Source organism: Chryseobacterium sp. MMS23-Vi53 (assembly GCF_047651245.1).
Classification (GTDB): Bacteria; Bacteroidota; Bacteroidia; order Flavobacteriales; family Weeksellaceae; genus Chryseobacterium.
The window spans coordinates 2,247,276-2,304,946 of record NZ_CP180265.1 but is presented as its reverse complement, the minus strand read 5'-3'; the positions used below and the strand labels follow the sequence as shown (position 1 = coordinate 2,304,946).

Genomic DNA, 57,671 nt, shown 5'->3' with positions numbered 1-57,671 from the left:
TTGTGAGACCATTGTGGGATAGCAACGAAACTTGGGATTTAAAAGATACAAGAGTTTTAGATACATCAAAATTGAGTACTCCTAAAACGAATACCAACAATAATCCACCGCAAGACCCAAAGAAAATGAATTTAAAAGGTAATGACGCATTGTTGACGCCTACCAGATAAGTGAATATGAAGACGTTTAAACAAATAATTTTCTGGACTTTAGTGGGATTTGCCTTAATTCAGTTTTTTCCAACGGATAAAGTGAATAAGCCGGTGAATCATAAAGTAAACTTTGTTGAAGCCAAAAAAACTCCCGAAAAAATCGCAGGATTGTTAAAGGGAGCTTGCTATGATTGTCATTCCGATGAAACAGTTTATCCGAAATATGCTTACATCGCACCGATTTCTTGGTCTGTGAAAAGTCACGTCAACGAAGGTCGAGAGCATATGAATTTTTCGGTTTGGGATACTTATAATAAAGATTTAAAGGAAAGTATGCTGAGTAAAACAATCCAGACAATTCAGAGCAAAACAATGCCAATGCCTGGATATATTGTTTATCATAAAGAAGCAAATTTATCCGATGCAGAAAGGGCTTTGCTGATAAAGTATTTCGAAGAAATGCTGAAATCGAAAACGTATTAATTCAATTTTAATTTAGATAAAGAAAAACACTCGCAGATTTAGCAATTACGCAGATTTTAAACGTAATCATCTGCTCAATCCGCTAAATCTGCGAGTGTTAATTTTTTTAAGTTAGAAATTTAAATATTCTTCAAATATTCCTTAAAAAAGACCTTCTGAGAATCAAAAGCGATATCTTCCAGATCCAATTCTTTCAAAGGGATCCAGACTGCTTCTGAGATTTCAGATAATTCGAGATTGACCTCAAATTTTTCCGAAACGGTGTATTCATAAAAAAGATCGATCGTATTGTAATCTATTTCTTTGTACTGATACACGTTGGGAAGGCTTGTTAAGTACTTTAAATTTGACATATCAACATCAAGCTGCAATTCCTCAAAAAGCTCTCTTTTGCACGTTTCTTCCGCGCTTTCCTTTGGATCTACAAATCCTCCGGCAAGATCTAGTTTTCCTTTTTTCGGGTCTCTGTTTCTTCTTGTAAGATAAATTTCATCTTCATGTTTTATCACCACAGCGACAGCTCCGGCAACGTTGTTGTATAAAGTGAAATTACACTCAGGGCAGCTCCATTTTTTTTCGCCGTCCCAGTTTAAAGATTCTTTGCCGCAGCTTGGGCAATATTTCAATATTTTCATTGAGCAATATTAATATTTCTCGGATGATAAGTCAAGATCACATCTCGAAGTTCTTCCGTTTTCAAATGTGTGTAAATTTCAGTTGTTGTAATGCTCGAATGACCAAGCATTTCCTGAATGTAGCGCAAATCTGCACCGTTTTGCAACAAATGCGTTGCAAAAGAATGTCTGAAAGTGTGTGGTGAAATTTTCTTGCTTACTCCTGCTTTGTCTGTCAGTTCTTTTATAATTAAGAATACGATTACTCTGGACATCGATGTTCCGCGGCTATTTAGGAAAAGTGTGTCCTCATATTTCTTATTAATTTTATTTTTCGAACGGGTTTCCTGAATATAATTTTCCAGCAATTCTGCCGTATATTCAGCCAAAGGAACGAAACGGGTTTTGTTTCCTTTTCCGTGTACTTTGATGTACTGCTCTTTAAAATTAATATTTGAAATTTTAATATCAATAAGTTCCGAAACGCGCAAACCGCATCCATAAAGAACTTCTATGATGCACTGATTTCTCTTTCCAAGATCTGAATTGATTTCTATTGCGCTGATAATCTTGTTGATATCAGGCAGACTCAATGTATCGGGAAGGTATAATCCCAACTTGGGGCCTTCCAGCAGAGAAGCCGGATTGTCTTCACGATATTCATCCTCCAAAAGGTATTTGAAGAAAGCTTTAATGGAAGATATCCATCTTGCCTGTGATCTTTCGCTGAATTTTTGTTTGGAAAGGTTGAAGATGTATTCCTGCAGATTTTCATAGCCTATAATGTCTGGACCGACGTTTTCCAGATCTTCTTCTGCGTATTCTTTTAGTTTTCTGATGTCTCGAATATAGGCGTCGAGTGTGTTTTCTGAAAAATTTCTTTCAAATCGAAGAAATATTTCAAAATCCTTAATTTTTTCATCCCAAGTCATTGTTGTTGTGTTATTTTTTTAGTTCACAGTCCGAAATTTGCTCTATTTCAATATTGTGGTTTCTTAAAAACGATATTCCGTCATCATCCGAATACTCATTAATGTAGACTAACCTCGCAATTCCCGCCTGTAGAATGAGCTTACTGCATTCTTTACATGGAGAGAGTGTGAGATACAACGTTGCGCCTTTTGCAGATTGAGTGGAAGCTGCCAATTTTAAAATAGCATTGGCTTCTGCATGTAGCACATACCAGTGTGTTTTGCCTTCATTATCCTCACAGCAGTTTTCGAACCCCGAAGGAGTACCATTATAACCATCTGAAATAATCATCCTATCTTTTACGATAAGAGCTCCTACTTGTTTTCGTTTACAATAGGAAAGTTTTGCCCATTCCTGAGCCATTTTAAGATAAGCCTTGTCAAACTTATTCATACCTACAGCATTAGTTTTTCGAAATAATTTGTATTAAGGTTAAATAAGTTCTTAGAAGTTTGGTTTTCTTTTTCAAGAAACGCAGAAACTCCTTCTTTTTTATCGTCCAGCTCAAAAAGTTCTCCGAAATATTTAATTTCAGTTTCAAAACCTTTTTCCGTGTAAGATAAATTCACTGCATGAATTGCCTTAGAAATTGCCATCGGTGAATTGTGGGCAATAACATTTGCTAATTCCTTTGTTTTTGTTAATAGTTCTTCAATAGGATAAACTTCATTTACCAATCCAATTTCTTTTGCTCTCGCAGCAGGAACCATTTTGGCAGAGAAGATCATTTCGTTGGCAATACCCTTTCCTACAAGCTTCGGAAGCCTTTGAGTTCCACCGTAACCAGGAATTAATCCTAAAGTTACTTCCGGAAGACCCAATTTAGCATTCTCCGATGCATATCGAATGTGGCATGCCATAGCAAGCTCCAGACCTCCTCCTAATGCGAAACCGTTTACGGCTGCAATTACAGGTTTGGTCATATTTTCTATTTTATCGAACAAAATATTTTGTCCGTTTCTTGCAAGTTCTTCAGCTTTTTCTTGTCCAAAATCACTGAATTCTTTAATGTCCGCTCCAGCAACGAAAGATTTCTCCCCACTTCCTGTAAGGATAATTACTCTGCATGTTGCGTCTGAATTTAATTCATCTAAAGCTGAACTGATCTCTCTAATTGTCTGCGCATTCAATGCATTCAGACTTTGAGGTCTATTTATGGTAATGATAGAAACTTTATCTTCTTTATTTAATAATATGTTCTCGTAACTCATTTTTCCACTTTAAAATATTATTTTTTGCAAATTATAAATTTTTTACAAAAAAAAGGAAAAAATATTCACTTTTTTTCCTTTTAATATAAATTATTATTCAATAATGATTATTTTGAATGATTCATCATATTCGCGTCGATAACGACATTTAGTTGAGAAGCTACTTTCATGCCAAGCTCAATATTGGCTCTGAAAAAGTGGCACAGCTGCCGATTGATGATTTCATCCTTTTTGGGACCGGATATTCCTCTCATACTTCCGATGATGTTATTCACAAGATGCTCTCTGTCTTCCGCATTCATCGCTTTTGAATATAATAACCCAGGTTGAGTGTAATGATCATCGTCGCTTTCATTTCTATTGTAATTTGCAACGTGCGCACTATCTAGTTCATATTCATAGTTTTTGTATGATGGATCTGGTTTAATATCATCAAAACTGTTCGGATGATAATTTGGCTTATCCAAATACTCGCTGGAATCTGCCATAAAACCGTCTCTTTGATAATTATGAGTAGCAAAAGGACATCTGTTTACTTCTAAATGATGAGCATTTACCCCAACTCTATATCTGTGTGCATCGGGATAAGAAAATAATCTTCCTTGAAGCATTTTGTCCGGTGAAAAGCTAATTCCGTTGATTAAATTACTAGGAGAAAAAGTCGATTGCTCCACGTGTGCAAAATAATTGACAGGAACTTCATTCAATTCCATTTCTCCAACTTCAATTAATGGAAAATCGCTTTGGAACCAAACTTTAGTCACATCAAAAGGATTCCATCTGAAATCTCTTGCCTGTTCTTCAGTCATCACTTGGATGTACATTGTCCATTTCGGGAAATCACCGTTTTCAATGGCGTTGCAAAGATCTTCCTGTGCAAAATCTGGATTTTCTCCAGACATTTTTACAGCATCATCATTCGTAAAGTTTTTAATTCCCTGTTTTGTTTTAAAATGGAATTTCACCCAAACTCTTTCATTTTTATCATTAATCATAGAAAACGTATGAGACCCGAAGCCGTGCATATGTCTATAACCGTGAGGTGTTCCTCTGTCTGACATTAAAATTAAAACCTGATGAAGAGATTCAGGATTTAAGCTCCAGAAATCCCACATCATGGTTGCGCTTTTCAGATTCGTTTTCGGAACTCTTTTCTGAGTGTGGATAAAGTCTGGAAATTTTTTAGCATCTTTAATAAAGAATACAGGCGTATTGTTTCCTACCAAATCCCAGTTTCCGTCTTCCGTATAAAATTTTAAAGCAAAACCTCTAGGATCTCTTGCTGTATCTGCACTTCCTTTTTCTCCTCCAACAGTAGAAAAACGGGCAAACATTCTGCATGAGTTACCTACTTTTGAAAATAATTTTGCTTTTGTATATTGACTAATGTCATGTGTTACCGTGAATGTTCCATAAGCTCCACTTCCTTTCGCATGCACAACTCTTTCAGGAATTCTTTCTCTCACGAAATGTGCCAGATTTTCCTGTAAAATAAAATCCTGCAACAAAACCGGTCCTCTTGGGCCAACTGTTTGTGAATCCTGATGCTCATAATATGGAGAGCCGTTGCTTAACGTTAATTTCTTAGAATCCATATGCTTATATTTTGTTTGATAAACTAATTAATTATATTGAATTATGTAAAGGTACTAAATATCAAATTTACTTGAATTTTTGATTGCCAATAGCAAAAACATTTTATCTTTGTAATAGATAATATTAATCACATGAACATTCAGCAACTGGAGTACCTTATCGCTGTCGATAAGTACAAACATTTTGGTAAAGCAGCTCAAGCATGCTTCATTACGCAGCCTACGTTAAGTGCAATGATACAGAAATTTGAGGATGAACTGGATGTAAAGGTTTTCGATAGAACGACGCACCCGATTCGTACCACAGATGTTGGTCTACAAATCATCGATCAGGCGAAGGTAATCATAGAGTCTGTCAATGAATTAAAAAATAAGGCTAATCTTCTAAATAATATTCTTGGAGGTACTATCAATATTGGTATAATTCCTACTGTTTCATCTTTCATCTTACCAACTGAGATTTTTCACTTTTTGGAAGAAAATCCTAAAATTCAGATGAATGTGAAAGAAATGACGACAGATAATATTATCAAGTCTTTAAAAGCAGGCGAATTGGATGCAGGAATTATTTCTACACCTTACGACGCTGCAGACGAGTTTTATCAGGATTTCTTATTCAATGAAGAATTAATGATTTACAGCTCTGATACAGAAACAAACAAGAAGAATTCTTACGTTGTTCCGGAAGATCTTAATGTTGAAAAAGTTTGGTTATTGGAAGAAGGAAACTGTCTGAGAAACCAATTTGAGAATATCTGTCATTTAAAAGAGAATACTTTGAAACCTAAGAACTTGGATTTTTTGGCATCAAATATTCAGACTTTGGTACATATGGTGGATAAAGTAGGCGGAATCAGTATTTTACCGGAATTAGCATTAAGTCAGCTTTCTGAGGAGCAAAAAGGAAATGTTTTCAGATTTAAAAAGCCTTTCCCTTACAGAGAGATAAGTATAATTTACTACAAACCGACATTTAAGCAGAAAATTATTGACGAATTATCACATTCTATCAGAATTTCATTGGAGAAAAAACTCAATTATAATGAAAGCCCGAAAGAATTCGTAAGCATAAAACCACAATAGTATTTTATGTTAAATCGTGATAAATCATTAATTTAAAGAAAATTATAATTAGTAAACAAAAATTTTGAGTATTAAAAAATAGTACTTAAATTTGCCAAAGTTTACGAACGAGGAAAAATTTGACCTGATTGCAACCTCTATAAAAATATGCTAAAACAGTATTTCTTTTTTAGACCTTTTAGACCAATTATTCTTATTTTTCTTCGTATATTTTTTAATCTAAAAAACAAATAGAATAATATGTCTTATTTATTTACGTCTGAATCCGTTTCAGAAGGACATCCGGATAAAATTGCCGATCAAATCTCTGATGCATTAATCGATCACTTTTTAGCATACGACAAATCTTCAAAAGTTGCTTGTGAGACTCTTGTTACAACAGGACAAGTAGTTTTGGCCGGTGAAGTAAAATCTGATGCTTATCTTGATGTACAGACTATTGCAAGAGAGGTAATCAACGGAATTGGTTATACAAAAGGAGAGTACATGTTCAATGGTGATTCTTGTGGAGTTATCTCTGCAATTCACGAGCAGTCTCCGGACATTAATCAAGGTGTTGACAGAGCGGTAAATGACGAGTCTTTCGAAGCTAAAGCAAACGCTCAGGGAGCTGGAGATCAGGGAATGATGTTCGGTTATGCAACCAACGAAACGGCAAACTATATGCCTCTGGCTTTGGATTTGGCACATACTATTCTTAAAGAACTTTCTGCGATCAGAAGAGAAGATTCTGAAATCAAATATCTTCGTCCGGATGCAAAATCTCAGGTTACAATCGAGTATTCTGACGATCACAAACCAATCAGAATCGATTCTATCGTAGTTTCTACTCAGCATGATGATTTCGGGTCTGAAGAGGAAATGTTGAACAAAATCAGAGAAGACATTAAAAACATCTTGATTCCTAGAGTTGTTGCTTTACAAACTGAGGAAATTAAGGCTTTGTTTAATGATCAGATCAAATATCATATCAACCCAACAGGTAAATTCGTAATCGGAGGTCCTCACGGAGATACAGGTCTTACAGGAAGAAAAATTATTGTAGATACTTATGGTGGAAAAGGAGCTCACGGTGGAGGTGCTTTCTCTGGAAAAGATCCTTCAAAAGTAGACAGAAGTGCTGCTTACGCAACGAGACACATTGCTAAAAACTTAGTGGCTGCAGGTGTTGCAGATGAGGTTTTGGTACAGGTTTCTTACGCGATTGGTGTTGCTGAACCTTGTGGTTTATACATTAACACGTACGGAACTGCAAAAGTGGATCTTCATGATGGGGATATTGCTAAAAAAGTTTCTACAATTTTCGATTTAAGACCTTATGCTATCGAGCAAAACTTAAAATTGAGAAACCCAATTTATCAGGATACGGCTTCTTATGGACATATGGGAAGAGAGCATTATGTAGCTGATAAAACTTTTAATAAAGGACACAAGAATGAACTTACCTTAACCGGTTTAGAGTTCTTTACTTGGGAAAAATTAGACAAAGTTGACGAGATTAAAGCTTCATTCGGAATTTAATTTCATACTTAAAAAAATAAATGAACTGCTTTATCTTTCCGATAAGGCAGTTTTTTTTAATTTTACATTCAAATAATAATTAAAGATGATGAATTTTAGATTCGCAATTACAATTCTTTCCATATTTTTCCTGAGTACGTTTGCAAAAGCACAATATACGGTGCACAAAATGATTACGGTAGGATACACATACCAAAATCAGAGTTTCGGAGAATTAGGAGGCAAATTGCTTTTTCTGAAAAATGATGATGTTATTTATCGTTTGGGAGCTACCGCAATGATGGGTTCTGCAAATTCCAAATTCGCCATCATGCCGAAAATTTCTGCCGATGTTTTGTTAAATTTTGAAAAAAATGTAGACTTTAAACACTCCTATTATTTCTTAATTGGTGCGGAGGGAACTAACAAATATGTTGCTCCGAAAGTTGGAGTTACGCTTTTCGGGATGCTGGATTTGACGGGAGGATATGCTTTTCCAATCGGAAACAGCGGAATAAATGGCAAAGAATTGAAAGGTCTGAATGTTAATTTTTCACTAAATATCCCTACTGTATTCATTCATGACATGTTTAAATGATTTTTTTTAAATTTTTCTCGTAAAAATTTAATAATAGGTTAACAGTTATTAAAAAATTATTATATTTACACCATATAAAATTGTACCGCCTATTGATTGGACTTTACTCTGAAGAATTGTTTTGTATTTACAGCTATAGCCAGATAAAATATCTGGATTAGCGATTGTCAGCAAAAATATTTATTGAGAAGAAGTTATGAAATCAAAATCGGATAGTTTACTTATTTCCCTTTACCAGAAAGGAGACGAAGAGGCGTTGTCGACCCTAATTCACCGCCATCAGAGAGAACTGTTTACATTCATTTTTTACAAAATTAATGATGAAGATCTAGCCAACGACGTATTTCAGGATACATTCATGAAGATTATTGTAATGCTGAAAGAAGGACGTTACAACGAGGAAGGAAAATTTATTCTTTGGGCAAAAAGAATCGCCCACAATCTCATTATTGACCATTTTAGATCAAAAGCAAAAAACATTAAAGTTTCGGAAACTACTTTTGAAACCGATGAATATTCTATTTTTGATCTGTTGAGAGAACCTTCAGAAAATATTGAAGATCAGTTGGTAACGAACCAGATTCAGGAGGATTTGCTGAGAATGCTTCAATTCCTTCCGCAAAATCAGCAGGAAGTTATCAAATTAAGATTTTTCGACGGACTGAGTTTTAAAGAAATCGCGGACCATACAGACATGAGCATTAATACCACGTTGGGAAGAGTACGCTACGCTTTGATAAACCTGAGAAAAATCATGGACGAAAATCATATTATCTTGACACGATAGATAATAAATTCGGAAAATTCTCGTTTTAAGGAAAAACATGTATCGCCTATGAGAAAAAATGATTCCTTAAAAGTGAAAACTTTGAAACCTAAGAAACAAACTATTGAGTTCTTACTCAGTTTTTCGAAGAGCGTCGAGGTTGTAAAAACCAAGGCCAAGAATTATCCGATTTCCAAAAATTAAAATTATTAATTTTGTGCTGTATGAAAATTCAGCACATTTTTTTTGATCTTGATAATACACTTTGGGATCACCGCAGAAATGCCTATTTAACAATAAAGGATCTTTTTGAAAAAGAAGAAATCGAGTTAAAATATAATATCAATTTTGATAAATTCCATTCTGTTTATCATGAAATTAATGAAAAACTTTGGGAAGACATTCGCGACGGAATTATTGATAAAGAATATCTCAGAAAACACCGTTTTTACGATACGTTTAAACATTTTAACGTTGATGATTCTGAATTGTCAATGTACTTTGAAGAACATTTTTTAGATAAAATTCTCAATCATAATGAATTGGTAGAGGGTGCAGAATATATTTTAGAATATCTTAAAGCTAAAAATTATACTTTACACATTATTTCCAACGGATTCAAAGAAGTGACAGAAAGAAAATGTATTTTATCCGGAATTGATAAGTATTTTCAGACGATCACAAGTGCGGATAGCGTTGGTGTAAGAAAACCTCGCCCTGAAATTTTTGAATATTCTTTAAATCTTTCCGATGCCACAACACAAAACAGTATCCTGATAGGTGACGACTGGATCGCAGATGTTGTCGGTGCTCAAAACTTCGGAATGGATGTTATTTTCTTTGATGTTTTAAATGAAAATAGGGAAGAGGAAGGATTGAAGGTGATTAAGCATCTTTTGCAGATTAAAGAGTATTTATAAAAGTTTCGGCGGCACCAAGGGTGCCGCCGAAACTATATTTCAAGCTAAAAATATTAAATTCCTAAGCTCTCTCTCACTCTTTTTATCGTTTCCGAAGCAATAACTCTAGTTTTTGCTGCTCCCTCCTGAAGTTTGGCTTCCAGTTCCTCAAGATTGTTCATGTAATAAGAAAAAAGTTCTCTTTCTTTCACGAACTTCACTAAAATAAGATCCAAAAGTTCTTTTTTAGCATGACCGTAACCGAAGTTTCCAGCCAAATATTTTGCTCTTAATTCTTCTGTCTGTTCTGGAGTTGCAATCAATTGATAAATGGCAAATGTCTTATCGGTTTCCGGGTCTTTTGGTTCTTCCAAAGTTTTAGAATCAGATTCAATGCTCATTACCTGTTTTTTCAATTCTTTTTCAGGCAGGAAAATATTGATGATGTTTCCTCTGGATTTAGACATTTTGTGTCCGTCAACTCCGGGAACATATTTCGTGTTTTCCTGAAGTTCAGATTGTGGCAAAACAAAAACTTCACCCATCTGATTGTTGAATCTTGAAGCCACATCACGAGCGATTTCCAAATGCTGAAGCTGATCTTTTCCAACAGGAACAATTTCCGCATCATAAAGCAGAATATCTGCAGCCATCAAAATCGGATAGGTAAACAATCCGGCATTTACATCCTGCAAACGGTCTGCTTTATCTTTAAATGAATGGGCTAAAGTCAATCTCTGATAAGGAAAAAAACATGATAAATGCCAAGAAAGTTCACAGGTTTCAGGGATGTCGCTCTGTCTGTAAAAAAATGTTTTTTCGGTATCCAATCCACAAGCAAGCCAAGCCGCAGCAATCTCGTAGGTATTCTGTTTCAGTTCTTTCGCGTCTTTTATCTGCGTAAGAGAATGCAGATTCGCGATGAATAAAAATGATTCGTTTCCTTCCTGTTTTGATAGCTCAATTGCAGGAATAATAGCACCTAATAAATTACCAAGATGCGGTGTTCCGGTGGCTTGAATGCCGGTAAGAATTCTTGACATTGTTTAAAATTTATATTTAAAAATTAATGAATTGCAAATCTACGAGAATCAGTTTAAAGTATAATAAAGTTATACCACAGATTCGCACAAATTTGCACAGATGTTTATATTCTAAATTCATTAAAAAGAAAAAATATACGCAATCATCTGTGTAAATTTGTGTGAATCTGTGGTTAATAAAATATTTTCAATTAAATCAGGGAATCAAAATTTTCTCCCCTCCAAACTTAGGCTCAACGCCCAAAAGTAAATCGTAATACGCCTTTGCTTTTGCCAAATATTCTCTCATATTGGTTTTGAAACCGGCATATTTATTCACATCTTTCGCATTATATCCGAAAGCTTCAATTCCGTTTTGTTTAGCTAAAAATACGGCTCTTTCATTATGAAACTTTTGCGAAATAATAACCAATCTTGTCTGCCCAAAAATTTCTTTCGCCCTCACAACAGAATCCAATGTTCTAAAGCCGGCGTGATCAAGAAAAATTTTATCCTGCGGAATTCCGTATTTCATTAAAGTTAATAACATATCTTCCGGTTCATTGTAATCTTTTGTGCTGTTGTCTCCACTTACAATAATATATTGGATCTTTCCGCTTTTATAAAGATCAATCGCAGCCTGAATCCTGTTGTAGAAGTATGCATTGGGAAGCCCACTGTTTAGGTTTTTGCTGGTTCCGAGAAGCAATGCTGTTTTTGTTTGGGGAACATCGGCAATATTATAGGAGACAAAATGATCGCTGTCTTTTTTGATGCTGTAATTTGCCCAGGAAATAAAAATAATTCCTGCAACGATAAGAAGCAGGAAGAATTTAAAAATATTTTTAATAATTTTTTTCATTAAGTGTAAGTTATTCTAAAATTCTAAACCATTCGGGAACGCTTTTTTTCTAAAAATTAATAATAAAATGGCTCCCACCGTAATCGCAGAATCTGCTACATTAAAAATATATTTAAAAAACTGAATATGTTTTCCTCCAATGATCGGAAAGTCCTTAGGAACATTCCAGTCTACCAACGGGAAGTGAAGCATATCAACAACGCAGCCTCTCATAAAGGTAGAATAACCTTGTCCAAAAGACGTAATTTTTGAAATTCCTCCGTATCCGATCCATCGGTCGATACTTGCGTCATAAACTGTTCCGCTGTCGAAAATCAAACCATAGAACATTCCGTCGATCAAATTACCTATTGCTCCTGCAAAAATCATTGCCATCGGAATCAGAAGATAATTGGATTCGCCTTTTTGTAACCATTTTTTAAACAGATAAATCATTCCTCCGATTAAAATAACTCTTACGATAACCAAGAAATATTTACCGATAACTCCACCAAAATGAAGTCCGTAAGCCATTCCCGGATTTTCCACAAAAGTCAGTTTAAAACCTGGTAAAACAGAAATACTGTCATCCAAATTGAAGTGTGTTTTTACATAAATTTTTGAAGCCTGATCAATTAATAAAATAAGAAAGGTTACAAATAATATCTTTTTCATTACAGCTTCGTCTTTGGTTTATCTTTAAAATTTTTTCCGTTATTTTCTTTTTTCGCAGGAGTTCGTGGCTCGAAGGTTTGGGTTTTTGCTCCTCTTGTATGAAATTTTTCGTAACGAATTCCCATATCTTTCATCACACTTTTCAGTGCGTTCAGCTCCATTTGATTCTTGGGGTGTACAATTAATGCCTCCATCTTGATTTAATTTATTTTTTATTTTTTGGACAACTCATCAAGTCGTTTTCTGTCTTTCGCAGATAAGTCGTTGACACCGTTTTTGCCCATTTTACTCAAAAGATGATCAATCTCTTTTTCCCTTTCGCGTTTATCAGAATTAAATTTATCGTCCATCGTATAGTTTCTCTGTTTATCGGGAAAGAATCTGTTTTTGATCCATTCTCTGTTGAAAATTCCTAAAACTACAGCAATGATAACAATTAAAATTAATATTTCGGTCATGGGTATACATTAAAAATTAGGTTTATAAAGTATTTCATGAAATACAATATAAACCCAAAATTATTTTAACTAACCTAGCGGTTATTTCTGCATATTTTTCGCCTCGATGCTCAACGTAGCGTGAGGAACAGCCAACAGTCTTTCTTTAGGAATAAGTTTACCTGTTACTCTGCAAACGCCGTAAGTTTTGTTTTCAATTCTTATAAGGGCGTTCTTCAGATCACGTACGAATTTTTCCTGTCTACCCGCCAAAATAGAATTCTGCTCCTTACTCAATGTTTCAGCACCTTCTTCAAATGCTTTAAAAGTAGGAGAAGTATCATCAGTCCCGTTATTTTGGTCGTTAATAAAACTCTCTCTGATCAGTTGTAAATCTTTTTCGGCTTTCTCTATTTTTTCTTTAATAATAGCCTTAAATTCTTGTAAATCAGCATCACTGTATCTTACTCTTTCGTCTGACATGTTCGTTTCTCTTTTTTAATAAAATTATGAAATGGAATTTGAAAAACAATAACTATATGTTAATTTTTTTCAACATTTATCTTAAAATTAACCTCATCTATTTCGATTTCGTTAAAATTTGAAAGTGAAGATACAATTTCTATTTTATTTGACAAGACCTCTGATGAAATATATTCTTCATTTTTCTTAATATCATTAATAAATGGTGAAGATTCTTCTACAAAGATGTTAATTCTGTCCGTTAAATCGAAATCTTTATCTTTTCTCAAGTTCTGAATTCTATTGATGAATTCTCTTGCGATACCTTCAGATTTTAATTCGTCTGTTAACGTCAAATCTAATGCCACAGTTGTTTTTCCATCAGAAGTTACCGTCCATCCCGGGATATCTTTGGTTGAAATTTCTACGTCATCAAGTGTAATTTCATATCCCTGAACGTCTAGTTTTCCTTCTTTTTCTAATGTTGAAATCTGTTCTGCATTAAAATTAGCGATCTCTCCTCCAACCACTTTCATGTCTTTTCCTAATTTAGGACCAAGCGCTTTGAAATTGGGTTTTATCTGTTTTACAATCAAATCCGCCGCTTCTTCGGCATTAATCAATTGAATTTCTTTAACATTTACTTCCTGTTTAATCAGTTCAGAAACCGCAGCAATTTGCTCCTCAGTTTTTGAATCTAGGACAGGAATTAATACTTTTTGTAATGGCTGACGAACTTTTACATTTTCTTTCTTTCTTAAAGAGAAAACCATACTTGTAATGTTCTGTGCCAAGTGTGTTTTTTCAACCAAATCCTGATCGATTAAACTTTCATCAGCAACAGGGAAATCCGTCAAGTGGATAGATTCCGCAGTTTCTTTTCCTGTTACTTTATTTAAATCCTGATACAGCTGATCCATAAAGAACGGAGCAATTGGCGCAGATAATTTAGCAACAGTTTCCAGACAAGTATATAAAGTCTGGTAAGCTGAAATTTTATCATCCGAATAATCTCCTTTCCAAAAACGTCTTCTGCATAATCTTACGTACCAGTTTGATAAGTTATCGTTCACAAAAGTGTTGATTGCTCTTGCCACTCTTGTCGGTTCGTAATCTTCGTAGAATGCTTTAACTTCTTGAATTAATAAATTTAATTCAGACAAGATCCATCGGTCAATTTCCGGTCTGTTTTCAACGTCTTTTTCAGAATAATTGAATCCGTCAACGTTCGCATACAACGCAAAGAATGAATAGGTGTTATACAACGTTCCGAAGAATTTTCTTCTTGTTTCATCAATTCCATCGATGTCGAATTTCAGGTTTTCCCAAGGATTGGCATTCGAAACCATATACCAACGCGTAGCATCTGGTCCGTAAACGGCTAATGTTTCAAATGGATCAATTCCATTTCCTTTGGATTTCGACATTTTAACGCCGTTTTTATCCAAAACAAGTCCGTTACTCATTACATTTTTATAAGCAACTGAATCAAAAACCGCTGTTCCGATCGCGTGAAGCGTGTAGAACCAACCACGAGTCTGGTCAACCCCTTCCGCGATAAAATCTGCTGGGAAAGCCTTATTGTTATCAATTAATTCTTTATTCTCAAAAGGATAGTGCAACTGCGCATAAGGCATCGAACCTGAATCGAACCAAACGTCGATCAAGTCGCTTTCACGTTTCATTGCTCTTCCTGAATCTGAAACTAAAATTACTTTGTCAACGATGTTTTTGTGCAGATCAATCAAAGCATAATTTTCTTCAGACATATCTCCGATTACAAAATCTTTGAATGGATTTTCTGTCATGAATCCTGCTGCGATCGATTTTTCAATTTCGTTGTACAATTCTTCAACAGAACCGATGATTTTTTCTTCCTTCAAATCGTCTGTTCTCCAGATAGGCAACGGAATTCCCCAATATCTTGAACGGGAAAGGTTCCAGTCGTTTACGTTTTCCAGCCAGTTCGCAAAACGTCCTTCTCCTGTTGCTTTCGGTTTCCAGTTGATTGTTTCATTCAGTTCTACCAAACGGCTTCTCAATGAAGTCATTTTCACAAACCAGGAATCCAGCGGATAATATAATAACGGTTCATCTGTTCTCCAGCTATGTGGATAACTGTGAACATATTTTTCAACTTTAAAAGCTTTATTTTCTTTTCTTAATTTTAAAGCAATTCTTTCATCTACAGAAAGATAAGCCTTCAAATCTGCAATGATTGACTTTAAATTTTCTTTCTGAATATTTAATTCAGTATTTTTTTCGTCTTCGCTAAGATATTCTCCTTTTACATATTCATTCGCAAAACCGTAGATTTCATCGTTTACGATAGATAAAAATCTTCCCTGTAAATCTACTAACGGGATTGGATTTTCATTTTCATCCAAAACCAACATTGGCGGAACTTCAGGCTGAGCTTCTTTCGCTACTTTCGCATCATCAGCACCAAAAGTTGGCGCGGTGTGAACGATACCTGTTCCGTCTTCCGTCGTCACAAAATCTCCAGAAATTACTCTGAACGCATTTTCAGGATTTTGGTAAGGAAGAGCGTATTGTAATAATTGCTCATATTTAATTCCAACCAAATCAGCTCCTTTGAATTCTGCTAAAATTTGGTAAGGTATAACTTTCGTTTCAGATGTATAATTTGTAAAATCTTCATCTGTTCCTTCCGCATATTTTTTTGCAAATTGTTTTCCAACCAAAGCTTTAGCCAGAACAACATTAATTGGCTCAAAAGTATATTGATTGAAAGTTTTCACTAAAACATAATCGATTTTTGGACCTACTGTCAAAGCGGTGTTTGAAGGCAGCGTCCAAGGAGTTGTCGTCCAAGCTAAGAAATGTACATCTCCAAAACCTTGTAAAAATGCAGGCAATGTTTCCGGTAATGTCTTGAACTGCGCAACCACAGTTGTGTCGGAAACATCACGGTAAGCTCCCGGTTGGTTAACTTCGTGTGAAGATAGTCCGGTTCCTGCTTTTGGAGAATAGGGTTGGATCGTGTAACCTTTGTACAATAATCCTTTATCATACAATTGCTTCAACAGCCACCAAACCGTTTCCATGTATTTTGATTTGTACGTGATATACGGATCGTCAAGATCAACCCAATAACCGATTTTCTCAGTAAGGTTGTTCCAAACGTCTGTATAACGCATTACGGCTTCACGACACGCTTTGTTGTAATCTTCAATAGAAATTTTTTTGCCAATATCTTCTTTAGTGATTCCTAATTCTTTTTCCACGCCAAGCTCTACAGGAAGTCCGTGTGTATCCCAACCCGCTTTACGGAAAACCTGCTTTCCGTTTTGGGTCTGATAACGACAGAAAATATCCTTCAACGCTCTGGCCATTACGTGGTGAATTCCGGGCATACCGTTTGCTGAAGGCGGACCTTCATAAAAAACAAACTCGGGTTGCCCCTCACGAATCTCAACACTCTTATTGAAAGTTTTGTTCTGCTTCCAGAATTCCGCTACATTCTCTGCTACGTCAATAAGGTTGAGGTTTTTGTATTCTTTAAATTGGCTCATTGTAATATATCAATATCGTTGATTAATTAAGTTGGCAAATTTACTAAAATTTGTCGGTTTATAATATATGTTTTATTTTGATATTTCCAATTAAAAAGTTCTGTTTCAGAAATATAAATGTTGAGATTAATTTTTTGTGAATTGTGAATTGTAAAATGTGCTTTTTTGAATTGAATTTTAAACACAAATGACACTAATATTTTCACAAATATCACGAACACAAAAGTCCACTAAGTTTTTTACGGTAAAGCTTTTTTTAAGTTTCACGAAGCCGTTCTACTTATATAAGTTCTCTAAGTTTGTAAGCCAATATCAAAAGTCTCATTCGGGAATTCGTGGCAATAAAAATGTCCTCCATCATCTGGAAAATTCCTAAAATCTGTGAGAAATAATAATTATCATCAATAAAAAATTTCGTAAATTTCAAATAACACTTAAAACCATTTGTATGAAATTCTTTTCCCGATTGATGATTCTTGTTTGTTTAATCAATAGCGTTGCGACATTTGCTCAAAACTATCCACAAGGCTATTTCAGAAATCCTTTGAATATTCCCATCAACCTTGCTGCCAATTTTGGGGCAGTCCGTTCCAATCATTTTCACATGGGATTGGATATTCGAACGAACAGTCAGGAGAATTTACCCGTTGTTGCAGCAGCAGACGGTTATGTAAGCCGTATAAAGGTCGAACGATACGGTTTTGGAAATGCAGTTTATGTTACTCATCCAAATGGTTATACAACAGTTTATGCCCACTTGAACAAATATTTTGCTCAACTCGATGAATATGTAAAAGAACAGCAATACAAAGACGAAAAATGGGAACAGGACATTAGTTTTTCGTCTAACCAATTTCCTGTGACGAAAGGACAGCTCATTGCTTTAAGCGGAAATACAGGCGGTTCGGCGGGACCACATCTGCATTTTGAAATCAGAGATACAAAAACAGAAGAATGTATCAATCCTTTGCTATTTGGATTTAATATTCCTGATGGGATTGCTCCGATTATAAGTGGATTGTATTGGTATGATCGCCGTTTTAGCACCTATGAACCGGGAGCCAATGGAATTGTTGTTAAAAAAACAGGAAGTGTTTATGCTTCAAACGTAATTCAAGTGGATTCTCCTCAGATAAGTTTTGCTATAAAAGCGGTGGATAAAGCCAATCAAGGTTTTAATTTGGGTATTTACGATGCCGAATTATTAATGGATGGAAAATTGATTTATAGTTTTAAAATTGATAGAATTCATTACAATGATACACGTTATATCAATGGCTGTGTAGATTATACAAAATTTATCCGCGATAAAATGAGCATTCAGCATTTATCAAACTTGCAGGGAATGAAATTGCCAAATTACAGTTCCGGTTCGGACGGAATTATCAATCTTTCGGATAATGAAGTTCACAATATTGAAATTATTTTAAAAGATGTTAACGGAAATACAAGTCGATTGACAACAAAAGTTCAGTTGAGTAATTCATCAGAAAAAATTTCATCAAACAATAGAACCGTTTCTCCAAACGAATCAAAAACAATTAAAACAGAAAATGCAGAAATCAGTTTAAGTAAAAACGCGGTTTACGATGTTGTTAACTTTAATATGTATGAAAAGCCAGATGCAGAAGCGGTTTCAAATTCGATTGTTTTAAATAACCCTTACATTCCGATTCATGATTTTTTTAGTTTAAAAATTAAAACTAACAGAAAATTAACCAGCGAAGAAAAAGATAAAACGGTTATAGAACTCAATTACGGAAGCGATAAAAATATCATCAAAGCAAAATGGAATGGTGATTGGGCAGAAGGACAATTCAACAGACTTGGAACAGCAAGATTATTATTGGATAATGGTTTGCCATCCGTTTCTCCAAGCTGGAAAGAGGGAACATTGATAACCTCAGGCTCATTACGATTAAAAGGAGCTGCAAAAATTGGCGATATAGAATCTTTTAGAGCAGAACTGGATGAGAAATGGCTTCGTTTCGCAAGAGTAAAAGATGATTTTGTCTATGTCTTTGATGAAAAATACCCGAAAGGTTCTGGTTCTCATACGTTGAAAGTGATAACCACCAATACAGCTGGAAATACAAATACACAGACTTTTACTTTTCAAAGATAAACTGTTTTGTCACGAATTCACGAATTTTTGTAAATGAATACATTTTACTTATTCGTGAATTCGTGGCAAAATAAAGCAACGAGAATAAAAAATAAACTAATAAATTTGTCCTTTAAAAATAAAAAACATTGGAATTCTATCCACCAATCGAAAAATCAGATCGTCAGGAAATTAAAAAGTTTCAGGAGCAAAAACTTCAGGAACTGCTGACTTATCTTGAAACTCATTCGCCTTTTTATCAGCGATTATTCAAAGAAAATAGTATCAATATTTCGGATATTCAAACGTTGGAAGATTTAACGAAAATCCCGACAACAACGAAGAACGATATTCAGCAAAATAACGATGATTTCTTCTGTATCACGCCCGATAAAATTGTGGATTACAGCACCACTTCAGGAACTTTGGGAGATCCTGTAACTTTTGGTTTGTCTGACAACGATCTTGAAAGATTGGCTTACAACGAAGCGATTTCTTTCGCTTGTGCAGGAATTCAAAAAGGTGATGTAGTCCAAATGATTACGACGATCGATAAAAGATTCATGGCCGGGCTTGCCTATTTTTTAGGATTGAGAAAAATGGGTGCGAGCGTTGTGAGAATGGGACCGGGAATTCCGGAATTGCAATGGGATTCGATTTTTAGATATAAGCCTAAATATTTAATTACCGTTCCTTCGTTTTTGTTAAAAATGATCGATTACGCTGAGAAACATGGGGTTGATTATAAAAATTCCAGTGTTTATGGGGCGGTTTGTATTGGAGAAAGCATCAAGAATCAGGATTTTACAGACAATATTTTATCTCAGAAGATTAAAGAAAAGTGGGATATTAAATTATTCTCAACCTACGCTTCCACAGAAATGAGCACGGCTTTCACAGAGTGTGAAGAGCAAATCGGAGGACATCAACATCCGGAACTAATCATCACAGAAATTCTGGATGATGAAGGAAACTTAGTAAAAGAAGGTGAAAGCGGAGAATTAACAATTACAACTTTAGGTGTTGAAGCAATTCCTTTATTAAGATTCAAAACAGGAGATATTGTAAAAGCACATTACGAACCTTGCCAGTGTGGAAGAAATACGATGAGGTTGGGTCCGGTAATTGGGAGAAAACAGCAGATGATAAAATACAAAGGAACAACTTTGTATCCACCTGCAATGAACGATATTTTAAATGATTTCAACAATATTTTGTGTTATCAGATCGTTATTCAGTCGAATGAAATCGGACTGGATGAAATTATCATTAAAATAAGCACAGACAGTGATTCTGAAAATTTTGTGAATGAAGTGAGAGATCATTTCCGCGCAAAATTAAGGGTAAGTCCGAAAATTGAATTAATTGATTTTGATGTTTTGTCTAAAATCGTATTTAATCCAAACAGCAGAAAGCCGATTACATTTACTGATTTAAGATAAAAAATGAATCTTAAAAATTTTAAATAAAAATTAATAAACTATGAAAAAATTATTTCTAATGCTCATTATGAGCTTTACTATGATTGTTAATGCCCAAGATCAGAGGTTTGTAATTACTTCCGGAAATTTTACCGCTTTAAAAGATCAATCCGAAGTAAATGTTGAACTGAAATTTGAGAATGTAACACTAATGAAAGAAAATTACACAGAATCTCAATATCTTGACAACAGAAAAAGAGATCTTCTGGCAAACCCTAAAAGAGGAGAAGCAGGATGGCAAAAATGGAATGGAGAATGGCAAAAATATAAAGATGAATATTATGTAGATTATTTTGCAAAATGATTAAATAAAGGATATAAAAATATTGCATTTAAAAAGGCAAGTCCTGCAAAATACACCTTGCTATTGGATACAAAATGGGTTTATCCGGGGTGGCATGGAGGAATGGTAGGAATGACTGCTGAAATTACAGGAACAGTAAAACTTATAGAAACAGATAATCCATCGAAAGTTTTAGCTGTAGTTGAGCTTAATAAATTCGATAAATATGTAAACAATAAAGAATTTGTTATGGAGTATGGGCGAATTGCAGCAGCATACGAAGCTATCGGGAAGTATATTGCAAAAGACATCAAGAGAGCTGTCAAATAAAATAAAAAACGGTCTGAGATTTTCAGACCGTTTTTTTATGCTTGTTGTTGTTTTTCTGTTTTAATGAATTCTGCAAGATTCTTTATCGCAGTGTCATGGATTCTCACAAAAGTATTTTTCTTGTTCCAGACATAACCTGCCAAAACTGCACAAATTTTTCTTTTCACATCAGGATTTTCCGGTTGGTGGAAAAACAATTCCTGAAGATTTCCGGTGTACCATTCTTTCACGTAGGTTGTGAAAACATCAACACCGTATAAAATATAGTCTGCAAATTCGGTCTGCCAATCTACTTTTTCGCCATTAAGCTGTCTTAAAGCCAGTTTTGCTGCGGTCATTCCACCCTCGGTTGCAAAAGCCATTCCTGATGAGAAAACCGGATCAAGAAATTCTGACGCATTTCCTGTCAATGCAAATCCGTCTCCGTACAATTTTTTTACTGAACAAGAATAATCTTTCAAGTGTCTTGGTTCAAAAATGAATTCTACATCTCCGAAACGTTTTACATAATAATCTGAAAGAGAAATTGCTTTTCTTAAAGCTTCGGCAGTATCTCCGTTTTCAGAAAGTTTTTCAATATATTCAGTCGGGCCAACAATTCCTACGCTCGTATTTCCGTTCGAGAAAGGAATTACCCAAAGCCAGACTTCGGTTTCAATAATATCAAAAGAAATTAAAGTTCCTTCCGTTCCTTCTTCTCTGTTGATGTCTTCTACATGAGAGAAAATAGCAGAGTGAGGAGACAATTTTGAAGGTTTTTCTAAATCTAAAAGTCTCGGTAAAACTCTTCCGTAACCGCTGGAATCGATCACGAATTTTGCATGAATTTCTTTTGTTTCACCGTCTTTATTTTTTACAGTCGTGATAGAATCTGTTCCGTTGAATTCAATTTCGATAACTTCTGTTTCAAATTCTAAGTCAATGCCTTTATTAATGACTTCCTGAGCTAAAGTATTATCAAAATCAGCTCTCGGAACCTGCCAGGTCCAGTCCCATCCTTCACCGAATTTATTACTAAAATCAAAGATGCAAACCTCGTCACCACGTAAGAAACGAGCTCCCAATTTTTTTTCAAAACCCATTTTATCCAGTGCAGGAAACAATCCGGCTTCATAGAAATGATCCATCACACGCGGAATCAGGCTTTCCCCTACAACAAGTCTTGGAAACTTTGTCTTTTCAACAACTTTTACATTTATGTTGTTGTTCTTTAAATATGAAGAAGATACGCAACCAGACGGTCCAGCCCCGATTACAAGCACGTCTACAAATTCTTTGCTCATCTTTGATTTTTTATTTTAATAATAACTTCTATCTTTGCCGCAAAATTAATGACAATTAATTAATAATTACAATATTATCTATTATTACTTTTAATTAATGAAAATAAATAACTTTTTAGAACTGAACGACTTTAAAAAAATCATCATTGAGAATGAAAAAATAGAACTGGATGAAACACTTCTTACCAGAGTGGATAAAAGTTTTCAGTTTTTGAAAGAGTTTTCGAAAAATAAAGTAATCTATGGTGTGAACACAGGTTTTGGCCCGATGGCACAGTTTAAAATCAGTGATGAAGATACGCACCAGCTTCAGTATAATTTAATCAGAAGTCACTCTTCAGGAATTGGAAATCCGCTTCCTGCAGATGAGGTTAAAGCTTGTATGCTGGCGAGATTAAATACTCTTTCTCTTGGAAATTCAGGGGTTCATCAATCTGTAGTTAATTTACTTAAAGAATTAATCAACAGAGATATTACACCGCTTATTTTCGAACACGGTGGAGTTGGTGCGAGCGGAGACCTGGTTCAATTGGCACATTTGGCTTTGGTATTAATCGGCGAAGGTGAAGTTTTTTATAAAGGTGAAAGAACATCGACGAAAGAAGTTTTCGAAATTGAAGGTTTAGAACCTATTCAAGTTGAAATTCGTGAAGGTTTAGCTTTAATGAACGGAACTTCTGTAATGTCAGGAATTGGTGTTGTAAATGCTCATAAAGCGAATCAATTAACTGATATTTCCATTAAATTATCTTGCGCAATCAATGAAATTGTTCAAGCTTATGACGACCATTTATCAGAAGCTTTAAATGGAACAAAACTTCACGCAGGACAGCAGAAAATTGCAGCAAAAATGCGCGCTCATTTATCTGATAGCAAATTAATCAGAAAAAGAGCCGATCATTTATATACTCACTTTGAAGAACAGGAAAAGGTTTTCAAAGAAAAAGTTCAGGAATATTACTCGTTAAGATGTGTTCCTCAGATTTTAGGGCCTGTTTTAGATACTTTAGAATACACTGAGAAGGTTTTAGAAAATGAAATCAATTCAGCAAATGATAATCCGATTATTGATGTTGAAGGGCAGCACGTTTATCACGGTGGAAACTTCCACGGAGATTATATTTCTTTGGAAATGGACAAGCTGAAAATTGTTGTTACTAAATTGACAATGTTGGCAGAAAGACAATTAAATTATCTTTTAAATGCTAAAATCAACGAAATCTTGCCTCCTTTTGTAAATTTAGGTAAATTAGGTTTCAATTTCGGGATGCAGGGTGTTCAGTTTACAGCGACTTCTACAACGGCGGAAAGCCAGATGTTATCGAACCCGATGTATGTTCACAGTATTCCGAATAATAATGACAATCAGGATATTGTAAGTATGGGAACAAACGCTGCGGTAATTTGCAGAAAAGTAATCGAAAATGCTTTCGAAGTTTTGACGATTGAAGCGATTACGATTGTTCAGGCAATTGAATATCTTGGATTTCAGGATAAAGTTTCATCTTCAACAAAAGAGTTGTACGATGAAATAAGAAAGATCATTCCTGCGTTCTCAAATGATATGGTGATGTATCCGTATTTGGAGAATGTAAAAAAATATTTAAAGGCAATGTAATTTTTAACTGAAATTATTGTCATTAAAGAAAAAGACAGAAAAAATACACTTAAAAAAACTAAAACTAACATAAGTAACACATGAAATGTGCAATCGTCACAGGCGGCTCAAGGGGAATTGGAAGAGCAATCTGTATAAAACTGGCAGAAGATAAAAATTATCATATTTTAATTAATTACACTTCAAACGAAGCTGCAGCAAAGGAAACTTTAGCTAAAGTCGAAGAATTGGGCTCTACCGGAGAAATCCTAAAGTTCGATGTAGGAAATGCCGAAGAAACTCAAAAAGTTTTAACAGAATGGCAGGAAAATAATCCAAAATCTATCGTTGAAGTAATCGTAAATAATGCCGGAATCACAAGAGACGGATTATTTATGTGGATGCCAAGTGAAGATTGGAATGCTGTGATTAATACGAGTTTAAATGGTTTTTTCAACGTGACAAATTTCTTTATTCAAAAATTGTTACGTAACAAATACGGCAGAATTATCAATATGGTTTCTGTTTCCGGAATGAAGGGAACGGCTGGACAAACCAATTATTCTGCGGCAAAAGGCGCTGTTGTTGGAGCTACAAAAGCTTTGGCTCAGGAAGTTGCGAAAAGAAATATTACTGTAAATGCAGTTGCACCGGGGTTCATCAAAACAGATATGACGCAGGAATTTAATGAAGATGAATTAAAAGCGATGATTCCTGCCAACCGATTTGGTGAAGCGGAAGAAGTGGCAGATTTGGTAGCGTTTTTAGCATCTAAAAAGTCATCATACATTACAGGTGAAGTAATCAATATTAACGGAGGAATCTATTCATAAAATCAGGTAGCAGATATAAGATAGCAGGTATTAGCTGCAACCTAAAATCTGCAACCTAAAACCTTGAACATTACATGGAAAATAGGGTTGTAATTACCGGAATGGGAATTTATTCCTGCATCGGAACTTCTTTGGAAGAGGTGAAAGAATCTTTATTTCAAGGAAAATCCGGAATTGTTTTGGTGGACGAAAGAAAAGAATTTGGTTTCAGATCGGGATTAACGGGAGTTGTTCCGAAACCGGATCTTAAAAATCTTTTGAACCGCAGACAACGCGTAAGCATGGGTGAAGAAAGCGAATATGCTTATATCGCGACACTCGATGCTTTAAAACAGGCCAATATCGACCAGGACTTTTTAGACAATAACGAAGTCGGAATTTTATACGGAAACGACAGTGTTTCTCAGGCAGTTGTAGAATCAATCGACATTGCAAGAGAGAAAAAAGATACTACATTAATGGGCTCAGGAGCGATTTTCAAATCGATGAACTCTACGGTGACGATGAATCTTTCTACGATTTTTAAATTAAGAGGAATCAATTTAACCATCAGTGCAGCTTGTGCGAGTGGTTCTCATTCTTTGGGATTGGCTTATATGATGATTAAAAACGGTTTCCAGGATATGATTGTTTGTGGAGGAGCTCAGGAAACCAACAAATATTCAATGGCGAGTTTTGACGGGTTGGGGGTTTTTTCTGTAAGAGAAGATGAGCCTACCAAAGCTTCAAGACCTTTTGATTCCGAAAGAGACGGTTTGATTCCGAGTGGTGGAGCAGCTTCATTGATCGTTGAAAGTTTAGAATCGGCACAAAAAAGAGGCGCAAATATCATTGCTGAAATCGTTGGCTATGGCTTTTCTTCAAATGGAGGGCATATTTCTACACCTAATGTTGACGGACCCGCTTTGGCGATGGACAGAGCCTTGAAACAGTCCGGTTTATCTGCAAAAGATATTGATTATATTAATGCTCATGCGACTTCTACACCAATTGGAGATGCGAATGAAGCCAAAGCTATTTATGAAATTTTTGGTGGAGAGGTTCCGGTAAGTTCCACAAAATCCATGACCGGTCACGAATGTTGGATGGCAGGTGCAAGTGAAGTTATTTATTCAATTTTAATGATGCAAAACGATTTTGTAGCTCCGAATATTAATCTGGAAAACCCTGATGATGAGGCAAGAAGGATAAATTTGATCGCCAAAACGAAAAGTCAAAAAATTGACGTATTTTTGTCGAATTCTTTCGGATTTGGGGGAACAAATTCCGCATTAATTGTAAAAAAATTTAATTAAAAACATGGAAAGGGAAAAAATTGTTGCGATCGTTAACGACTTTTTAGTGAATGAATTTGAAGTAGATGGCGATGAAATCAGCAATGAAGCCAACTTAAAAACTACGCTGGGATTAGACAGCTTAGATTATATTGATATGGTGGTAGTGATTGAATCTAATTTCGGTGTGAAATTGGGTGAAGCAGACTTCAAAAAAATGGTCACATTCGATGACTTCTATTCGACTATCGAGAATAAAATCGCTGAAAAAAACGCATAATTATCGATTAAAATTTACTCTGAATAAATGTAACAATATACCAATTTAGCAGTTTATCAATACTTTTTTAATTCTAATAAATTGTTATACTGTTAAATTGATACATTGCTAAATTAATACTATGAACAAGTGGAAAGGTAAATCTAAAGGGACAATTCTGGGCTACAGGATTTTTGTCTGGTGCATTAGAAATATCGGAATCCGGAGTTCATATTTCGTGCTTTATTTTGTGGCACTTTACTATTTTTTATTCGAAAAAAACAGCAACAAATACTACAGATATTATTTTCAGAAAAGACTCAATTACGGATATTGGAAGACAAAACTGTCATTATATAAAAGCTATTTCACTTTTGGAACAGTTTTAATTGATAAAACTGCGATTTCTGCAGGTTTGCGCGAAAAATATACTTATGAATTCGATGGAATCGAAAATCTAAGAAATCTTTTAGCAGAGAAAAAAGGAGGTGTTCTCATCAGCGCTCACATTGGAAATTTCGAAATTGCTGAACATTTTTTTGCCGATATTGATTTTGACTGTCAGATTAATTTAGTGACAACAGATCAGGAAGTTACAGTCATTAAAGAATACCTCGAAAGTGTTTCTGTAAAAGCAAGCAGCATCAAATTTATTTACGTAAAAGAAGATATGTCGCATATTTTCGACATCAATGAAGCATTGTCAAAAAACGAACTTATTTGCTTCACAGGTGACCGTTATTTTGAAGGTTCCAAATTTTTGGAAGGAGATTTACTAGGGAAAATAGCGAAATTTCCGGCAGGGCCATTTCTTATTGCATCAAGGTTGGGCGTTCCCGTTGTATATGTGTACGTGATGAAAGAAAAAAATCTTCATTATCATTTGTATGCAAGGGTTGCTCAAAATGTCAAAAAGCGCGATGCACAGGGACTTTTAAATTCATATACTCAAAATTTGGATTCGATGATTAAAAAATATCCTCTTCAATGGTTCAATTACTTCGATTTTTGGGATGATATTGATTAAATTCCCTAATTTTACTACAGAAAAAAACTAATATTTAAACTCAAACACTAAGGTTCAGAATTTATTATTAAGTTTAATTTGTACCTGATTCTATCCACATAGTTTGTCATTCCGTAGGAATTTAAGCCATGTTGAGATGCTTTCAGCATGACAAAGTGACTTTTAATTTCTAAATTTCTTACCTTTAAAGAAAACGCATTTTCTCCTTTGAAAAAAGAATTTGACATACTTGTAATCGGCAGCGGATTGGGAGGCCTGGTTTCGGCGCTTGTTTTGGCGATGGAAGGTATAAAAGTCTGTGTTCTGGAGAAAAACAACCAGTACGGAGGAAATTTACAGACTTTTTCCCGCGACAAACTTATTTTCGATACCGGAGTTCATTATTTGGGCGGTCTTTCGAAAGGGCAGAATCTTCATCAATATTTTTCCTACTTAGGAATTATGGATGAGCTTCAGCTTGAAAAAATGGATGAAGACGGCTACGATAAAATCACTTTCGGAGATGATGAAATCGAATATCCTCATGCGCAAGGTTATGAAAATTTTGTTGAGCAATTATCAGAATATTTTCCTGAAGAAAGAGAAAATTTGGAAGATTATTGTGAAGAAATTCAGAGAGTTTGCAGCCAGTTTCCGAGATATAATCTGGTCGGAAAAGATAATTACAATGAGGAAATTCTTCACCTGAATACCAAAAGATTTATTGAATCTTTAACAACAAATAAAAAACTACAGTCTGTTTTATTGGGTTCAAATTTTTTATATGGCGGAGATTCTGAAAATGTTCCGTTTTATGTGCATGCGTTGACGGTAAATTCTTACATTCAAAGTGCTTATAAATGTATAAAAGGCGGTAGTCAGATCTCAAAATTATTGATTCGCAGACTTCGTGAACATGGGGCAGAAGTCCATAAACACACAGAAGTTTCTGAATTTATATTTAATGAAAATAATGTTTTAGCAGGTGTAAAAACAACTTCAGGAAAAGAATATTTAGCGAAACGATTTATTTCAAACATAGAAATTCGTTCAACAATTAAATTGATTGGTGAAGAACGATTAAAAAAATCCTTTTTAAACAGAATCATGAGTTGGGAACCTGTTCCTTCGTGCTTCAGTGTTTACATAGTCTTAAAACCTCAATCAATTCCGAATTTTAATTATAATATTTACCATTATTCAAAAGAAGAATTGGTCTGGAATGCGTATCGTTATGAGAAAAATTCGTGGCCGGAAACGTATATGCTTTCTTCAACACAATCTAAACATTATCCGAGATTTGCGGAAAGTTTAACCGCCATTTCTTATATGGATTTTGATGAAGTTAAAGAATGGGAAAGAACTTTCAATACGGTTGCTGACGAACATGAAAGGGGAGAGTTATACGAGACATTCAAGCTGGAAAAAGCCGAAAAAATGATTAATGCTTTGGAGAAAAAAATTCCAAATTTAAGGCAGATTACGAGTAAAATTTACACATCATCTCCGTTGTCTTACCGCGATTATATCGGAAGCTTTAACGGAAATATGTACGGCTATAGTAAAAGTTCAGAGAATCCTCTGAAAACAATGGTTTCTCCACGTACAAAGATCGATAATCTCTTTTTGACAGGGCAATCTGTAAATATGCACGGAATTTTGGGCTGTACGATCGGAGCTTTCAATACCTGTGCAGAAATTCTTGGAAAAGAGCTTATTGATGAAAGATTAACACAGTTGATTAATAAAAATAAAAGTGAAAAATAAGAAGGAAAATTATAAGCAGTCTTTTGTCATTTTACATGAAGCGAAGCGTAATGAAGAATCTAAATTTATAAAAAGAGATTCTTCCTATCGTCAGAATGACAAGCAGCACAAAATAAAAACTTTATTTTTCTTTTTTTTCATTCTTAGTCTTACATCATGTGGCATACGAAAATCTATCAAACATATTCCTGATGTAAAACAATATTCTCTTGAAATTCCAAAAGTTAGTAAAATCAACGATTCGACGTTTAGTTTTAATGAAAATTATTTAACGAAAAATAAACAACAGCTTTGGGAATTGTATATCAAAGGAAATCCTTTACAATTAGGCTATAATAATGGAGCTTTAACCCAAAATCTGATGCAGAAACAGGAAGAAATTTTCTTTTCAAAAGTGGAAGGTTTTGTTCCTTCGAAGTTTAAACAAAATCTTTTGCGAGGTTTCCTGAAATGGTACAATCGAAAAATGTATCTAAATGTCCGTGAAGATTATCAAGCCGAATTATACGGATTATCTCAGTATTCATCGGATAGATATGATTTTATTGCCCCAAAATTTTTTAGAAGTATGTATTTGCACGGAGCTCACGACATTGGTCACGCAATGCAGGATTTGATGGTGGTTGGCTGTACTTCTCTAGCGGTTTGGAATGAAAATACGGAAGACGGAGATTTGCTGATAGGAAGAAATTTTGACTTTTATGTAGGGGATGACTTTGCTAAAAATAAATTAATTGAATTTGTAGAGCCGGAAGACGGAATTCCTTATCTATCTGTGAGTTGGCCGGGAATGATCGGCGTGGTTTCGGGGATGAATAAAGAAGGAATTACGGTAACGATCAATGCAGGAAAATCTAAAATTCCATTGACGGCAAAAACTCCGATTTCTTTGGTGACGAGGGAAATTTTGCAATATGCTGCAACTATTGATGAAGCGATTGCGATTGCAAAAAAGAGAAAAGTTTTCGTTTCAGAATCGATTTTAGTGGGAAGTGCGAATGATAAAAATGCTGTAATTATTGAAGTTTCTCCAGATAATTTTGGGGTTTACAAAGTTGAAAATACAAGTCGTATTTTTTGTACCAATCATTTTCAGTCCGATGCCTATAAAAATGACAAAAGAAATCAAAATCATATTTTGGAAAGTCATTCTGAATATCGTTATGAAAAATTGCAGGAACTTTTACAGGAAAACAAAAAATTAAATCCTGAAAAAATGGCATCCATTTTAAGAGACAAATCGGGTCTGAAAGGGGAGAAGATAGGTTATGGAAACGAAAAAGCACTCAATCAGCTATTGGCGCATCATGCGGTAATTTTTTCGCCTCAAAAAAAATTAGTGTGGGTTTCTGCAAATCCTTATCAGTTGGGTGAATTTGTCTGTTATGATCTCAATGAAATTTTTTCTGATAAAAGATTTGAAAACGGAAAATTTTCAAAATCTGAATTGAATATTGCTAAAGATTCTTTTGTGGATTCTCAGGAATTTAAAAATTACGAAGAATATAAAAGATTAAGTTCTCAGATTGATAATGATAAAATTCTTTCGGAGGAATTTATCAATCATTACCAATCTTTAAATCCTGATTTTTGGTTGGTTTATTATCAAATCGGAAAATATTATTTTAATCAAAAAGAATATTCTAAAGCAAAAATTGAATTTGAAAAGGCTTTATCTAAAGAAATTACAACCGTTCCGGATAAAGAAAATGTCGAAAAATATTTAAAGAAAACGAATAGAAAACTGAAGAATTAATATGAAGAAAATTTTAAGTCTAGTTTTGTTTTTCACAGCATTATTTTCCTTTGCTCAAAACAGAAAAGAAATTGGAGATCAGTTTATCAAACTCTTATTTATTGATAATAATACAGAAAAAGCATATACTTTTTTTGATCCTGAAATGGCTAAACATGTTACTCCTGAAGTTTTTAAAACCTTACCGGAGCAGCTTGAAGGGCAGTTTGGCAATTTTAAAAATGTTATTGAAGTAAATAACGAAAGCGATGCATATTACTATTATTCTGAATTTGAAAAAGAGAAATTGGATATTTTAATCAATTTTACAGATAGTAATAAAATTATAGGATTTTTTCTAGTTCCACATAAAAATTTCGATAAGCCGGATGACAAAACAGCTTTAAGAATAAAAAGCGATAGTATTGAATTGAAAGGAACCCTTTTAGAACCAGAAGAAAACAATCAAAAGAAATTGGTAATTTTAGTTCATGGTTCTGGTGCAAGTGACAGAGATGAAACAATAGGAGAAAATAAGCCATTCAGAGATATTGCTGAATATTTGTTGAAAAACGGAATTTCTTCCTATAGGTATGATAAAAGAACGAATTCTAATCCGGAAGCTTTTAATGAAAAATCTACAGTGGAGCAGGAAACAATAAATGATGCGGTAAATGTTTCGAATTATTTTAAAAATAATGAAAAATTTAAAGATTATCAAATAATCATTTTAGGGCATAGTTTAGGGGCATATCTGATGCCGAAAATAGCTGAAAAGGCAAATGCTTCAAAATATGTTTTCATGGCAGGAAATGCTCGACCGTTGCAGGATGTATTGCTTAGACAGTTTGAATATCTTCACAGTATTGATCCTTCAAATGTGTCGGAAAAAGATCTTCAGGATATGAAGAAAAAAGTTGATTTCCTGAATTCAAAAAAATTCAATTTAAATACTCCAAAAGAAGAGCTTCCAATGGTTTTATCTGCTGCTTACTGGAAATATTTAGTTGATTATAAACCCCTTGAATCTGTAAAATTGATCAAAGTTCCAATGTTTTTTGCACAGGGTGGAATGGATTATCAGGTCATTGCAAAAGATTATGTGCTTTGGAAGGAGCAACTTAAAAATAATAAGTTGGCTGAGTTTAAATTTTATCAGCCTTTAGGTCATTTATTCATTAAAATTTCCGGAACGCCATCTCCGAAAAATTATGAAATCAAAGGAAATGTAGATGGTGGATTTTTGAAAGATTTGGTTCAGTTTATCTTAAAATAATTAAAATTTCAACACACAAATTTGTGTGTTTTTTTATGTTTCAATTTTAATTAATTTTCGTTGAATTTTTTATTTTGTTGTTTATTTGATGGAATTTTATTGTTTTGATTATTAATTTTAAATCATTTTTCAATTTTCATAATAAATTTTTTGGCTCGGAATAGGTTAATTATCTATATTCGTTTTTTTAATTATTAATTTAATGAAAAAACTATACTTATTCCCTATTTTTTGTTTTTTATTTATTTTTTCGTGCAAAAGCGATGAAAAAATTGAAAGCATTGAAACTGTAAATCCTGTTGTGAATTTCAATATTGATGCGGTTCCATATGCGAAATTATCTACTTACGCTTTTTTTAAAGGAGATTTAAAAGACTTAAACCCTTCTACCAAAGTTATCCCTTATGAACCTGCGAGTTCGCTTTTTACAGATTATGCTCTGAAAAAAAGATTTATCTGGATGCCGGATGGAGTGAAAGCGAATTATGACGGCGATGACAAATCATTAAATTTTCCGCTGGGGACCGTTTTGATTAAAAATTTTTACTACAACACGATTCAACCCGGAAATACAACCAAGATTTTGGAAACCCGATTAATGATCAAAAAATCAAGCGGTTGGGTTTTTGCCGAATATCTTTGGAATGATGCTCAAACAGAAGCAGAATTGGTGACAGGAACTAATTTTACAACGGGTAGTTCAGTTAATATTACTTTTAAAAAAGAGAATAACGATGTTGTTACAACAGATTACAGAATTCCTTCTGAATCTGAATGTTTTGCTTGTCATAAACTGGATAATAAACCTGTTCCTATTGGCGTAAAACCCCAAAATTTAAATGTTTCCTATAATTATCCGAATGGTTTAAAAAATCAGTTGCAGAAATTGGTTGATGAAGGTTATCTCCAAAGTTTCCCGTCTAATATCGTTTCTACGGTAAATTATAAAGATACCAGCAAACCGCTTGATATTCGTTTGAGATCTTATCTGGATATCAATTGTGCACATTGCCATCAGGAAAATGCACGTTGTGATTACAGAGCGATTCGTTTAAGTTTTAGCCAGACTACGAATTTATCCAAAATTGGAGTTTGCGTAATGGCAGATGAACCTATTGATCCTTCGTTGGAAAGAATTATCATGCCCGGAAATCCTTCCAAATCGGTGATGCATTTCAGACTTAGTTCTGTTAATGAGAGCAATAGAATGCCTTTGTTGGGACGAACAATTGTTCATGATGAAGGGCTCGATCTTTTAAAGCAATGGATTAATACTTTAAATCAAAATTGTCCTTAAAAAAATTAATAATAACATAAACTAATAACTAATGAAAAAAATATTCCCCCTCTTTGCCTTATTAGTGAATAGTGCATGGGTATTTGCCCAGCTAACGTGCAGTACTGCAGTTACTCTTACTTCAGGAACAATCACAGCGCCTTCCGTCACGGGAGATCCTCCTGCAACGGCTTGTACATTAAGTGCACCCGGATCAAAAGGATTGTGGTATAAATATGTGGCCACAGAAAATAAAACTGTTAAAGTATTTACTTCATCTGCCGGACAAAACGTAGATACACGTATGATCGTATTTACAGGAAACTGTACTACATTAAACTGTTTTACGGCTAACGATGATTTTTCGGGAACATTTTCTCAGGTGACCTTTAATGCCGTTGCTGGAACAACTTATTATATTGTATTTGATAATAAATATTCTTCATTAGGCTTTAACATCACGCTTTCTGAAGTAGCTGTTGTTCCGGATCGTTTGTCTTTTGTAGCACAACCGGTTGCGGCAACAGGAACGTTTAATAATTGTGTAGTTGATATGAACGGAGATTATCTGGATGATATTGTTTCTGTTGTAAGTGCTACTCAGATTGTAATTTCGTATCAACAGCCGGGTGGTGGATTTACGAATACAAGTTACACTGTTCCGACAACAACGGTTACACCTTCTTGGAGCATTGCTGCAGGAGATTACGATAACAATGGATATAATGATCTGGTGTACGGATCATCCAGTGGAATCGCTTTTTTAAAGGCAAATTCGACAGGAACAGCTTACACATCAGATAGAAAAACTCAATCTTTTTTAGTTCAAAGAACCAATTTTGTTGATATTAATAATGATGGAAAACTGGATGCTTTCATTTGTGATGATAACGCACCGAATAGATATTATTTAAATGACGGTACAAATATGAACCACAACCAAGGTGGATTGGGAGATTTCCCTTCCGGCGGTAATTACGGTTCTATCTGGATCGATTATGATAACGATGGCGATATGGATCTTTTTATTGCAAAATGTAGTGGAGGAGGATCTGGCCCTGGTGGAAATATCAACGAGCTGCATAGAAATAATGGAAACGGAACCTTCACAAACGTAGCTGCAGCAGCAAATATGGCAAACCCTACTCAGACTTGGTCTGCGGCTTGGGGAGATTTTAATAATGATGGTTGGATGGATGCTGTTGTGGGAATTAATTCCACAAGCAACGGTTTAAGTAAGGTAATGAAGAATAATGGAGACGGAACATTTACAGATAAATCTGTCGGTTCCGGTTATGATACAAACAATCTTTTAAGCCGTGAATACGTTGCCCATGATTTTGATAATGACGGATTTTTAGACGTTTTAGGCGCAGGAAACACCATTATGTTTGGAAATGGAGATTTTACATTTACTCCAAATGCAACAGCTTATAACTTAAGTTATTATGATCGCCCTATCGGAGATTTAAATAATGACGGATTTTTGGATATTCAAAATGGAACAAATATCATGATGAATGCCGGAAATACCAATAAATGGCTGAAAGTTACTTTAAAAGGAACACAAAGCAACAGAAACGGAATCGGTGCAAGAGTCGAAATTTACGGAGCTTGGGGAAAACAAATTCGTGATATCCAAAGTGGAACAGGCTTCGGAAATATGAGTACATTGAATGCTCATTTCGGTATCGGGCAGGCAACTGCCATTACAAAAGTAGTGGTAAAATGGCCTTCTGGTTTGGTTGATGTTATTAATAATGTAACTCCAAACACGACTTTAAATGTTATAGAAGGTTCATTCTTAGATACAAAAGATATACAGATTGCTCAGGAAACTTTCACGGTTTATCCGAACCCAACGCATGATATCATTAATTTCACATCGAAAAAGGATTTCACTCCACAAGATGCAAAAGTGTTTGATATGAATGGAAGAATGGTTTTACAAACAAAAATTGAAAATAACTCGATCTCTGTTAAGCAATTAAATACAGGAAATTATTTACTGATTGTAGTCGACAAGAATGGAAAAACATATTCTCAAAAGATTACTAAAAAATAAATGAATTTAATTATTTATGAATAACTGCAAGGTCGAAAGGCTTTGCAGTTTTTTTATTGAATTAATTATTTTCCGGACTTACTTTATTCAGGAAAAGAAAAGTTGCAACACCGGCAATCAAAGACATAGATGTCGCTAAAATTGCACTTCCGATAACATATTGAAGAAGATTGTTTTTTACCAGTTCAAAATTAAGTTCCTGACTCAAAATATTGCTTTCTCCATGTACAAATGGTGCTCCCAAAAACAAAGCAGCAGCAATAATAAATGGTATAAAAGGTGGTAAACTCACGTTGGAAGCCACAAAAGTCAAAACTTTATTTAATTTAAATAAAACCGCTAGAGAAATTACAAGCAAAGTGTGGAATCCCCAAAAAGGCGAAAAGCCGATAAAGACACCCAAAGCAATCGAAAATGCTTTTGTTCTATTAGTTCCGTCGCTTTCTAGAACGTCTTCTTTAATGAATTTTTTAAAGCTTTTTTTTTGAAATTATTAATGAAATTCCTTGGAATAATATAAAGCAAAGTAATTGTCACCAAAATGGTATTCAGAATACTGATTCTCGTAAAATCTTTAAACGGTCTGAAATGCGAAACCCTTTCAGCAGGATCGTAAAGAACTTTTATCGGAACATTTTTTACAGGAACATGCCGCCAAGCCGTCCTTACAATAATTTCAATCTCAAACTCGAATTTTGGTGTAAAATATTTTTTTGGAATTTTATGTAAAGGATACAATCTGTAACCGGATTGTGTGTCTTCTAATTTAATTCCGGTTTCAAACCAAAACCAAAAGTTAGAAAAACGGTTTCCAAAACTGCTTTTCTTTGGAATACCGTCCTGAGACATATTTCTGTTCCCTATTAAAAGAACATCTTCATTTTCCTGTAGTAACGCTTCCACAAAGACAGGAATATCATCAGGATAATGCTGTCCGTCGGAATCTATCGTTATTGCATAATTGTAGCCTAATTCTTTTGCCTTTCTGAAACCTATTTTTAGTCCGTTTCCTTTCCCTTTGTTTTCAGGTAAATCAATTACGCTAATTTGAGAATAATCCTGTAAAATTTTCAGTGTAGAATCGATAGATCCATCGTTTACCACAATGATGTTTTCAGTGTACCCCAGCACACCATCGATTACTCTTTTCAGAGTTTTTTCATTATTGTAAGTAGGTATTAAAACACAAATTTTCTTTTCAGAGATTGCGTTTTGCACTTCAGGAAGGGTCATCGTTTTATTTTAATGTTGCTCTTTCTGCGTCGGTCATGGTTTTAGACTGTGTGGCAAATCTTTTAATATAATTTTTAAGTGAAGCATTTTGCTTGTTGTAATTATTTAAAAGAAATGCTTTATCATCTTTAAGACTTCCTCTATATCCTACAATTTTCGGGATATTTTCCTGAACGCTCATTCTGATCACTCTTAGTTCAGCATTATTGGGATTACTTTTAATAATGCTTTCAAGACTTGTTGCACCAGATTTCACCAACGCTTTTCTGTTCGTCTTTGCAATTTTAGCCTCCATAATTTGGGCTGCAGCTTTATACCCCTGAATGACAGCATCAGAACCCGAAGTTTTTTCGGCTGCATTAATGAATGCTTCCGTATTGACGTTCGATGAATTTGCCTTTGCATAGCTTTCTCTCAAAGTCTCAAGACCTGATTGAAAAAACAGAATAAAAGTCGCTAAAAATGAAAAGATAAGTTTCATGATGTCAATTTTTGATAGTTAACCGACATTTTTAATGCAATAGTCTCGCCAAAAGAAGTTGTGTTTTTCACTTTTACTTCTTCTTCAGTCTGATTTATAGTTAATTCCAATTTCAAATCAGGTGTTTCAAATGGATTGATAATTGCCATAAATTTCACATTTGAAGCTGTTTTTAAGAATAATTTTAAGCCAGTAAATTCTTCAGTGAGTTCCTTTACAATTTGCATCATACAAACTCCCGGAGTTACCGGATTTCCAGGGAAATGTCCCTTGAAAATTTCATGATCTTTATTCAAAGAAATATTGGCAACAAAACCTCCATTTTCTGTCTGTTCGTATGATTTTAAAGTATAAAAGTCTTTAAGAATGGTTTGCATATTATTCTGTTTCAGTTATTTGAAATAGCTTTATGTTGATTTTGAAGTCTTTATGTTGAAGATTCAAACTATCTGCGAAGATATGTTTTTTTGCATCAAAAGTAAAATCGATTTTTTCCTTATTATTTTTCGTGTAAATGATTTGATTTAGTAAACCATTTTCTTTGTTGAAGAATAAATAGTAAGTTTTTTTATCAATTTTTGAAAGATAAATTTTAGAATTTCCGTTTTCAAAACTTTCCGTTACAGGATATTTTTGCTTTAAAAGTTGTTGAAAATCATTCTTTAAAAAGTTGATAACAATTTTTTTATCCAAATCAGGAAGGACATAATTGAGTTTAAAATCATTCTCTGAAATTTCAAAATCGATCAATTTATTTCCAAAATCTGAAGTTAACACAACACGATGAGTCGTTTCGTTGATTTTCTTGATAATTAAAATTCCGCTTACATGATTTTTATAAATATCCATCTGGCATTTATAAACGTAATCTTCATTGGAAGAAAAATATAAATTTTCAACCATTTTTTCAGAATTAGGAATAGATTTTACATCAGTCAGCTTGTAAGTTTTACACGAAACAAACGACAATAAAATCAAACTATAAAGAAAACTCTGAAGCAGCAATCGGCGCATTGATCTTTGTATTTTTGAAAACAATATTCGTTGTATCTCCCGATGCTTCCGTCATATTAACCTGAGAAACTGTTGATTGACCTTTCGGAAAACTTAATTCAATTTGCTTAATATATTTCAGCAATTGAGCCGATTTCGGAGTAAATTTTGCAATGTTAAAATTCGCATTTTTTAGATAAGTTACAGAAAATTCAGGATCGTTGAACATTTGTCCGTTAGAGCTTCCAACGATTAACTTATTGATTTTTTCAAACGTTTTGCTTTTTGCATCAACCGAAGATTTTTTACCCTGATCGTTGATGAAAATTTTATTATCCTTAAAAACAATGCTGTACTGATAAGGTTTTGTGTACTTCCAAGCCAACATATTCGGCGTCTTTAAAGACATTTTTCCGTAAGTGATAATGCTTTTATCCAAAAAGTCCATTTTTTTTGTTTGAGTAAAATCGGCTTGTAAAGTCTTTATTTCCTTTGTCTCCGATGAAACCTTGGTTACAAATGCTTTTGCTTCTGCTCCCGACATTGCAGTATTTTGCGCAAAAAAGAAGCTGGAAATCAATAAATAAGCAAGAAAAGCAATATTTTTAAACATTATTTTGATTTTTTATTATTGAATCAACGGTGAAAGTTGAATAGTTTTTATCCTTCAAAAATACTAATAAATCTATCAAAACATTGTACGTTTTTTCCGAAGTGTCGTGAAGCAGAATGATACTTCCTTTTTTTAATCCTTTGGTAACTTTTTGGTAAATTTTTTTCTCATCTTCTGTAATGGTGTCGAGAGAACGGACATTCCAGCCAATGCTTTTTTTATGAGTTTTTTTGATGGCTTTGGCAATATTCGGATTCGTAACTCCAAAAGGCGGTCGATACAAGCTAGTTTTTAAATTCCCGACTTTCAGCATCACTTCATCGCATTTTTCAATTTCCTCAACCATTTTTGATGTTGATAAAAATCCTGTATTATTCGAATGTGAAAGCGTATGGTTTCCGATGGTATGACCTTCTGCAATAATTCTTTGAAAAGTTTCAGGATATTTTTCAATCTGTTTTCCAATGCAAAAAAAGGTAGCTTTTACATTGTTTTCCTTTAACACATCTAAAAATTTCGGTGTGAATTGTGTAGGACCATCATCAAAAGTCAGAGCGACTTCCTTGATTTTTGTTCTTTTATGAGTAATGCTGTTAATGAAGTATCCCAATTCAATATCGAAAGAACCCCAAACAACAACCGCTGAAAACAATAAAAAACAAAACAAATACACCCAAAAAGTCCCGTGAAACGCATAAATAAAAACGTTACAGAAAAGATAAAATAGGATAAATGGATAATGTTTCATCTTTTAATTGTTTTGAATTTGGTTTAAAAATATCCACAATTTTATATGCGCAATGTCATTCTGAATAGAGCAAAGCGAAATGAAGAATATAAAATATAATATAGAGATTCTTCCTTCGTCAGAATGACAAACTTGCGTTAAAAACTAAGCTTTCCCTAACAAAACCAAGCTGTGGTCTTTTCCTCCCAAATGATTATAAAGCAAAATATTTTTAATTCCGTCTTTCTTCACAGAATTAATCATCATCACTTCAGGAATCTCCTGATTTTTAAGAATATGACAAGCTATAAACGTTGAAAAACCACTTGCAGTATTAAATTCGCCACTCAAATGTTTGTAATACAACAAAGCCGAATTTTCAAATAAATTCATTGCTTTTGCATAATAAACATCCGATTTCGCATCTCCGCTGAAACCTAAAATTACAGCATCAATTTCATCATTTTTCAAATTATTTTTAGCCAAAAAATGTTCAACAAATTGTTGAGTTTCTTCTAAATCTAGTCTGTTACTGATTTGAATATCTTTCAGTTGAGCATAAGAATTTTCAGTTTTATATTTTCCTAAAACAAAAAAACTTGCGCCTTCACCCCAAATGACGCCGTCTGTTGTTGAGTTCAGATAATCAACGGGAAGATTTTCTTCTTTTTTAATGGTTTTGTTTAATTTGTACAATTCCATTGTCCGGTCGGTTTGTTCGTCTGTTGAACCTACCAAAACGTTTTCTGATTCACCATCATTAATCTGTAATTTTGCATCCAAAAAAGAAAATTCCAATGATGAAGAAGTGTTGACATAAGTAAAATTATACGCGTGACATTGCAGACCTAACGCAATTTGTCCCGCGACCGTATTGTGTGTGGATTGAATAAAAAACGTAGGAGTCAGAAACTCTTCATTGTTATCCAATACATTTTTCAGAAATTTTTCAGAATCCTGAGAACAACCCATTCCTGTCCCCACAATGATAGCGTCGGGATTTTCGATTCCGGCTTCTTTTAAAGCATATTGAGAAGCGACGGAACTCATTTTTACCGTTTTAGACATTCTTCTGCTGGCTGCAGGCGGAATGAATTCTTTGTAATTGGGTTCGATAGCCTTTAAAACCTGAGATGAATTTTCGGGTTTAAGATTTTGGAAAAAATTTTCATTTAAAGTGTCCTGAACAGAGATACAGGCTGCACTGTTGATGTAAACTGCACTCATGATTTTGAAAAAATTAAAGTTGAACAATTTCCTCCAAAGCCAAACGAATTGGAAAGAACGTGGTTAATATTTTTCTCTTTGAGTTCAGTTACAGGTGTCAAATCAAATTCTTCCATTTTTGTTTTAAAATTCAGATTCGGAAAAATGATATTATTTTGAATCGCCAATAATGAATATACTGCTTCAATTCCCGCCGCCGCTGCCAAAGTATGACCTGTAAAAGCTTTCGTAGAACTGAATTCCGGAACTTTATTTTCTCCAAAAATTCTGATCATTGCAATGCCTTCAGATAAATCATTATTCGGAGTTGCTGTTCCGTGAACGTTGATATAATCGATGTTTTCTTTATCTAAGCCTGAAATTTTCAATGCTTTTTCCATGGCTAAATAAGCGCCTTGTCCGTTTTCCGAAGAAGCGGTCTGGTGATGCGCATCATTCGCATTTCCATAACCTGAAAGATAACCGAGAACTTTTTTATTTTCCTTTTTCACAATTTCATCAGACTCCAAAACGATGAAAGCGGCTGCTTCACCCAAATTCAGACCTTTTCTGTCGTTGTCAAAAGGCGTGTTGTAAGAATCCGTGAGAATCATCAATGTATTGAAACCATTCAAAGTAAATTTTGAAAGAGAATCTGTTCCGCCGACAATCACACGATCCAAAATGCCATTTTTAATAAGTTTTGCACCCATCATAATCGCATTCGCGGCAGACGAACAGGCTGTACTGATCGTTGAAACCATGCCTTTTAGACCCAAATAATCTGCAATCAATAATGATGAATTTCCCGCATCGTGAGCGTCAATATATTTTTGCTTTTCAGGAAAGTCTTCATAAGTGTAGAAATATTTTTCGGTAACGTCCATTCCGCCAACGCTGGTTGAAGAAATCAGACCCGTTTTATATTCATTAATGTCGGAAATTCCGGCACTTTCTACGGCTTCTTTTGCAGCCATCATGCCTAACAAAGAGGTTCTTGTTGCATTGTTGTCTTCATTTAACTGAAGTCTTTCAACAAGTTCTTCATTAGACAATTTTATTTCGCCCGTTTTAATATTTCCGGCATGACGAGTTTCAAATAAACTAATATCTGAAATTCCATGTTTTCCGGATTTCAACGAATTCAAATTTTCCTCCACATTGTTTCCAATGGCGGAAATGATGCCCATTCCTGTTATGGCAATTTTTTGACCCATTTTTACAAAATGTAACAATACATTCATATAACAGTTTATCAATTGCTAGACTGCTACATTAATACATTGGTATATTAATTTATTTTGTTCTGTTTTCTTCAATGAATTTAGCCATTGTGTCGATCGAAGAGAAAATTTCTTTTCCTTTTTTCGGATCGGCTAATTTGATTCCGTATTCTTTATCCAAAAGCACGATCAATTCCAGAGCGTCGATGGAATCCAACCCAAGACCTCCGCCAAATAACGGATCTGTATCTTTGATTTCTTCTACTGCAACGTCTTCTAAATTAAGAACTTCGATGATTTTGTGCTTTAATTCTTCTCTTAAGTTTTCCATAAATAAATTTCATTTATAATGTATCAATGTAAAAGTTTAACAATGTAACAATAATTATAAAATTATTTTAGGATTGATAAACTGGTACACTTTTATATTGTTAAATTACAAAGTAAGCAAATATACAAAAGCTTTATAACTTTCCTTGTAGAGTTCTACCCAGCCACACAATACTTTATCAGCTTTGCCCGACTGTAAAATATGTTCTGAATACTCGTTTAAAAATTGTTCATCAAATTCATCCAAAACAAAAAAAGCATTTTCTGTCTGCATTTTATGTTTGATGCTTATTTCGCCAACGCAAATATTAGGCAAAGTATACACAAAAACGGCAGGACTTGGAAAATAATTTTCCTGAGAATTGATGCTTTCCTGATATTTAAAATCAGTGTCCAAACTTGATGATCTGTTGGCAAAAACTAATGCTGTTCTGCTATGGTCTTCATCTTTTAAAATCATTTCAGAAGCTAAAAAAGCGAGTTTGCTGAGATTATCCATTTTATGAAATTTAGGATAATTCATTTCTAAACTTTTATAAGCTTCTTTCGCAAAATCTGAAAAATTTTCAGTTGGAGTTTCAAAAATAATGCCGTTGTTAAGAATGATTTTTGATTTTTCTATGGTGCAAATATCTGTTTTCTTCATCGTTTTCATTTTAGCATTTTTCTAAAATAATTGCTGCATTACACCCACCAAAACCTGAAGCCGTTTTCAAAATATATTTGATTTCTGCCGGTTGATTTTCTTTAATAATATTCAAAGGTTGGGAAGTTCCCGTTTCTTCAAAATTTTTAGACGGAATTAAAGTATTTTGTAAAGAGCTTTCCATTGAAATAATACTTTCCAACAATCCTGAAGCTCCTAAACAATGACCGTAATAGCCTTTCATACTGTTAAGAGGAACATTTTGCAATTCCATTCGGTTGAAAGCGATGGCTTCCATTTCGTCGTTATATATGGTTGCCGTTCCGTGGGCAGAAATAAAATCGATTTTTTCTGTCGAAATATTGGCTTCTATCATAGCATTTTTGATACTGGCAAATAATCCGTCACCAGTCCTTGATGGTCCCGAAATATGATTCGCATCATTAATTGCTGAATCTCCTAAAACTTTAAAACTAAATTTTTCGTTTGAGATTGCTTCGTCACTTCGTTCCTCGCAATGACTAGTAATATAAACCGCTGCAGTTGCTTCACCAATGTTAATTCCGTCACGGTTTTTATCGTAGGGTTTACAAATTTCGGTTCCGATTGCCTGAAAAGAATTAAATCCTGAAATCACAAATTCCGAAATTTCGTCTCCGGCGATAACAAAAGCATCTTTATATTTTCCTGTCTGAATCATATTCTTCGCCACAGCAATTGCCATAACTCCTGAAACACAGGCGTTAGAAACAACAATCGGTTTTGTTTTAAATCCGAAAAAATCAGCAATTTTTTGAGCTAAAGTGGAAAGGAAAACGCCTTCCGGTAAAGTTTCCTGATTTTTTAATAAACTGATATTTCCTTTTGTAGTTGATAAAATAAAAGCCGTTTCTTCTGAAATCTGATGTTTTTCAACCAAAGGTTTTAAACTCAACAAAAACATTTTTTCAAGCCTTGTGAATTCCGTACTGTCATTCTGAGCGGAGTCGAAGAATCTATTAAATTCTTCGTTCAGTTTTTCGGAATCAATCATAGAAGCATAAAAAGGCTCCTGATTTTCTATGATTTTATGTAAAGCTACGCCGGATTTTCCTTCCAAAAGAGCATTCCAGTTCGAAGAAACATCAAAACCTAAAGGCGTAATGCAGTTGTAATCTGTAATGTAAATTTCTTTCCTCATTATAATCCCATTTTATCTTTCCAGGCCTGAAAAAACTCAGGATTATACAAACATAAATTATTGTCCGAATCCAGGAACACCTGAATGGTTTCTCCTGAGCAGACCAATTTATTGTCTTCGTTAAAAAGCTCGTATCTGTAAATCAATTTCGCAGAAGTTGAATTCACGAAAGTTGTCACAATTTTGAAAGTTTCACCATATTTTAATGGCAGAAAATGCTCGCATGTGCTTTTTACAATCGGTGTTACAAATCCTGCTTTCTGAATATCAAGATAGGTCAAACCATGCTGTCTGCCGAAAGCCTCTCTGCCGTCTTCAAAATACACAATATAATGTCCATGCCAGACAATCCCCAACGGATCTGTTTCGTTGAACCTTACGCGGACTTCTTCTGTACAAGTTAAATTTTCTTTAGACTGCATTTTGTTTTCTTTCGTAAAATAATGAAATAGCGACCATGGCTACATAAAATAAAAATAAGAAAGTGATTTCTTTAGCAATTCCGCCGATTCCGCTGTTTCTTAAAATGATATCGTAATACGCATTCAAGCCCCAGTTCATAGGAGAGAATTTGGCGATCGTCTGCATAAATTCAGGCATTAAAAATACCGGAACCCAGATTCCTCCAACAGCCGCTAAAACAACAACCGAAGTTGCTCCAAAAGGCGCAGACTGTTCCTGTGTGTCGGCAACAGTTCCTAATAAAACACCAAATCCTATCGCGGCCAAACCTGCAAATAAAGTTACAATTATTAGCTGGAACATCTTCCCTGTGACGTCGAATTGTGGTAAGTCCATATATGGGAAAAGGTAAATTCCTACTGCAACCATCAATAAAAACTGGATGACACAAATGATAAGATACGTAAATGTTTTTCCTAAAATATGGATAAAATAGGGAGTCGGACTGATTCTCGCTCTCACGCTTGTTCCCTGACTTTTTTCTTTAACTAAATTAATAGACAATGGCACAACAATAAAGAAAATCGCAAACAAAGCCCAAGCGGGAACGTTATGCTGAACGGAATTCGGAATAACTTCCATTGCTCCTTTTTTAGGCGTAATTTCTTTAAAGCTGATCAAATTTTTATTTTCTTCAAGATTTTCGGTTGTCCCCAATTGGTCTTGAAAAGCTTTGTAGATCTTTTTATTTTCGATTTCGAAAACCATTTTGTTCACGGCATTCATCACGTTGTTTTTGAAGCCGATATTGGTTGCCGGATCGAAATATAAATGAATATCTTTCGCCTTTGAAACCGTTTTCTTCACCGCGGAAGAATCTGTTTCCAAACCAAATGAACTGACGATGGTCTGAACTTTAGAATCAATATTTGAATTGATATCTTTCGTTAAATTTTCGGGAATGACGATAGCCATTTGGTAATCTCCGCCAAAAACAGCATTCTGAGCGGATTTTTCCGTAAAATTGGTCAGTAATTCGAATGTTTTGCTGCTTTCGAGTTCCTGTTTTATGTTTTTTGAAACTTCAGACTTGTCATTATCAATAAAAATAATCGGGATTTTTGAGCCTTCCAGATTTTTGAAGGTAGAATCCTGAATCAAGGTAATCGTGATAATCAACAATAAAGGCATCACGAAAATAATGACGATTCCTCCGATATCTCTTTTCAGCAAAAGGATTTCCTTAACGAAACTTCTCCACAGTTTATACAACAACATCTCTTAATTCTTTTCCGGTTAATGAAATGAAAACATCTTCTAAGTTTTCTGCATTTGATACTCTGTTCACCAATTCTTCAGGAGTTCCCACCGCATGAATTTTTCCATGGTCGATGATGGCAATTTTTGTACAGAATTCTTCTGCTTCCGAAAGGTGATGCGAGGTATAAATGATACAGGTTCCTTTCTTATTCAGATCCAAAAGATGATCGATAATGGCTTTTTTTGACTGAACATCAACACCAACAGTCGGTTCGTCAAGAAATAAAACTTTAGGATTATGAAGGGTTCCCGCAATCAGGTTGCAGCGACGTTTCATCCCTCCTGAAAACTGTTCTACTTTTTTATCTGCAAATTTTGATAATCCCATGATTTCTAAGGACTCATCAATAGCATTTTTTAATTTTTTGTGGCTTAAACCATACAGACTTCCGAAGAACATTAAGTTTTCTTTAGCGGTCAAAGTTGGATACAAAGCGTATTCCTGCGGAACAATTCCGATGATCTGTCTAAGCTTAAAACCATCTTTTTGAGGAGACAACCCATTGATTCTAAAGCTTCCTGATGTAGGCTTTATTAAACCTGAAAGCATGGAAATCAACGTGGTTTTTCCGGCTCCGTTTGGACCGAGAATTCCGTAGATTTCGTCTTTTTCAATATTCAACGAGATATCATTTACAGAAAATTCTTCTGCATTTTTATATTTTTTATATAAATTTTTAATCTCAATAAAGTTCTCCATTTAGATCGCTTTTCTCAGTTTTTTATAGAAGGCTTCTTCCAGATCTGCAATGTGAAGCATGGTTTTCGAAAGTTGATTATAAATATCGCTTTTTGAATTTCTGTTTTTATAAACTCGTGCAATATCTACTGCAAAATCTCTCCAAAGGTCACCAATTGTTGTAATTTCTTTCGATAATTCCTTTAATTGATCGTTCTTAAGAATAACTGCTGCTTCTTGCAAAAATGCACCATAAATAAATCTGAAGCCACCGCCACCAGTACCAATTTCTTCCTGCATTCTGATCAATTGTCCCAAATAATGATTGGTTGTTTTAGTTCCCTTTTTGGCTGCCCATTTCGGAATACTTTTCGCAACCCATCTCATCGCTTTTACTCCAATGATCGGAACGGGAGCCAGCATATTTTTACAGGTATCTTTAATCCCTTTTTTGATGGCTTCTTCTAGATTCAAATTTTCAGGAATGTAAGTCGGGTAGTACATATGGCCTTTTGGCGGAAGAGCACCTTTTGCATATCTTACTTTTTCCAGTTCGGCTTCGGAAAGGGTAGTAACGTAATCCATTACCGGATCGCTGATTAAAAATCTGCCGTTTTCTTTTCCATAAACCACTAAATTGTGGGCATTGAAATGGAATTTATATTCTTCAGGAAAATATGTAAGGTTGAAAACTCCTACCTGTAATCCTGTAGGTATATTTTGATTTAAGTTTCTTTCCAATGCTTTTTGAGCATCGGCAGGATTTGAAAATTTTTCTCTTTTAATTTTAATTCCCAGTCTTTTTGCTGCCTTACTAAAAATAGCACCCGGCATCGGACGATAACTGAATCCGGGAGCGAAATTTACTTTTAAAAAAGGTAGATACACAAAGAACAATCCGGAACCGATTCCGAAAATCATGGGTTCGCTGAGTTTTAACCCTTTGTTTAATAATAAATTAGAGGCAACACCGTTTTCGCAATGCGCGGTTTGATGGTGTTCAAAATTAAGTTTCATTTAATCTTTATCTTTTTATCGCTGGAAAATAATAGTTAAAATAGATTCTTCCTTTGTCAGAATGACAATTGGAGCGTTTTTCTATATTGAATTTATTTCAATTAATTATTTACCATTAAAGTTTTTTAATTCATCCACTGAAATTCCGAAAGTATCGGCATATTTTTTCAGTACAGATTCTCTTAGTGTTCTAAAGATTTTTGGTTTTGCATGTCTTTTTACGCGCCATTGCCACATTCCGACGTAGGCTGCAAGAACCTGTAGATCCATTTTATTCAGTTCCATGAAATAAATAATAGGACTTACGATATTATTGGCAACATTTTGTTTTGCTTCTTCAATTCTTTCATTGATTAGTTCCATTGATTCCTCCAGAGCAGCCTTTTTAGCTTCCCAGCCAATGCTGTTTGCAGTGGTGTAATTGTCGTTTTCATCAGTTACATATAACACTTCAGTCATGTTCGCTGATTTCAGATTGCTCTCGTCTTGAGGAAGATCCTGCTTTTTCATCGGTTATTGTTTTACTTCTTGAATAAACAAATTAATTTCTCCTTTTATTAGTAATTTATCATCAACAAAAGTCTCACAAGAAATCTGACAGATATTTTCAAACTGAGAAATCAATGATGCTTTTGAAATGATTGTATCACCAACTTTCGGCAATGCAAAAACTTCAATTTTCTTGATATTGGTAATAAAACCAATCACTTTGGTGTCTGCTTCTGGATTTTCGAAGAAGCTTTGTCCGAGAATTGATGAACAGGTTTGTGCTAAATTTTCAATTAAACCGGCTTCAACAAATTCATTGTTGTGAACAAAAACGTTGTCTTCTTTTATTTCAAAGGAAGTAATCACTTTCTCTTTAGTTAATTCCAGGATATAATCTGCCATTAACATCGGTTCGCGATGCGGCAAAAAGTTGTGGATATTGATGATATTTTCTTCCTTGATTTCCATTAAATTATATATTGTTTTGAATTTATTTTTAACGCAAAGTTCGCAAAGATTTTTTTGAAATGCTGAACGTTTTTAAGTTCGCAAAGGCATTTCACTTAGCCAAGAGCGCAAAAATTTTAATTCAAATATTAATATTACATTACTACGGTTTTCATCTGAGATTTGGCAATAACCTCATCATTCAGCTTTGTTACAATATCCACTAAAGTTACGCCCATCATTTCATTAATAATAGAAACTTCAGAGATTAATTGATCGCTTAGCTTCGGTAATGCTGTTGCTTCAAAAGTTTTAATAGCACCAATATAACCTGTCGGAGCTTCTTTTCCTAATAGATAGAACTTGTAACCTGTGTGTAAAGCTACACTCTGAGCCTGATGTTCTACCAAACCGGAAGCCTGAAAAATTCCGTCCTGAACAAAAATATTTCCTTCTTTTACTTCAAATCCTGAAACCAAATGAGATTCAGAATATTCTGCAATGCTATTTACCATTACGAAAGGAAATCTTTGCGGAATTAAACTTTCCACAAAATTCTGGTCAGATGTTGGTAATTTGTTTTCCATTAGCAAACCGTTAATAAAGCACAAGAATAAGCAAATCGCCCACTTTCAGGAACGCAAAGAAGCACTTTTTCTCCTTTTTTCAGCTTTCCTGAATTCATTAATTCTTCCAAGGCAATGAAAATAGAACCTGCTCCGATGTTTCCTACTTCAGAAAGGTTATAGAACCATTTTTCCCAAGGGAAATCCAATCCTACGTTAGCGAATTCGTCTTTTAAACCTTCTTTAAAATATCCCGAAGAAATATGCGCTAAAACATGGTCAACAGATTCCGGATCAAGTTGATGCTTGTCGAAAGATGATCTTAAACTTTCAGCACCTTTTACCAAAATATATTTATCTAAAATTTTAGTGTCTTGTTTTAATGCAAAAATAGACTGTTTCAGCCATTCGTCTGATGGATAATCTGCCCAAGATTGAAGGCTTCCATCTTCCTGCTTTTCGCAACCTGCGTACATACAGGCTTCGATTTCGTGAGCGTAAGAATAGAAATCAATCCATTCTACTTTTAAGTTGACTGCGTTCTCTCTTGGTTTGTTCTCTAATAAAAAAGCTCCCGCTCCGTCGGAAAGCATCCATCTCAAAAACTCTCTTTTGAAAGCGATGATGGGTCTTTCTTCCAGTAAAATTAAATTTTCTGCTTCGTGGTTGAATTTATCAGCTGTCATCCAAGCGGACATTCTTTCAGAACCTGCACAAACAGCTTTTTCCTGAACACCTGCTTTAATGGAAAGGAATCCGTAATTCAAAGCGTTCATTCCTGAGTTACAAAGACCTGTAGCGGTATTAATTTCGATAGATTTTCCGATATTTAATTCACCATGAACCATTGAAGCGTGTGAAGGCTGAATCTGATCCGGTGAAGTTGTTCCCACTGACAAAAGTTTCATGTCTTCTTTCTTGAAATTTTCATCAAAAAGACCCTCAATTGCTTTTGCAGTTAACTGAGCATTGGTGTGGGTAGGTTTTCCTTCTTTGTCTAAAGCGTAATATCTTGTCGTGATTTTATTGTTTCTTAAGATAATTGACTTTGCCTTAGATTTCGCGCCATTTATATAACCAAGATACGTTTCCATTTCGTCATTTGAAACCGGCTCATTTGGTAAGTATTTTGATGCTTTTGTTATAAATACGTCGTACATTCTATTTTAAATTAATTCCTTGTAAATATTCTCTTTGTCTTTTTCTTTTAAACCAAAAGATAGGTGTTGTAAGTAGGTGTAAAACCAGTACGATGGGTGAAATTACCCATATCGCAGCCATCAAATATACCTTAAAGAATTTAATCAGCAATGGTCGCTTCTCTTTTTTCTTCATGATAAGATTAGACCATATTGTGAAAATCTTATTACCTACTTTTTCTACTCTTACTAAAAATGCCCGGATTTCTACAGCGCCGTTTTTTACCAGGTCGGTCTGTAAGGTATCCAGATCGTTATTGCGGAAATGTGTTTCAATAATTCTGCCATATTTTCCGGATCCGTTAACTTCTTCATCAGAAACTCCGGCAGCAGGAAGCAATCCGGATTTTTCTTTTTGCCCGGTGGTCATCCATCGAAGGATCGTTAATACACTTGTATAATTATCGTGTCGGTCTACTAAAGCGATGTTCCCAACCAGCTTTGCCTTCAGGTCTCTTAAATATACTTTTAGTTTTTCCTGAGAAAACATCCACATATTTCTTGTTCCGGAAATAGTAACAACTGGCGTATCTTTTAAGATATCGGCTGCATATTTACTTTTCAAAAACGAAATAATCGGGATAGACGGCGTCAAATACCAAACCTGATAACCAAAAATGATTAAATCAAATTTCTTATTTAAAACCTCTTCCGGAGGTGGAAGAATTTCGCTTGGAATCTGTAAATACGATTCCGGAAATGTGTTGAAGAATACATCACTCGTCCAAGGGAAGGGAAAATCTTCCTTTAGCTGAATGTTGTAATACGTTACTTCATATTCATCGCTTTTATCCTCAAACGGCTTGGCTACATTTTTTACAATGTCTTCCAGTTGTCCCGATTGGGTATAATACAGAACGAGTACATTTTTTCGCATTAGTTTTTATTATCGGTTACAAAAATATGCTTTTCATATTTATTATTCAGACCTAAATACTTTTAATGAATCTGAGCTAAAACTTAGTGTATAATTATTATTCCCGAAAGAATTGTTTTTTACGTTTACAAAAATGACTGTTTTAGGCAGTTCTGCAATCGTATTAATGTCAAAATTATTATCCGAAACCAAAAGAACATCTATGCTTTTATTGATTTCTGTGGTATCTTTTATATAATTAATCTTTCTTCTTTTTACTAAATAATTCTGTTCGGCAATTTCTCTTTTTTCATCATTTCTAATGAATGCGAAAATTTTTCTACTCGCCTGCTGAAGTGTGAGTAAAATATCCTTCTGCCCAAAATCATCTGAGAAGTGTAAAATATTTGCGTCTTTTGGAATATGTTTATTCAATTCAAAATAAACGGATTTGTTTTGATTAAAATTTTCCTTTACAGATTTTACAACTTCATTATCTTTATACAAAAAACTCCAGAACAGTTTCTTTTTAAAATAATTTTCATCTTCCAGTTCGTTTCTCAATTGAGCAAACTGCTCTCTGAAATACGCATTAATTTTTTTTGTTCTTTCAGAATAATTTTTCCCAAAATTAACATCATCTTTATGAATTCTGTCACCAACTTTCACAGTGATTGCTCCATCATAGATGATAAAATCGCCTTTTGGTTGCACCTCAGAATTTCCGTGAATGTAGATCGGAACAATATCCAGTCCAAATTCTTCCGCAATATAAAAAGCTCCTTTGTGGAATCTTTTCACATCATTTGTATAAGAACGCTCCGCTTCCGGAAAAACAACCAAAGAATATCCCTGTTTCACTTTTTCCTTCAATTGATCTATCCCGTTTTCGATTCCTTGTGAAACCGGATAAAAACCTAAAGCTCTTACCAATTTTCCGAAAACCGGAGAATTGTAAACCCAGTCATTTACCAAATAAATAATTTTATGAGTCGTCATTGCCAAAGCCAATGTATCAAGGAATGACGTGTGATTTGCAATGATTACAGCAGGCTTACTCAAATCTTCATTTGGATTTTTAATGAGTCTTTTCTTTACAAATGGATTCGTATATAAGACAGAAGTTAAAAATTTAGCCAAAATTAATTTTATAATGTCTAAAGTTCTTCCTTTGGAATTTTTAACAAAAATGCTTCCAATGGCGGAAAATATTAATCCTCCTAATCCATAATATAAAAATGATAAAACAGCATTAATCAGCATTCTGAAAGTGATGGGTGAAAGACCTTTTTTTGCTCTGTTTGTGATCAATAATCTAAACCAGAATGGATATAATGTTGAAGTGATAATAATTACGGAAAACATTCCGATCAAAGCCACTAATGCCAATGAATGTAAAGCGGGATGTTTAGCAAAAATCAAAGAACCGATCGATAAAATCGTCGTGAAAACCGCCAAAATAATGGAGGTTCTGTACGTTGGAAGCTCATTTTTTCCATTCGTGTGTTCTTTCTGCATTGCCTGTGTCAGGAAAATACTGAAATCGTCTCCAACCCCGAAAACTAAGGTACAAACGACGGTGCTGAAAATATTTAATTCTAATCCTAAGAAATATAAAATTCCCGCTGTCACGACTCCGGTTAAAACAATCGGGAACATTGTAAGAACTGTCAATTCAAAATTTCTGAAGAAAACAATGATCGTTAAAATAATCGCTAAAAGAGAATAATTGATTAATGTATTGAAATCTTTTTTTAGTAAGCCTAGAAAATTTTCGTTCATTTGCTGACGGTCGATTGCCAGAGCATCATGTTTCTTTTCAACATCTTTGATGAAGGCATCTCTTTTCTTTTCATCAACTTTTACTACATTCGAAACGGTGTAAAAGCCATTTTCCTGACTTAAAAATTCGGAGATCTGTAAAGCTTTTACTTTTTCGTAATCTTTTAACGTTAAAGTAGAATAGTTTTTATTTAAATTTTCATTAAACTGATCAAATGCAGAACTGTTGAAACCAAATTGATTTCCGTTTTTAATTAATTCAGAAATCGTAGAGTTTTTCTTATTCGCATCCCAGAATTTTTTCCACTCTTCGATCCTTTTTTGTTGATCTTTTTCAGACAAAACAACATTTCCTAGCGAATTGTAACTTAAAATTTTTCCGTCCTTCTTTTCTTTTTCTAAAAACTGACTCAATTGAGTGTTTCTCGCCAAAGCCTGTTCCTCAGAATCTCCATAAGAAATCGTGTAAATAGATTTGGAAGTAATGTCTGAAAGTTTCTCCAGTTTTGCTTCACTTATCTTTAAATCTTTTGGAATATAATTTAAATCACCAATATCTTCATTAAAACCAACGTGTCTGAAACCAAATAGACAAGCGATAATAATCACCGAACATATAATAATTAAAGGTTTATTTTTTTCATAAGGATAAGAGCCAATTTTGTCAATAAAATTGGTGTTTACTGCCTTTTCTTTGGTCTTGGGTTTGTATAATTGAGGAACGATAATCAACGCTGTGATTGATGATAAAATCACCGTAATGGCTGCAAAAAGTCCTAAATCTTTCAATGCTTCCGAGCGTACAAAAACCAAACACAGAAATGAAACCGCTGTCGTTGCGCTACTTAAAATAATCGGTTGCGTGATTTCTTTGTAAAGCTCTTCAATATTGTTGTTGTGCTTGTAATGTGTGAGAATGTGCAACGCATAATCGATTGTAATTCCGATCAAAATGGCTCCAACGCTTAATGAAATTGCCGAAATTTTATCTTTAATAAAGTATAAAATCAACAAAGCGAGTAAAACGGAGAAAACTGTGGGAAGAAAAACAATAATCGGCGTAAAGAAATTCCTGAAATAATAAATCAGCAGAATTAAAAGTACCGTCATGGAAATCATAACCGTATTTTGAATATCTTTTTTGATCTGTTGAGCATTCGCAACCGCAATCACGGGCGAACCAAAATAGCTGATTTCTGTTTTTCCTTTGAATTGTTTGTTGAGGCTGTCTTTTATTTCATTTAATTGATTGACAAATGTTTCATTGTTTTTGGTGTCATTGCTTTTATTTTTTGGATCGATGAAAAGCAGAAGGTTTTTTCCGTCTTTTGTGACGATGTAATTATCTTCCAGCCTGAAATCTTTGCTGATGTTTAAAGCATTCAGTTTTTTTATTCCAAGAAAAGTAATTCCCAGCGGATCTTTTTTGATAAATTCTTTTGTGACCAAACTTGTCGGTGAAACCAAAGAAATATAATTATTTTCAACCTGTTTGGCAATGCTGTCTTTTTGGAGTTTTCTTTCAATCTCTTTGTAATCGTTTTCATTTAAGAACAAAGGAAGATTTTGATTAACGAAATCGAAAGTTTCTGAAATTTCATTATCGTTCACTTTCCCCTGAACTGAACCGATGTATTTTTGTAAAGATTCAATTTTGGTTAAAAAAGTATCGGCAGTTTCCGAAAGCTGAAAATTTTCTTCTTTGGATTTGTTTTCGATAATGACGATAATTTTGTCCGAAAAGTTGAGTTGCTTCAGAACTTTTGCCGTAAGATCGGATTTTTCGTTTTTAGGAATGATCTGATTGATATCTTCTTCAAAATTAATTTTTGAAGCAAAAAATCCACACAAAACAGCAATTCCCAACGCAAAAAACACGGAAGTTGCTTTGTTTTTAGAAATCAGATAATATAAATAAATAAAGAACCGATGCATTACATTGTAAAATCAAGTTTGCAAATTTAAATTTTTCATTATTAGTTCAAAATGTTTTAACAATAAGTTTTAGTTGAAAATCAATAAAATATTTAGTTAAAATGAAAAAAAAATATACTTTTGCAAAAGTTCCCAATTGATGAAATGCATTTTAAAACAAAAAAATAAGCTAAGTGTAGGAACTTAGATTTTGATATGTTTAAAATTTTTGATGAAAAAATAGACGGATTTTTATTTGTAATAATTCTTCCGCTTCTGTTGTTTGCGATGGTTTATTATGGATTCGAGTCCTCTTATACTTTTTTGAAAACTTCAGAAAGCCCCCCTTCTTTTTTGTTCTCTTCGGTATATTCTTACCGGGTGATCCCGAATTATCTTAGTGTTCAGATGACGGATCTTATGGAATATCTTATCAATCACCAGCTTTCTTTTTTTAAAAACTTTCTTACGAAAAACGGAACACCATTCTATCATGGTCTGTTTTTAATGAATAGTTTTTTCCTGATTATTTGTTCGGTAGTTTTAAATAATATATTAAGATTTAAAACAATTGAACTTCTTTATGATATTAATATTAGAAGGATTATTCATTTGTTGTGTATATTTTTTATTGCAATTACTCAGTATGCTCCGACGAATTGTGATACGATGGCTTTGTGCTGTTATCTGATCGGCGTCTTCCTGACCTTAAAATATCTTCATACGAATAAAAGCATCTTTTACATTATTTTGATCGGGTTGATTGTTTTTTCAACGTTAATAAGAGAAACGGCGTGTATCAACATTGCTTTTTTTGCTGCGGTTTTCTTTAGTTTTAAAGAATTGAAAGAAGGTAAATATCAATTTATATGGAAGATAATTCCTTTGGTGATTGCTTTTTTGGTGCCTTATCTTGGTCTAAGAGCGGTGATGAATAGTGGGCATACGACTTTTGTGGAAGGATTTTATATTAACAGAAACTTTTCCAGTCCGTTCAATCTTGCGGGACTTATCTTCGCGATTATTATAATATATTTTGTTTATAGACAATGTGTGAATCAAGAAAGTAGAGGAGTTTTTCAGAAATATCTTTTCTTTTCTCTGCCGTATTTGGGAATGATAACTTTGGTAGGACTTTTTTGGGAAGTAAGACTTTTTTTACCTCTTATTCTTACCGGAATTATTGTAGTGAGTCATCAATTTAATAAAAACTATATTTAGGCGATGCATTTATTACACCCTTACTACATAGTTGCGATGGTTTATATGCTTTTTTTCAGCATCCAGGAGGTGTTTGGAAAAAAAGTAGATAAAAAATATTTCTGGTTTCTTGGAATTTATTTGATCCTGATTGTGGGATTTCGGGATGAGGTAGGTCCCGATTATGGAAGTTATCGAGGTATTTATATCTATTCCGATATGGCGGAATACGGAGATATTTTCAGGAAGGCGCTTCACATTGATGGCTCCGAAAATGTTCAAATCGAATGGCTATATGCATTGATTAATAAGCTTCTGCTTAATATTTTTAACGCTCCGTATTATATGGTAACTTTGGTCATTGCCATTTTTGCCATTTTCTTTAAAATTGAATATACGGAAGACAATACTTTTTATCCGTTTACTTTTACATTATTCATGTTTATTCCCAACTTTTTCATTGGAGAAAGTGGGCAGATACGGCAGAATCTGGGAACATTCATGATCTATTTTGCAATAAGATACATCAATGAAAGGAAGCTGTGGCATTACCTGTTTTGGGTATTTCTGGCATCGGGAATACATAACGTTTGTTACATATTTTTGCCCATGTATTGGCTCGTCCGAATTCCTTTAAACAGAACCTGGATGTTGATTTTGATCTTAGGATCTGTTATTCTTTCTCCTTTTGAGATCTATAGGTTTTTTGGAAGTTTCTTAGGAAGTCTAGCCAATGACAGTATGTTGGTTGAAGGTTTTAACGGGTATGTCGATCAATCGGTACAAAGGTTGAACGGAGGTATAGGAATTCCGGAAGTTATGATGGCAATTCTCACCTTCTTCCTGTTTACTTTTGATAAGAAGATGGTAGAAAAATATCCTTATTACGAATATCACAGAGCTTATGCTGTGATGGGAATATGTATGTATTTTATATTCAGGAACAATCCTGTATTTTCTTCTAGAATGGCAGGCGCATTTATTGGTTTTGCCTATGTTATCATTCCTAATGCAATGTATGTTGTATCTGCAGGTACAAAAAGATTGATTTATTCTTTTATTATAGCACTTGTTGTATTTAATTTTATTGTATTTGCAAGTTTTAGAAATATTACCGGTGGTAGATTTACAATAGATTTGTATAAAAACCATATTTTACCTTAAAATAGCTTAAAGAAAGATTAAAAAAGAGACAGTGTTTTAAACATTGTCTCTTTTTTGTGTGAATTATTTAAACCATCTATTGGCTTTTTGTTATTAATATTATTTTAAATTGATTTTAAGCATGAAAAAATTCTCAAAAAATACTGTATTTTCGCATTGCACGAGTTGGGGAATGTAATTTTTATACTTATAATTTAATAATTTTAAACTTTTGATTGTGTATTTCATTGATTTTGTTATTATTTATAAAATAAATCGATATTCTTTAGCGAAGGCTTAAATGTTGTATTTAAGATATAACACAAGTCAAGGATATGAAAAAGTCAGTTAAAAATTTAGCGGCGACATTTTTATGTTGCCTAGTCACGAACGTAACCTATGCCAAAATTGGTGTAGAATTGAAGAAGGATTATCGTTCCCTTAATGAATCTAAAAATGTGTTTTCTAAAACATCTGATTCTTTAATTAAAAACATATCCTTATCAGAAAATAAATCTCATTTTTCTGCAAAAGCTTTACTTGCCGATTGGACAAAAGCTCCCAACAGTTATATTTTCGACCCTGGTCAGGCTAACGAAGGATTATATAT

The 57,671-nt window shown here is 34.1% G+C and carries 57 protein-coding genes and 1 pseudogene (2 of these 58 cut by a window edge); 24 read left to right on the top strand and 34 right to left on the bottom strand.

Annotation, left to right across the window (positions count from 1 at the left end):
- A protein-coding gene (locus tag ACKX2A_RS10160) for an Ig-like domain-containing protein (RefSeq protein WP_415329348.1) crosses the window boundary here: on the top strand, positions 1 to 170 show its end. The gene continues 1,576 nt to the left of window position 1, outside the view; only the last 170 of its 1,746 coding nucleotides appear in the window; its start codon lies off the left edge, out of view; its stop codon occupies positions 168 to 170.
- Between the two features lie 6 nt (positions 171 to 176).
- Positions 177 to 635, top strand: coding sequence for a heme-binding domain-containing protein (locus tag ACKX2A_RS10155; RefSeq protein WP_415329346.1), 459 nt, complete (start codon positions 177 to 179; stop codon positions 633 to 635).
- Positions 636 to 754: 119 nt separating this feature from the next.
- On the opposite strand, the gene ACKX2A_RS10150 is transcribed toward ACKX2A_RS10155, so the two are convergent.
- The 5 genes from ACKX2A_RS10150 to ACKX2A_RS10130 all read right to left on the bottom strand — a co-directional run bounded on the left by ACKX2A_RS10150 (position 755) and on the right by ACKX2A_RS10130 (position 5,027).
- Positions 755 to 1,270, bottom strand: a complete 516-nt coding sequence (locus ACKX2A_RS10150; RefSeq protein WP_415329345.1) for an NUDIX hydrolase — start codon at positions 1,268 to 1,270, stop codon at positions 755 to 757.
- Positions 1,267 to 2,181: a site-specific tyrosine recombinase XerD gene (gene xerD / locus ACKX2A_RS10145; protein WP_415329343.1), complete on the bottom strand. Its 915-nt coding sequence runs from the start codon at positions 2,179 to 2,181 to the stop codon at positions 1,267 to 1,269. The genes ACKX2A_RS10150 and xerD overlap by 4 nt, the downstream gene beginning before the upstream one ends.
- A 10-nt stretch (positions 2,182 to 2,191) precedes the next feature.
- Positions 2,192 to 2,614, bottom strand: a complete 423-nt coding sequence (locus tag ACKX2A_RS10140) for a deoxycytidylate deaminase (RefSeq protein WP_415329342.1) — start codon at positions 2,612 to 2,614, stop codon at positions 2,192 to 2,194.
- Positions 2,615 to 2,616: 2 nt separating this feature from the next.
- Positions 2,617 to 3,432, bottom strand: a complete 816-nt coding sequence (locus ACKX2A_RS10135; protein ID WP_415329340.1) for an enoyl-CoA hydratase/isomerase family protein — start codon at positions 3,430 to 3,432, stop codon at positions 2,617 to 2,619.
- A 107-nt stretch (positions 3,433 to 3,539) separates the two neighbouring features.
- Positions 3,540 to 5,027 carry a catalase gene (locus ACKX2A_RS10130; protein WP_415329338.1) on the bottom strand — a complete coding sequence of 496 codons (1,488 nt, stop codon included), beginning with the start codon at positions 5,025 to 5,027 and terminating at the stop codon, positions 3,540 to 3,542.
- Between the two features lie 132 nt (positions 5,028 to 5,159).
- On the opposite strand from ACKX2A_RS10130, the gene ACKX2A_RS10125 reads away from it, so the two are divergent.
- The 5 genes from ACKX2A_RS10125 to ACKX2A_RS10105 all read left to right on the top strand — a co-directional run bounded on the left by ACKX2A_RS10125 (position 5,160) and on the right by ACKX2A_RS10105 (position 9,894).
- Positions 5,160 to 6,110 (top strand): LysR substrate-binding domain-containing protein, encoded by a 951-nt coding sequence (locus ACKX2A_RS10125; protein ID WP_415329337.1) that lies wholly within the window; start codon positions 5,160 to 5,162, stop codon positions 6,108 to 6,110.
- A gap of 240 nt (positions 6,111 to 6,350) precedes the next feature.
- Complete coding sequence (gene metK / locus ACKX2A_RS10120) at positions 6,351 to 7,631, top strand: methionine adenosyltransferase (protein ID WP_415329335.1); 1,281 nt, start codon at positions 6,351 to 6,353, stop codon at positions 7,629 to 7,631.
- Positions 7,632 to 7,716: 85 nt separating this feature from the next.
- Positions 7,717 to 8,208, top strand: coding sequence for a hypothetical protein (locus ACKX2A_RS10115; protein WP_415329333.1), 492 nt, complete (start codon positions 7,717 to 7,719; stop codon positions 8,206 to 8,208).
- A gap of 196 nt (positions 8,209 to 8,404) precedes the next feature.
- Complete coding sequence (locus ACKX2A_RS10110; protein ID WP_415329331.1) at positions 8,405 to 8,995, top strand: RNA polymerase sigma factor; 591 nt, start codon at positions 8,405 to 8,407, stop codon at positions 8,993 to 8,995.
- Positions 8,996 to 9,198: 203 nt separating this feature from the next.
- Positions 9,199 to 9,894 (top strand): YjjG family noncanonical pyrimidine nucleotidase, encoded by a 696-nt coding sequence (locus tag ACKX2A_RS10105; protein ID WP_415329330.1) that lies wholly within the window; start codon positions 9,199 to 9,201, stop codon positions 9,892 to 9,894.
- Positions 9,895 to 9,947: 53 nt separating this feature from the next.
- Here the strand turns inward: ACKX2A_RS10105 and trpS are convergent, their stop codons facing one another.
- The 7 genes from trpS to ileS form a co-directional block, all read right to left on the bottom strand.
- Positions 9,948 to 10,916 carry a tryptophan--tRNA ligase gene (trpS, locus tag ACKX2A_RS10100; RefSeq protein ID WP_415329329.1) on the bottom strand — a complete coding sequence of 323 codons (969 nt, stop codon included), beginning with the start codon at positions 10,914 to 10,916 and terminating at the stop codon, positions 9,948 to 9,950.
- A 196-nt stretch (positions 10,917 to 11,112) separates the two neighbouring features.
- Complete coding sequence (locus tag ACKX2A_RS10095; protein WP_415329327.1) at positions 11,113 to 11,757, bottom strand: SanA/YdcF family protein; 645 nt, start codon at positions 11,755 to 11,757, stop codon at positions 11,113 to 11,115.
- 15 nt (positions 11,758 to 11,772) lie between these two features.
- Positions 11,773 to 12,411: a lipoprotein signal peptidase gene (locus ACKX2A_RS10090; protein WP_415329325.1), complete on the bottom strand. Its 639-nt coding sequence runs from the start codon at positions 12,409 to 12,411 to the stop codon at positions 11,773 to 11,775.
- Positions 12,411 to 12,605, bottom strand: a complete 195-nt coding sequence (locus tag ACKX2A_RS10085) for a DUF2683 family protein (RefSeq protein WP_415329324.1) — start codon at positions 12,603 to 12,605, stop codon at positions 12,411 to 12,413. Before ACKX2A_RS10085 ends, ACKX2A_RS10090 begins: the two co-directional genes overlap by 1 nt.
- An 18-nt stretch (positions 12,606 to 12,623) precedes the next feature.
- Entirely contained in the window at positions 12,624 to 12,869 is a 246-nt protein-coding gene (locus ACKX2A_RS10080) for a DUF6576 domain-containing protein (RefSeq protein WP_415329322.1), read from the bottom strand.
- Between the two features lie 81 nt (positions 12,870 to 12,950).
- Entirely contained in the window at positions 12,951 to 13,331 is a 381-nt protein-coding gene (locus ACKX2A_RS10075) for a TraR/DksA family transcriptional regulator (RefSeq protein ID WP_002983772.1), read from the bottom strand.
- Positions 13,332 to 13,390: 59 nt separating this feature from the next.
- The gene (gene ileS / locus ACKX2A_RS10070) at positions 13,391 to 16,846 is read right to left on the bottom strand and encodes an isoleucine--tRNA ligase (protein WP_415329320.1); all 3,456 of its coding nucleotides are present in this window, start codon (positions 16,844 to 16,846) and stop codon (positions 13,391 to 13,393) included.
- Positions 16,847 to 17,294: 448 nt separating this feature from the next.
- Between ileS and ACKX2A_RS10065 the strand changes: the two genes are divergently transcribed.
- The 4 genes from ACKX2A_RS10065 (at position 17,295) to ACKX2A_RS10050 (ending at position 21,044) form a co-directional block, all read left to right on the top strand.
- Positions 17,295 to 18,971 carry a M23 family metallopeptidase gene (locus ACKX2A_RS10065; protein ID WP_415329318.1) on the top strand — a complete coding sequence of 559 codons (1,677 nt, stop codon included), beginning with the start codon at positions 17,295 to 17,297 and terminating at the stop codon, positions 18,969 to 18,971.
- 128 nt (positions 18,972 to 19,099) lie between these two features.
- Positions 19,100 to 20,392, top strand: a complete 1,293-nt coding sequence (locus ACKX2A_RS10060) for a phenylacetate--CoA ligase family protein (protein WP_415329316.1) — start codon at positions 19,100 to 19,102, stop codon at positions 20,390 to 20,392.
- A gap of 40 nt (positions 20,393 to 20,432) precedes the next feature.
- Entirely contained in the window at positions 20,433 to 20,735 is a 303-nt protein-coding gene (locus tag ACKX2A_RS10055; protein WP_415329315.1) for a hypothetical protein, read from the top strand.
- A gap of 63 nt (positions 20,736 to 20,798) precedes the next feature.
- A complete protein-coding gene (locus ACKX2A_RS10050) occupies positions 20,799 to 21,044 on the top strand; it encodes a hypothetical protein (protein WP_415329314.1) in 246 nt (81 codons plus the stop codon).
- A 35-nt stretch (positions 21,045 to 21,079) separates the two neighbouring features.
- On the opposite strand, the gene ACKX2A_RS10045 is transcribed toward ACKX2A_RS10050, so the two are convergent.
- Positions 21,080 to 22,327: an NAD(P)/FAD-dependent oxidoreductase gene (locus tag ACKX2A_RS10045; RefSeq protein WP_415329312.1), complete on the bottom strand. Its 1,248-nt coding sequence runs from the start codon at positions 22,325 to 22,327 to the stop codon at positions 21,080 to 21,082.
- A 97-nt stretch (positions 22,328 to 22,424) separates the two neighbouring features.
- Here ACKX2A_RS10045 and ACKX2A_RS10040 point away from each other — a divergent pair, with 97 nt between their 5' ends.
- The 10 genes from ACKX2A_RS10040 (at position 22,425) to ACKX2A_RS09995 (ending at position 35,415) form a co-directional block, all read left to right on the top strand.
- Positions 22,425 to 23,945: an HAL/PAL/TAL family ammonia-lyase gene (locus ACKX2A_RS10040; protein ID WP_415329310.1), complete on the top strand. Its 1,521-nt coding sequence runs from the start codon at positions 22,425 to 22,427 to the stop codon at positions 23,943 to 23,945.
- Between the two features lie 80 nt (positions 23,946 to 24,025).
- Complete coding sequence (gene fabG, locus ACKX2A_RS10035; protein ID WP_415329309.1) at positions 24,026 to 24,757, top strand: 3-oxoacyl-ACP reductase FabG; 732 nt, start codon at positions 24,026 to 24,028, stop codon at positions 24,755 to 24,757.
- 74 nt (positions 24,758 to 24,831) lie between these two features.
- Positions 24,832 to 26,052: a beta-ketoacyl-[acyl-carrier-protein] synthase family protein gene (locus ACKX2A_RS10030; protein ID WP_415329308.1), complete on the top strand. Its 1,221-nt coding sequence runs from the start codon at positions 24,832 to 24,834 to the stop codon at positions 26,050 to 26,052.
- 4 nt (positions 26,053 to 26,056) lie between these two features.
- A complete protein-coding gene (locus tag ACKX2A_RS10025; protein WP_415329306.1) occupies positions 26,057 to 26,311 on the top strand; it encodes a phosphopantetheine-binding protein in 255 nt (84 codons plus the stop codon).
- Between the two features lie 121 nt (positions 26,312 to 26,432).
- The gene (locus ACKX2A_RS10020) at positions 26,433 to 27,317 is read left to right on the top strand and encodes a lipid A biosynthesis acyltransferase (protein WP_415329305.1); all 885 of its coding nucleotides are present in this window, start codon (positions 26,433 to 26,435) and stop codon (positions 27,315 to 27,317) included.
- 207 nt (positions 27,318 to 27,524) lie between these two features.
- Positions 27,525 to 29,063: a phytoene desaturase family protein gene (locus tag ACKX2A_RS10015; RefSeq protein ID WP_415329304.1), complete on the top strand. Its 1,539-nt coding sequence runs from the start codon at positions 27,525 to 27,527 to the stop codon at positions 29,061 to 29,063.
- A gap of 112 nt (positions 29,064 to 29,175) precedes the next feature.
- Positions 29,176 to 30,819 (top strand): C45 family autoproteolytic acyltransferase/hydolase, encoded by a 1,644-nt coding sequence (locus tag ACKX2A_RS10010; RefSeq protein WP_415329449.1) that lies wholly within the window; start codon positions 29,176 to 29,178, stop codon positions 30,817 to 30,819.
- A gap of 1 nt (position 30,820) precedes the next feature.
- Entirely contained in the window at positions 30,821 to 32,074 is a 1,254-nt protein-coding gene (locus ACKX2A_RS10005) for a DUF3887 domain-containing protein (protein WP_415329303.1), read from the top strand.
- Between the two features lie 202 nt (positions 32,075 to 32,276).
- Positions 32,277 to 33,371, top strand: a complete 1,095-nt coding sequence (locus tag ACKX2A_RS10000) for a hypothetical protein (protein WP_415329301.1) — start codon at positions 32,277 to 32,279, stop codon at positions 33,369 to 33,371.
- A 31-nt stretch (positions 33,372 to 33,402) separates the two neighbouring features.
- Positions 33,403 to 35,415: an FG-GAP-like repeat-containing protein gene (locus ACKX2A_RS09995; RefSeq protein WP_415329300.1), complete on the top strand. Its 2,013-nt coding sequence runs from the start codon at positions 33,403 to 33,405 to the stop codon at positions 35,413 to 35,415.
- Positions 35,416 to 35,476: 61 nt separating this feature from the next.
- Here the strand turns inward: ACKX2A_RS09995 and ACKX2A_RS09990 are convergent.
- The 21 genes and pseudogenes from ACKX2A_RS09990 to ACKX2A_RS09890 all read right to left on the bottom strand — a co-directional run bounded on the left by ACKX2A_RS09990 (position 35,477) and on the right by ACKX2A_RS09890 (position 54,739).
- A pseudogene (locus ACKX2A_RS09990) lies at positions 35,477 to 36,648 on the bottom strand (DUF2062 domain-containing protein).
- A 4-nt stretch (positions 36,649 to 36,652) separates the two neighbouring features.
- Positions 36,653 to 37,129, bottom strand: coding sequence for a hypothetical protein (locus tag ACKX2A_RS09985; protein ID WP_415329298.1), 477 nt, complete (start codon positions 37,127 to 37,129; stop codon positions 36,653 to 36,655).
- Positions 37,126 to 37,506 carry a 3-hydroxyacyl-ACP dehydratase gene (locus ACKX2A_RS09980; protein ID WP_415329297.1) on the bottom strand — a complete coding sequence of 127 codons (381 nt, stop codon included), beginning with the start codon at positions 37,504 to 37,506 and terminating at the stop codon, positions 37,126 to 37,128. Before ACKX2A_RS09980 ends, ACKX2A_RS09985 begins: the two co-directional genes overlap by 4 nt.
- A gap of 1 nt (position 37,507) precedes the next feature.
- The gene (locus ACKX2A_RS09975) at positions 37,508 to 38,032 is read right to left on the bottom strand and encodes a hypothetical protein (RefSeq protein WP_415329295.1); all 525 of its coding nucleotides are present in this window, start codon (positions 38,030 to 38,032) and stop codon (positions 37,508 to 37,510) included.
- Between the two features lie 76 nt (positions 38,033 to 38,108).
- On the bottom strand, positions 38,109 to 38,735 hold the full coding sequence (locus ACKX2A_RS09970; protein WP_415329293.1) for a LolA family protein: 627 nt from the start codon (positions 38,733 to 38,735) through the stop codon (positions 38,109 to 38,111).
- Positions 38,728 to 39,483, bottom strand: coding sequence for a polysaccharide deacetylase family protein (locus ACKX2A_RS09965; protein WP_415329291.1), 756 nt, complete (start codon positions 39,481 to 39,483; stop codon positions 38,728 to 38,730). Before ACKX2A_RS09965 ends, ACKX2A_RS09970 begins: the two co-directional genes overlap by 8 nt.
- Positions 39,484 to 39,627: 144 nt before the next feature.
- Positions 39,628 to 40,689, bottom strand: a complete 1,062-nt coding sequence (locus ACKX2A_RS09960) for a beta-ketoacyl synthase N-terminal-like domain-containing protein (protein WP_415329289.1) — start codon at positions 40,687 to 40,689, stop codon at positions 39,628 to 39,630.
- The gene (locus ACKX2A_RS09955) at positions 40,686 to 41,885 is read right to left on the bottom strand and encodes a beta-ketoacyl-[acyl-carrier-protein] synthase family protein (protein ID WP_415329447.1); all 1,200 of its coding nucleotides are present in this window, start codon (positions 41,883 to 41,885) and stop codon (positions 40,686 to 40,688) included. Before ACKX2A_RS09955 ends, ACKX2A_RS09960 begins: the two co-directional genes overlap by 4 nt.
- A gap of 79 nt (positions 41,886 to 41,964) precedes the next feature.
- Positions 41,965 to 42,222 (bottom strand): phosphopantetheine-binding protein, encoded by a 258-nt coding sequence (locus tag ACKX2A_RS09950; protein ID WP_034672593.1) that lies wholly within the window; start codon positions 42,220 to 42,222, stop codon positions 41,965 to 41,967.
- Positions 42,223 to 42,327: 105 nt separating this feature from the next.
- Entirely contained in the window at positions 42,328 to 42,867 is a 540-nt protein-coding gene (locus ACKX2A_RS09945) for a 3-oxoacyl-ACP synthase (protein WP_415329287.1), read from the bottom strand.
- A 10-nt stretch (positions 42,868 to 42,877) separates the two neighbouring features.
- Positions 42,878 to 44,047, bottom strand: coding sequence for a beta-ketoacyl synthase N-terminal-like domain-containing protein (locus ACKX2A_RS09940; RefSeq protein ID WP_415329286.1), 1,170 nt, complete (start codon positions 44,045 to 44,047; stop codon positions 42,878 to 42,880).
- Positions 44,047 to 44,469, bottom strand: a complete 423-nt coding sequence (locus ACKX2A_RS09935; RefSeq protein ID WP_415329284.1) for an acyl-CoA thioesterase — start codon at positions 44,467 to 44,469, stop codon at positions 44,047 to 44,049. Before ACKX2A_RS09935 ends, ACKX2A_RS09940 begins: the two co-directional genes overlap by 1 nt.
- On the bottom strand, positions 44,459 to 45,727 hold the full coding sequence (locus ACKX2A_RS09930; RefSeq protein ID WP_415329282.1) for an ABC transporter permease: 1,269 nt from the start codon (positions 45,725 to 45,727) through the stop codon (positions 44,459 to 44,461). Before ACKX2A_RS09930 ends, ACKX2A_RS09935 begins: the two co-directional genes overlap by 11 nt.
- Complete coding sequence (locus tag ACKX2A_RS09925) at positions 45,714 to 46,469, bottom strand: ABC transporter ATP-binding protein (protein WP_415329280.1); 756 nt, start codon at positions 46,467 to 46,469, stop codon at positions 45,714 to 45,716. Before ACKX2A_RS09925 ends, ACKX2A_RS09930 begins: the two co-directional genes overlap by 14 nt.
- On the bottom strand, positions 46,470 to 47,465 hold the full coding sequence (locus ACKX2A_RS09920; RefSeq protein ID WP_415329278.1) for a BtrH N-terminal domain-containing protein: 996 nt from the start codon (positions 47,463 to 47,465) through the stop codon (positions 46,470 to 46,472).
- Between the two features lie 105 nt (positions 47,466 to 47,570).
- Complete coding sequence (locus tag ACKX2A_RS09915) at positions 47,571 to 47,975, bottom strand: hypothetical protein (RefSeq protein WP_415329277.1); 405 nt, start codon at positions 47,973 to 47,975, stop codon at positions 47,571 to 47,573.
- Positions 47,976 to 47,978: 3 nt separating this feature from the next.
- Positions 47,979 to 48,422: an ABC transporter permease gene (locus tag ACKX2A_RS09910; protein WP_415329275.1), complete on the bottom strand. Its 444-nt coding sequence runs from the start codon at positions 48,420 to 48,422 to the stop codon at positions 47,979 to 47,981.
- Between the two features lie 134 nt (positions 48,423 to 48,556).
- The gene (locus tag ACKX2A_RS09905) at positions 48,557 to 48,988 is read right to left on the bottom strand and encodes a hypothetical protein (RefSeq protein ID WP_415329273.1); all 432 of its coding nucleotides are present in this window, start codon (positions 48,986 to 48,988) and stop codon (positions 48,557 to 48,559) included.
- Positions 48,988 to 50,127 (bottom strand): beta-ketoacyl-ACP synthase III, encoded by a 1,140-nt coding sequence (locus ACKX2A_RS09900; RefSeq protein ID WP_415329271.1) that lies wholly within the window; start codon positions 50,125 to 50,127, stop codon positions 48,988 to 48,990. Before ACKX2A_RS09900 ends, ACKX2A_RS09905 begins: the two co-directional genes overlap by 1 nt.
- A 1-nt stretch (position 50,128) precedes the next feature.
- A complete protein-coding gene (locus tag ACKX2A_RS09895) occupies positions 50,129 to 51,043 on the bottom strand; it encodes a dialkylrecorsinol condensing enzyme DarA (protein WP_415329269.1) in 915 nt (304 codons plus the stop codon).
- Positions 51,044 to 51,085: 42 nt separating this feature from the next.
- The gene (locus tag ACKX2A_RS09890) at positions 51,086 to 54,739 is read right to left on the bottom strand and encodes an MMPL family transporter (RefSeq protein ID WP_415329267.1); all 3,654 of its coding nucleotides are present in this window, start codon (positions 54,737 to 54,739) and stop codon (positions 51,086 to 51,088) included.
- A 195-nt stretch (positions 54,740 to 54,934) separates the two neighbouring features.
- Here ACKX2A_RS09890 and ACKX2A_RS09885 point away from each other — a divergent pair, with 195 nt between their 5' ends.
- The 3 genes from ACKX2A_RS09885 to ACKX2A_RS09875 all read left to right on the top strand — a co-directional run.
- Positions 54,935 to 55,939, top strand: coding sequence for a hypothetical protein (locus ACKX2A_RS09885; protein ID WP_415329265.1), 1,005 nt, complete (start codon positions 54,935 to 54,937; stop codon positions 55,937 to 55,939).
- A gap of 3 nt (positions 55,940 to 55,942) precedes the next feature.
- Positions 55,943 to 57,082 (top strand): EpsG family protein, encoded by a 1,140-nt coding sequence (locus tag ACKX2A_RS09880; RefSeq protein WP_415329263.1) that lies wholly within the window; start codon positions 55,943 to 55,945, stop codon positions 57,080 to 57,082.
- Between the two features lie 314 nt (positions 57,083 to 57,396).
- Positions 57,397 to 57,671, top strand: the 5' portion of a protein-coding gene (locus ACKX2A_RS09875) for a T9SS type A sorting domain-containing protein (protein ID WP_415329261.1). 3,208 nt of this gene lie beyond the right edge of the window; 275 of the gene's 3,483 nt are visible here — the first part of the coding sequence; the start codon lies at positions 57,397 to 57,399; the stop codon falls past the right edge of the window.

Excerpts from the sequence above, each read along its gene's own strand:
- ACKX2A_RS09960 (WP_415329289.1), bottom strand. The coding sequence starts at position 40,689 with ATGAGTGCAGTTTACATCAACAGTGCAGCCTGTATCTCTGTTCAGGAC.
- ACKX2A_RS09955 (WP_415329447.1), bottom strand. The coding sequence starts at position 41,885 with ATGGGTCAAAAAATTGCCATAACAGGAATGGGCATCATTTCCGCCATT.
- xerD (WP_415329343.1), bottom strand. The coding sequence starts at position 2,181 with ATGACTTGGGATGAAAAAATTAAGGATTTTGAAATATTTCTTCGATTT.
- ACKX2A_RS10135 (WP_415329340.1), bottom strand. The coding sequence starts at position 3,432 with ATGAGTTACGAGAACATATTATTAAATAAAGAAGATAAAGTTTCTATC.
- ACKX2A_RS09930 (WP_415329282.1), bottom strand. The coding sequence starts at position 45,727 with ATGTTGTTGTATAAACTGTGGAGAAGTTTCGTTAAGGAAATCCTTTTG.
- ACKX2A_RS09995 (WP_415329300.1), top strand. The coding sequence starts at position 33,403 with ATGAAAAAAATATTCCCCCTCTTTGCCTTATTAGTGAATAGTGCATGG.
- ACKX2A_RS09885 (WP_415329265.1), top strand. The coding sequence starts at position 54,935 with ATGTTTAAAATTTTTGATGAAAAAATAGACGGATTTTTATTTGTAATA.
- ACKX2A_RS09945 (WP_415329287.1), bottom strand. The coding sequence starts at position 42,867 with ATGAAGAAAACAGATATTTGCACCATAGAAAAATCAAAAATCATTCTT.
- ACKX2A_RS09900 (WP_415329271.1), bottom strand. The coding sequence starts at position 50,127 with ATGTACGACGTATTTATAACAAAAGCATCAAAATACTTACCAAATGAG.
- ACKX2A_RS10140 (WP_415329342.1), bottom strand. The coding sequence starts at position 2,614 with ATGAATAAGTTTGACAAGGCTTATCTTAAAATGGCTCAGGAATGGGCA.
- ACKX2A_RS10150 (WP_415329345.1), bottom strand. The coding sequence starts at position 1,270 with ATGAAAATATTGAAATATTGCCCAAGCTGCGGCAAAGAATCTTTAAAC.
- ACKX2A_RS10045 (WP_415329312.1), bottom strand. The coding sequence starts at position 22,327 with ATGAGCAAAGAATTTGTAGACGTGCTTGTAATCGGGGCTGGACCGTCT.
- ACKX2A_RS10005 (WP_415329303.1), top strand. The coding sequence starts at position 30,821 with ATGAAGAAAATTTTAAGTCTAGTTTTGTTTTTCACAGCATTATTTTCC.
- ACKX2A_RS09890 (WP_415329267.1), bottom strand. The coding sequence starts at position 54,739 with ATGCATCGGTTCTTTATTTATTTATATTATCTGATTTCTAAAAACAAA.
- ACKX2A_RS09940 (WP_415329286.1), bottom strand. The coding sequence starts at position 44,047 with ATGAGGAAAGAAATTTACATTACAGATTACAACTGCATTACGCCTTTA.
- ACKX2A_RS10155 (WP_415329346.1), top strand. The coding sequence starts at position 177 with ATGAAGACGTTTAAACAAATAATTTTCTGGACTTTAGTGGGATTTGCC.
- ACKX2A_RS10090 (WP_415329325.1), bottom strand. The coding sequence starts at position 12,411 with ATGAAAAAGATATTATTTGTAACCTTTCTTATTTTATTAATTGATCAG.
- ACKX2A_RS10105 (WP_415329330.1), top strand. The coding sequence starts at position 9,199 with ATGAAAATTCAGCACATTTTTTTTGATCTTGATAATACACTTTGGGAT.
- ACKX2A_RS09975 (WP_415329295.1), bottom strand. The coding sequence starts at position 38,032 with ATGGTTGAAAATTTATATTTTTCTTCCAATGAAGATTACGTTTATAAA.
- ACKX2A_RS09915 (WP_415329277.1), bottom strand. The coding sequence starts at position 47,975 with ATGAAAAAGCAGGATCTTCCTCAAGACGAGAGCAATCTGAAATCAGCG.
- ACKX2A_RS10085 (WP_415329324.1), bottom strand. The coding sequence starts at position 12,605 with ATGGAGGCATTAATTGTACACCCCAAGAATCAAATGGAGCTGAACGCA.
- ACKX2A_RS09880 (WP_415329263.1), top strand. The coding sequence starts at position 55,943 with ATGCATTTATTACACCCTTACTACATAGTTGCGATGGTTTATATGCTT.
- ACKX2A_RS09935 (WP_415329284.1), bottom strand. The coding sequence starts at position 44,469 with ATGCAGTCTAAAGAAAATTTAACTTGTACAGAAGAAGTCCGCGTAAGG.
- ACKX2A_RS10025 (WP_415329306.1), top strand. The coding sequence starts at position 26,057 with ATGGAAAGGGAAAAAATTGTTGCGATCGTTAACGACTTTTTAGTGAAT.
- ACKX2A_RS10030 (WP_415329308.1), top strand. The coding sequence starts at position 24,832 with ATGGAAAATAGGGTTGTAATTACCGGAATGGGAATTTATTCCTGCATC.
- ACKX2A_RS10000 (WP_415329301.1), top strand. The coding sequence starts at position 32,277 with ATGAAAAAACTATACTTATTCCCTATTTTTTGTTTTTTATTTATTTTT.
- ACKX2A_RS10020 (WP_415329305.1), top strand. The coding sequence starts at position 26,433 with ATGAACAAGTGGAAAGGTAAATCTAAAGGGACAATTCTGGGCTACAGG.
- ACKX2A_RS10115 (WP_415329333.1), top strand. The coding sequence starts at position 7,717 with ATGATGAATTTTAGATTCGCAATTACAATTCTTTCCATATTTTTCCTG.
- ACKX2A_RS09895 (WP_415329269.1), bottom strand. The coding sequence starts at position 51,043 with ATGCGAAAAAATGTACTCGTTCTGTATTATACCCAATCGGGACAACTG.
- ACKX2A_RS09965 (WP_415329291.1), bottom strand. The coding sequence starts at position 39,483 with ATGAAACATTATCCATTTATCCTATTTTATCTTTTCTGTAACGTTTTT.
- ACKX2A_RS09920 (WP_415329278.1), bottom strand. The coding sequence starts at position 47,465 with ATGAAACTTAATTTTGAACACCATCAAACCGCGCATTGCGAAAACGGT.
- ACKX2A_RS10080 (WP_415329322.1), bottom strand. The coding sequence starts at position 12,869 with ATGACCGAAATATTAATTTTAATTGTTATCATTGCTGTAGTTTTAGGA.
- ACKX2A_RS09985 (WP_415329298.1), bottom strand. The coding sequence starts at position 37,129 with ATGAAACTTATCTTTTCATTTTTAGCGACTTTTATTCTGTTTTTTCAA.
- ACKX2A_RS09950 (WP_034672593.1), bottom strand. The coding sequence starts at position 42,222 with ATGGAAAACTTAAGAGAAGAATTAAAGCACAAAATCATCGAAGTTCTT.
- fabG (WP_415329309.1), top strand. The coding sequence starts at position 24,026 with ATGAAATGTGCAATCGTCACAGGCGGCTCAAGGGGAATTGGAAGAGCA.
- ACKX2A_RS09980 (WP_415329297.1), bottom strand. The coding sequence starts at position 37,506 with ATGCAAACCATTCTTAAAGACTTTTATACTTTAAAATCATACGAACAG.
- ACKX2A_RS09970 (WP_415329293.1), bottom strand. The coding sequence starts at position 38,735 with ATGTTTAAAAATATTGCTTTTCTTGCTTATTTATTGATTTCCAGCTTC.
- metK (WP_415329335.1), top strand. The coding sequence starts at position 6,351 with ATGTCTTATTTATTTACGTCTGAATCCGTTTCAGAAGGACATCCGGAT.
- ACKX2A_RS10110 (WP_415329331.1), top strand. The coding sequence starts at position 8,405 with ATGAAATCAAAATCGGATAGTTTACTTATTTCCCTTTACCAGAAAGGA.
- ACKX2A_RS10065 (WP_415329318.1), top strand. The coding sequence starts at position 17,295 with ATGAAATTCTTTTCCCGATTGATGATTCTTGTTTGTTTAATCAATAGC.
- ACKX2A_RS10075 (WP_002983772.1), bottom strand. The coding sequence starts at position 13,331 with ATGTCAGACGAAAGAGTAAGATACAGTGATGCTGATTTACAAGAATTT.
- ACKX2A_RS10125 (WP_415329337.1), top strand. The coding sequence starts at position 5,160 with ATGAACATTCAGCAACTGGAGTACCTTATCGCTGTCGATAAGTACAAA.
- trpS (WP_415329329.1), bottom strand. The coding sequence starts at position 10,916 with ATGTCAAGAATTCTTACCGGCATTCAAGCCACCGGAACACCGCATCTT.
- ACKX2A_RS09925 (WP_415329280.1), bottom strand. The coding sequence starts at position 46,469 with ATGGAGAACTTTATTGAGATTAAAAATTTATATAAAAAATATAAAAAT.
- ACKX2A_RS10130 (WP_415329338.1), bottom strand. The coding sequence starts at position 5,027 with ATGGATTCTAAGAAATTAACGTTAAGCAACGGCTCTCCATATTATGAG.
- ACKX2A_RS10055 (WP_415329315.1), top strand. The coding sequence starts at position 20,433 with ATGAAAAAATTATTTCTAATGCTCATTATGAGCTTTACTATGATTGTT.
- ACKX2A_RS09905 (WP_415329273.1), bottom strand. The coding sequence starts at position 48,988 with ATGGAAAACAAATTACCAACATCTGACCAGAATTTTGTGGAAAGTTTA.
- ACKX2A_RS10040 (WP_415329310.1), top strand. The coding sequence starts at position 22,425 with ATGAAAATAAATAACTTTTTAGAACTGAACGACTTTAAAAAAATCATC.
- ACKX2A_RS10095 (WP_415329327.1), bottom strand. The coding sequence starts at position 11,757 with ATGAAAAAAATTATTAAAAATATTTTTAAATTCTTCCTGCTTCTTATC.
- ileS (WP_415329320.1), bottom strand. The coding sequence starts at position 16,846 with ATGAGCCAATTTAAAGAATACAAAAACCTCAACCTTATTGACGTAGCA.
- ACKX2A_RS09910 (WP_415329275.1), bottom strand. The coding sequence starts at position 48,422 with ATGGAAATCAAGGAAGAAAATATCATCAATATCCACAACTTTTTGCCG.